Source organism: Motilimonas sp. E26, assembly GCF_021278025.1.
In the GTDB taxonomy this organism is placed as follows: Bacteria; Pseudomonadota; Gammaproteobacteria; order Enterobacterales; family CBDFNC01; genus Motilimonas.
On sequence record NZ_JAIBHJ010000008.1, the window covers coordinates 57672 to 114497 of the forward strand.

The window sequence follows — 56826 nt, forward strand, 5'->3', positions numbered from 1 at the left end:
ATTGTTACATCACCATATTTACAGAAATAGAGAACACGTTCTTGTCATAACCGATATTAGCTGCGGTTGAATCTTTCTGGGTAACTCGATAGCCTAAGCCGATCTGTAGCCAACGGCGAAGGTCGTAGTTAAGCGAAATTTGATATTCATCAGTATCATCTTTGCGAGCTGAACCACTATAATCATCCTGAATGTATGACCAGCTCACGTTACTCGATAGACGCTCTAACCAGTAATGTTGCCAAGCGGCTAGATAATATAGCTCTTCAATGTAATCACCAAATTGATCGGGATCTTTCGCTTTATAACGTGTAGCAAAATCAAACTTAGAATATTCTTTGGCTTGCCAAGTTAGGCCAACATCCCAACTAAAACCATCAAAAGACTCACGGTTCGACGTTTTAAAATCTTTGTTTTGGTAACCAACTTTAGCTACACCCGTTATCGTTGCTGTCGTATCCCAAGTCGTTCCAATATACGCGAAATGGTCGTCAGAGTCCCGAGAGATGCCTGTAGTATCAACAGCATCATAACGTTTATCATTTTTCAACAACTCAAATATCAAACTAGTTTTAGGGGCTACGCGGTAATAAAAAGCACCGCCATAGCGCATCTCATCAAAATCACGGAACTGTGTGATACCGCGGAAGTTGCTGTAGCTTTTGTCAAAATAGCCTAAGTTAAACTGCAAACGCCCGGTCGCATCCATGCCGCCAAAACCATAATGGGCATTGGCATAATTAGTCTTGTAACGAATAACCTCATCAAGTGCGTTACCAGCACCATCTGAGATACCCGTACCACGCTCTTCATGCGTAGCGTTAAAGTTGTAAAGCAAGCCAGCACGGTTTCGCTCGTTAAACTCCCAATTACCACTTAAACGTAATAAGTGGTCGGTGTAATCATCATTATGCGAACTGAAATAGTTACCTTGGCTTAAGCGATAAAGCAAAATATATTCATTATTGCCAGGGTTCATTTTAACCATTACACCAGGATCAATCACGTTAGCCCAGGAGCTTTTTTCATTACGCCCCACATTAGCTACGTTATCATCATGCTTTAACTCAACATTAACAAAAGGCAACACCTCAATCCCGCTTTCCGTTACATAAGGATTTGGAGTTACCTCTGCCATGACAGATGCTGAAGTCAAGGCTGCTAAGCTAAAGCAAACCGATGACATTTTTACTATCGGATGTAATTTCATCTATATTTTTAGTAAGCTGTTTTGCTTACAAATCCTTTAAAAATAGTTAAAAACACAATTTTAATATCCAACCACAGTGACCAACGATGGATATAGTCAAGGTCAAATTGAACTCGTTTCTCCATTTTATCTAACGTATCCGTCTCACCACGCCAACCATTAATTTGCGCCCAACCAGTGATACCCGGCTTCACCTTATGACGCAGCATATAGCGCTCAACCAAAACACGATATTCTTCATTATGGGCAACGGCATGCGGCCTTGGCCCAACAATTGACATAGAGCCCTGTAATACATTAATAAACTGTGGCAGTTCGTCCAAAGAAGTACGGCGAAGAAAGCTTCCCAGAGGTGTTACGCGAGGGTCATTTTTAGTTGCTTGTACAACTTTTTCGCCATTGTCCATAGTTGACATAGAACGAAACTTCCAAACTTTAATTTTCCGGCCATCTAAACCATAGCGATATTGCTTGAAGATGATTGGGCCGGGTGACGTTATCTTTACTGCAGCAGCAATAGCAACCAATAAAGGTGAAATTAAGGCTAAAATCATACTTGAGAGAACAATGTCTTCAAGACGTTTTATCCAACTAGTTAAACCGTTAAACGGAGTATCAAATACACTGAGAGTGTGAATATCACCAACAGAATCCCAACGCGAGTGCAACAGGTTATAGGTAAAGAAGTCAGGCACTAAATATGTACAAGCAGTGGTATCGGCAAATTCTGATAAGAGATGCGCAATTCGGTCTTTAGCGTGCATAGGTAATGCAATATACACTCGCTCAATGGTACCTTTTTTCGCCAGCTTTAAAGCTCTTTCGGCATTGCCGCGTAGACGAGCAGGTAGCTCTTTATCTAACCTACTGGTATCCCTATCGTCATAGAAGCCCAACACTTTAACGCCTATTTCAGGATGGCGTTGCAGATTATGAACCAAAGAAATAGCTTGAGGGGTAACGCCTATCACCACAGCATTACGAACGTTTAAACCTTTACGGCGAATTTGCGCGCGATAGAAACGCAACACCACTCGCCATGTAAGCAAACCACTCCACGTAATTAAAAACCACCAGCCAATAACTAAGCGTGAGTAGTCGATGCCTAACTTAGAGAAGTAAGCCAGCAACATAAGTAAGGAGCAAACAATCGCCCAACTGAGTGTAGTGAGCATCGCTAGGTAGCTAAAGTTACTGCCTCGCCATGAACGATATAAATCAACGCTTTCAGACGTGATTGTAAATCCAACTGTTGCTAAAAGCGCCACCGCAACATAATGAACATTAAACCCCTGTTCATGTAGAGATAAAGAAATAATCAAGGCGAGGGAAATCACCACGATATCAACCAGACGATAAAAAAAACTAGATGATTTACCAAGTGTTCGTATATGGCCTTGTGCGCCCATTTTTATAATCCTTTATAACAAGATACCTTCACAACACGTGAAAAAAATTCATATTCTTGAGAGAGCGTACAGCAATAAGTTGTCTTTTTTGTTGCAGTGCTTTGTGAGGTGCATTTATTTTTCGTTCTAACTTTCCAATCAAAATATGGTTTTGTTAGCATTTTTTGAAACCGCTATACTAATCAACTTGACAGCATTGCTCAAGGCGTTTTTGTTATAAATTCACAAATTTTATACTTATGCATGACACACTTTAAACCTCTAGTAACACAATCAGTCAATTATGATAAATTCGCTTGCCAATTAGATGTTATTAACGTTAATCGATTCATGCTATCCCACACATTTTGCCAATGCTGAGCATCACCATATTTACTGAAGTGGCATGACCTGCCATAGATATCAACCAGCTTATTTACACCGATTCTGCTTCAAGAAATTAATAGCCATCATGATAACGAAGCTGAACTATGTGTCAAAAATCGAAAAAAAGACCAAATAAAGTCAAAAATAACAATAAGATAAGATAGGGCAAGCCAGATTGTTACATATTTTTTACAAGCATATAAAACTTGCTGACGATATTAAGCATTAGAAAAAGATGGCAATTAGCCACGTATCCCTAGAGTGTGTTGATGGTGAGAATGTCTCTATTGCGAAATATCCCCCGCTCAACAGGCTGAGCATCACTCAAAATAACAGACCTATGATGTACGCCAAAGCTCTCGAATATAATCAAGCTAATATGGTGGTCACTTACATTCCAAGCCTAGGTACCCCCCCTTTGATGCTAGATAATATAAATCGTGATATCGTAGGTGCAAAGCAACGTCTGCACCTAAAACCAATCCCTAACTTTTAATGGCCAAGGTTGATGAATGACAAAGCACAAGGTTTCGGGAACTAGGTCAAAAAAAGTAGAGGATTAGCCCCTTGGGTGAAACTTATTAAACGGATTGAACAAGGTCAATAGAGAATAAATATGAGCTTATTTGCCCGCCTTAACGGCATGCTATTTGGTGTTATATTAATGTGCTTTTTGAGCAATTTAATTACTAACATTCAAGAAAGCCAAAATTACCTTGAAGAGCAATTAGACTCACACAGCCAAGATGCAGCAACGTCACTGGGGCTGTCTTTAAGCAATATCATTGGGCTTGAAGATATTGCCATGCTAGAGACCACTGTTAATAGTATCTTTGATTCTGGTTACTATCATTCCATTAAGCTGTACAAAATTGATGGCACACCACTGGTGATCAGAGAGTATCCGACTCAAGTGGAAGGCATCCCAAACTGGTTTATTTCACTCTTTCCATTAAACCCACCAACCAATCAAACTGAAATCAATGATGGTTGGCGTATTGTCGCCACCATGAAAATTCAAAGTAACCCAGGTTTGGCTTACTATCAGTTATGGCAAATGGCCAGTAATACTTTTATTTCATCCGGTATCATCTTTGTTTTGGCGCTCATTACGGGCTGGTTTTTACTGCGTATCATTTTACGTCCTTTAAACGCCATGGAAGCAAAAGCCAATGCAATTGCCGACAAAGACTTTAGCCCTATCTCGATGCTACCCAAAGCGCGAGAATTGCGCGTAGTGGTAGATGCATTTAATCGCATGGCTGCAGCATTGAAACGTAACTTTGATGAAGTTTCGACCTACGCAGAAAAAATGCGCCAACAAGCATTTATGGACATTTTGACTGGATTTGGTAACAAACGTAGCTTTATGTCAAAGCTGGCACTGGAGTTAGAATCAAAAAAGAGCGGCAACAGCGGCCTAGTAGGACTCTTTCAGCTACAGGGTTTGCAAGCACTAAATGAACAACACGGTTACCAAGAAGCCGATCGCCACCTAAAAGCCCTATCAATGAAATTAAAGCAGAGCTTCAGTGAGTATCCACACTCATCTTTTTTCCGTTTGCAAGGGGCGGAATTTGCAGTGATTATGCCCAACACTGATATTGGCATTTTGGAGCAAATTCAACCGCTACTCAACCAGGCTTTAAAACAAGCCAATACCAAAGTGGCAGGCGCTTTTGTGCGCTATCAAGAAGGTCAACAATGCGGTGAAGTATTGGCTCAGCTAGACAATCAAATCAGTCACTCACTACAAAATGGCTGCCAGATCAGCGTAGCCAGTGACGAACGTCAAGCAACCCAACGAACAGATTGGCGAGGTGTTATTGAAAACATCTTAGCTCATCAACGTATTCATCTCGTTTTCCAGCCCATTATTGATAAAAACAAACAAGTACTTTATTACGAAACTTTGACGCGTTTTGTTGATGAGCAAGGCAAACCACTCAATACCGGTGATGTTTTCTCAGCGGCTAATCGCATTAATAAAACCATGGCGCTAGATAAAGCCATTTTTCTTCAAGTACTAAACACATTAAAGCAATCTAGCCAAGTCAGTCTTTCTATTAATCTAGCTGGTAGTTCACTAGCCGATGAAGGCTTTCAAGAGTTTATTTTTAATGAACTAAAACAAGAAGCTAAGTTGGCAAGCAGGCTAATAATGGAAGTCAGCGAAACCAGTGCCAATCACTTTCTTGTTGCCCTAAAAGCATTAGTTGTCGGCCTGAAGCAGTCAGGAGCGGCGCTCTCAATTGATCGGTTTGGTACTAGCTTCACCTCGTTTAGTTATATTCAGTCCCTCAAGCCTGACTATCTCAAAATTGACGGCAGCTATATTCGCCAATTAGAGCAACATAAAGATAATCAGTTCTTTTTGAAAACCTTAGTTCAAATAGCCCACGGTATTGACACTAAGGTAGTTGCGGAACACATTGAAACTCAAGCAGAATTGGATACAGCGCAAGAGCTGTTAGTTGATGGCTTCCAGGGCTACCTAGTAGCTAAACCGGGAGCATTGACGAATTAATGATAGCTAAAAGCCTTGGGCTCCTATTGGCCAGTCTCTAAAACCATATTGCTAAATTTGTTACTTAAGGACAGTTGCAACAAGGCTGTGCATTCTCTTGCCTCAGCAATACAAGTATCAGTTAAACCTTGGGCACGCACACGCAATATCTGGGCTTGGATGTTATGTGTCTGCCATAATATTTAGCTCGCGTATTATCGCAACAGCAGCACAGCGACAATTGCTCTTAAAGCTGGCAATAATAGTGATATTAGCTGGCCCCCTCTGCAAGCCCAACGACTACTTACGGCCCTCCCTTTACTTAACTATAGCAATATCGCAGCCTAGTTTGTCACAAATATAGAGCTGAAAAACATAAGAAAAGCACTATGAATTCATCAATTTAAACTAGTATAAACTGAAGGATTTACTAGAATATGATGACAACCTTGGCGAATAGCAGGCTGTTTCACAACTTTAAGCTAAGCTGTACCCATAAGCAGTGAGTGAAATGTGGGCTTAAAGGGCAACGAAATGGACAAGAATAAGCACTAATCGATGTTACTCGGTTAACGTCTACACAAGCGGGAGCTTCATAAGGAATAAAATAATGTTAGTATCTCAATCTAGCTACTCAACTTAATAAGCATATGCATAATAACCCCATAGATTTACTAAAGCGCGCTGAGCTTATCTGCCAAAAACGCAGTGTAAGGTTTACTCCGATCCGTCAGAAAGTGTTTAGCATTATGGCCGAGCAGCCCGGCTCAATTAGTGCCTATGATTTATTAGACAAATTACGCGAGACAGAGAAAAGTGCCAAGCCACCGACTATCTATCGTGCGCTAGACTTTCTGCTTGAGCATGGTTTTATTCATAAAATTGAATCTATTAATGCTTATATTTTATGTCCACACTTTGGCACTCATCATCCGATGCAGCTATTAATCTGCGATCAATGTGGTGTGGTCATCGAATTACATGACGAGAAGATTGATGATGCTTTCTCTGAGCAAGCGACGTCTCACGGGTTTAGTATTACTAATACAACTTTAGAAGCGCATGGCAACTGCAGTGACTGCCAAAGTAACGAGATAGCTTAACGATTAACACCAATTAATAAGAACGCAATTATGAATGTAGATTTTGTAAACCCTTTTCTTAGCTCTTTGATGAACGTATTACAAACGATGGCTCAGCTTGAGTTAAAGCCAGGTAAGCCAAAACTAAAGCAAGACAATATCGCTCGCGGTGATGTGTCTGGACTAATTGGTATGGTCAGTCCCGAAACTACGGGTTCATTTTCGATTAGCTTTGATGAGCCTTTAGCTCTTGAAATAATGAAGCGTATGCTCGGCGAAGCGCCTGCTGCAATCGACAGTGAAGTTTCGGACATGGTTGGCGAAATAACCAATATGGTAACTGGAGGGGCAAAACGCTTACTCGCGGAAAAAGGCTATGATTTCAACATGGCAACACCAATCGTTGTATCTGGTAAAGCTCATACTATTTCTCACAAAACCGATGGTAAAAAAGTACTGATGCCGTTTACTACCGAATACGGTAACGCCACCTTAGAAATTTGTTTTGATAAATAACGGCTCCATTGATTAGCCTTAAACAAAAATGTAAGCAATAAAAAAGCCGCTAAAAAATAGCGGCTTTTTTGTTAACTAACAGCCAATAAACTTGGCCCGTTTAGCTTATAGATCGTCAGAGTGTGCAGATAGGTACTTAGCTACGCCTTCTGGAGACGCCTGCATACCTTCTTTGCCTTCTTCCCACTGTGCAGGACAAACTTCACCGTGTTTTTCGTGGAAGTTTAGTGCATCAACCATACGTAGCATTTCGTCAATGTTACGACCTAGTGGAAGGTCGTTCACTACTTGGTGACGAACAACACCGTTAGTATCGATTAAGAAAGAACCACGGAATGCAACACCAGCTTCAGGATGCTCAACATCGTACGCCTTACAGATTTCGTGTTTAACGTCAGCTACTAGTGGATATTTAACTGCACCGATGCCGCCATCTGCAATAGCAGTATTACGCCATGCGTTGTGAGAGAACTGTGAGTCAATTGAAACACCAATTACTTCTACGCCTTTGTCTTGGAAATCTTGGAAACGTTTGTCGAAAGCGATTAGCTCAGAAGGACAAACAAACGTGAAATCCAATGGGTAAAAGAAGATAACGGCAGCTTTGCCTTTAGTGAATTCTTTTAGGTTAAAGCTATCTACGATTTCGCCATTACCTAGTACTGCTGCAGCTGTAAAATCAGGTGCTTCTCTTCCTACTAATACCATTTTTATTTCCTCTTTTAAAAGTTTGGATTATCAATGAAATACACCGCAAATGATGACTCACACCGCGGGATTTTGCGAATCGTTTAAAGCAATTAGATTAATAGCTAAAAACTATCAAAAACCACTTTAAACTGTCATCAACACTATTGATAATCAATAAATTTGACCGAGCTGTCAATAGTCTCATCAAATTTAGACCAGCTTTACAGTTTGTGCTGAAATTATCCTTTAAAGCTGAGTGATACACGCGGAGTAAGCTTAGTGACCAACTCATAAGCAATAGTGCCTATCGCACGAGCGACTCTTTCAACAGGGAGCTCATCTCCCCATAGGATCACTTCATCACCCATCTTGTCTGTTGCGTCTGGCCCTAAGTCTACAGTCAGCATATCCATTGAAACCCGTCCAACCACCGGTGCGATGCGACCATTAACCCAAACTGGCGTGCCTGCGGGGGCATTTCTTGGGTAACCATCACCATAACCAATTGCCACAACGCCAAGTTTAGTATCTTGCTTAGCTCGCCATATTCCACCGTAGCCAACGGGCTCGCCGGCTTGATGGTTACGCACAGCAATCAAGCTAGACGTTAATGTCATCACTGGACGTAAGCCATAGGCACTAGCATCGCCTTGATCAAATGGTGATACGCCATACAAAGCAATGCCGGGTCGGATCAAATCACTATGGGCTTTTGGCCAAGCCATCACCCCGGCAGAATTTGCCATCGATTTGTAACCAACAACGTCTTTAGTTAATTCATTAAACAGAGCGATTTGTTGTTTGGTTTCAGGTCTTTCAAGCTCATCAGCACAGCTAAAATGTGTCATCACATTGACCGGTTGTGATACTTGCTCACAGTGACTTAAACGTAATAAGCTGGCTTCGAACTCTTCCGGATGTACGCCCAGACGGTGCATCCCAGTATCAATTTTCAACCAAACCTTCACTGGTGATTCTAATTCAGCTTGCTCCAACGCAGCTAACTGCTCGTCATTATGCACCGCGGTTTGAATATTATTCGCCACCAACACAGGTAAGTCACTGGCATTGAAAAAGCCTTCTAACAATACAATAGGCTTAACAATCCCGCCCGAGCGCAGCGCTAACGCTTCTTCAATACGCGCCACACCAAATGCATCCGCATTAGCAACGGCATGGGCAATTTGCACTAAGCCATGGCCATATGCATTTGCCTTAACCACCGCCAACACCTTAGCATGGGGAGCCATTTTCTTTAGCTGTACCAAATTGTTACGTAAGGCACAAAGATCAATTACTGCTGTCGCCGCTTTCATTCTTTAATATCCTGTTACCATTACCAGCCATTTCATCGAGAGGGGTAACCTGTTTCGCTTAATAGTCATCATCAAAGGCTGGTCCAGCATAATTATCAAAACGAGAAAATTGCCCCTGGAACGTTAATCGTACTTTACCAATGGGGCCATTACGCTGCTTACCAATAATTATTTCCGCCACCCCTTTTTCGGAGCTGTCTTCGTTATAAACCTCATCACGATAGATGAACATAATTAAGTCGGCATCCTGCTCGATAGAGCCTGATTCACGTAAATCTGAGTTGATTGGGCGTTTATCCGCACGTTGTTCCAAACTACGGTTGAGCTGAGAAAGAGCAATAACGGGACATTTTAATTCTTTCGCTAAGGCTTTTAACGATTTTGATATTTCAGCAATTTCCAAAGTACGGTTATCGCTTAATGAAGGTACCCGCATTAATTGCAAGTAATCCACCATGATCATTGAAACGCCGCCATGATCTTTAGCAATTCGCCGCGCCCGTGAGCGTAATTCTGTCGGCGTCAATCCTGAGCTATCATCAACAAACATATTACATTTTTCGAGTAATAAGCCCATGGTGCCAGATAAGCGCGCCCAATCATCATCATTAAGCTGACCAGTACGTATGCTACCTTGATTAATACGCCCTAGAGAGGCCAACATACGCATCATAATTTGTTCTGAAGGCATCTCTAACGAAAAAATTATTGCTGGTTTGTCTTGCGTCATCGCAGCATGCTCTGCCAAGTTCATGGCAAAGGTAGTTTTACCCATCGACGGACGCGCCGCGACAATAATCAAATCAGAGGATTGAAAACCAGCGGTCATTTTATCTAAATCAGCATAACCGCTTGAAACCCCTGTCACCCCATCTTGCGGGTTTTTAAATAACTCTTCTATTTTATCGACCGTTTTTTCTAGAATACTGTTTATGCCTTGCGGACCCTCACTTTCGTTGGCCCTTGATTCGGCAATTTTAAATACCTTACTTTCGGCAAAATCGAGTAACTCATCACTACCACGGCCTTCAGGATCGTAACCCGCTTCCGCAATTTCATTGGCCACACCAATTAATTCACGAACCACCGCACGCTCGCGCACAATGTGAGCGTAAGCGGAAATATTCGCAGCGCTAGGCGTGTTCTTTGCAATCTCAGCTAAATAAGCAAATCCACCCACGTTGTCTAGCTGTTGATCACGCTCCAATAACTCAGAAACCGTGATCAAATCAATCGGCATACTGGCATTAGTTAACTTTTCCATTGCTTGAAAAATAAGTCGATGGGGCCTCGAATAGAAGTCTTTGTCCACCACCGCCTCGGCCACTCGGTCCCAAGCTTGGTTATCGAGCATAACGCCACCAAGTACTGACTGCTCAGCCTCAAATGAATGGGGCGGTACCTTTAGAGAGTCAACCTGAGCTTGGCCACTGGATTTTCTGTCAAATTTATTTTTTTCAAAAGGAGTGCGTGATTTTGTCATAAGTCGATCAAGGCCATTATTGAGGAACTGCATTATCTAAAAAAAGCATTAAGGATGAAAGCATAGCTGCCATCTTCTTCATATTTATCCACCATGCAGTAACGAGAAAAAGTAAATCGTACTAATTATCTTACTGTTGTTAATTTATTTGCAGTATAGCTATTCAGCTTAGGTTCAGCTGTGCAAGGTTAGGCTAACAGCATAACGACAAGGAATGCCCGCTATCTTTCGTGTAAAGGAATATTCAAACTCTCACTTATTGTGATAAGGCTTAACTATGCAGCTACAACTTCGTAATTTAGATTTGAACTTATTAACGTTATTTGTCACGGTGATGGAGCAGCAAAACGTTTCAAAAGCAGCCAAAAAATTGAATATGTCACAGCCAGCCATGAGCCTAGGCTTAAACCGCCTGCGCAAAAAATTTAACGACGACTTATTCTATCGTAGCGGAGGTGTGATGCAGCCAACTACATTGGCAAAAAGCTTGTACCAACCGATTAATGACGCATTAAAAACCATCGGCCATGCTCTACCGCAAGATAATCTCAGCGATAACCAAGCCGCACTTGAGTTCAACTTAGCCATGCAACCCGCTTTGGAGTCGTTACTGTTGACCAAAGTATTGGTACAGCTGCAGCATGAATCCCCCAATGTTCGACTTAAAAATCAATATAACATTGACTTAGAAGCCCTTAAATATAACCGCTTAGACTTCATCGTTGCGACTCAGCAATACCAAGGCGATGACCTGTACAGCGAACTGTTAGCCACTGAGCCTCTCGTATTAGCTCACAGCAACGCTCACCCGAGAATGCAAAAAGGGATGAGCTTAGCGGCCATATTAGAGGAAGACTTTGCCATCGTCGATCCTGAACTAGGGCTGAGTAATAACGATCAGATGAAAGTCAAATATCAAATAAACTCATATCAAGCGGCGCTATCTTTGGTTGCGCAAACTAATCTACTTACTTTAGTGCCTAAATCTTGTCTCGACAACAGCGAAACCAAGCGTTTAATTAACTGGCAATATACCCCTTTTAGTAAGAAAAATATTGATATTTATCTCACTTGGCTAGCCTTACGTAAACACGACAACAGCCATCAATGGTTACGAGAAGTACTAGTAAATTACTCGAGATCAAATAAGCTAAGTGCCGTTTCAGCATAACAGGCAGGAACTGCGTTACCTGAAATAAACTGGTAATATAGCCGCGGTTACCGTTACTAAAGTTAATTTTCATGGACAACAACCGAGTTATTTTAAGCGCGGCTAATTGCTTAATCACCCCTTTAACGTGTGAAGATGCACACTTAATTCACGCCTATCAGGTGCGAAATCGACGCCACCTTGCCCCTTGGGATCCGAGCCGTAGTCAAAGCTTTTTTGAACTAGCAACATGGCAGAAAGTACTAACAGCTAATCAAGAAAATTGGCAACGGGGAAGCGCTTTTCATTTTGCTGCAATAGATGAAAAAAGTGGTGAAATGATAGCAAGTATTAACTTTTCTGCCGTCATGCGTGGTGTATTTCAAGCTTGTTACTTAGGCTATTCCATCGATCAAGCCCATCAAGGGCAAGGAAAAATGCAAGCTATTTGCCAAGTTTGTATTAACTACATGTTCGACCAACAAAACCTACACCGAATCATGGCAGCACATATACTAGACAACCATCGAAGTGAACGCTTACTGCTAAAATTAGGCTTCGAGTATGAAGGGTTAGCAAAAAAATACTTAAAAATTGCTGGGCAATGGCAAGATCATAAATTGTATGCCTTGATCAACCCACAGCATCACTGAGTATTGCGACCCTAACCCCGCAATATTGTACCTATGGCACAGAAGTGCTAACTTGCCGTAAAATTTGACCGCGAGAAATACACTCCATGACTAAAAACAAAAAACTCCCAACACCATTGATTGTCATCGCTTTGGTCATTTTAAGCTTATTACTCTGCGCCAGCATCATGGGCGAAAACGCCCGTTCAGAGCAGGTAACCAAAGATTATTTTAATGCAATTGCCAGCATGAAATACAACCAAGTTGAGCATTACCTAAGTGCAAACGTGCAAGACCAAGAGCAGGAATTCGAACACCTTTTTGCCTTAGAAACCGCACTGCAAAAACATTTTAACTTAGCAATGAACCAAGCCTACCTAATTGAAGCGAAACAAGAAACTTACTGGCTACCTTATTTCACAACAAACGAAGTTAGCGTAGCAGTTAAGTTTTCTTCTATAGATCAAAATAATGAGCCAGCCAATACGCACTACCTATCCGCACTGGTTAAGCTAGTAAGAGAGTCTGGTCGCTGGCGAATTAAGCAACTGAACCTCCCTGCACTAATAGAAGCGGATTACTTACAAGCACGTGACATGCTGGCCAAGCAACAGATCGTTGAAATAAAGCCTAACCAGTTGCGACTCAACCAAGCAGAGCTAACACTGGATACCCTTGATGCCATTGAACAGAAACTATGGCTGTTTCAACTTAATAGTGCCTTAGAAACCGTGGCCAAGGTAAGACCTGAATAAATCGCTTCGATCACAGTTTTTTATGCCATGATAAAAAAGAACAGATCAACTGCTTTTATTGTAATGAACTTATCTAGCCACTATTTAAAAAGAAAAAAGCAGTTCAATAAACTACAGTTACTGATTTAGCAGCAAAAAAAACTAGACAAAAGGCAGTATTAACCTAATTCTTCTTGCTATGCATTTGCGCCAACCTTGTTCCTTTGTTAACTTTAGCTGCATATTCGTAAGGAAAAATCAATGAAACTGGCTACTACAGCAAACCTAATCAACACTCTACAACACGTCGTTAGCGTCGTGGTTGTCGTCGTGGTTAGCATTTTGCCGTAGCGGGTTTTAACAATTTAAACCCCCTTCGGCGCAGGCCCAAGGGGGTTTTTTTATGCCATAAAGAATTGATAGCAAGAGAGGCAACAGATGAAGATCAGCGGCGCACAGCTCGTAATAAAACTATTAGAACGTCAAGGCATTACGCAAATTGCCGGACTTCCCGGCGGTGCAGCTCTGCCACTCTATGATGCACTACCCGGGAGTAACATTAAGCACGTGTTAACCCGCCATGAACAAGGTGCAGGCTTTATTGCCGAAGGCATGGCACGCGTATCAGGCAAAGCGGCTGTTTGTTTTGCTAGCTCAGGTCCTGGTGCCACTAACTTAGTCACCGCCATCGCTGATGCTCACTTAGATTCTATTCCGGTTATTGCAATTACCGGTCAAGTGCCAAGTAGCATGTTAGGCACCGATGCCTTTCAAGAGATTGACACCTTTGGCTTAATGGCGCCTATTACCAAACATAACTGGCTAGTGCGCTCTGCTGAAGAATTGTTAGAAGTGATCCCAGCAGCCTTTCGCATTGCCACTTCAGGCCGCCCTGGGCCAGTTGCTATCGACATCCCTAAAGACGTGCAAAACCAAATTATCGAAATAGATGAGTTTCCAGCACCAGGTGAGGCAATGCCCTTACCACAGCCGACCTTAGCGCAGCTAAAAGAAATGGAAGCCATGATCGCAAAAGCAGAGCGACCAATGCTGATGGTGGGTGCTGGCGTGATCCAATCAAACAGCAGCGAAGCCGTAGTAGCGCTAGCTGAAAAGCTCAACATCCCTGCCGTATCCACATTTTTAGGTTTGAGTGTATTCCCCCACGGTCATGAATTACACCTTGGCATGCTGGGTATGCACGGTTCAAAAGGCAACAACATCGCCCTTGAAGAATGTGATTTACTAATTGGTGCTGGCGTTCGTTTTGACGATCGCGCCACCGGAAAAATCAGTGAGTTCTGTCCACAAGCCGCCGTGTTACACATTGAAATTGACCGCAGTGAAATCGGTAAACTAAAAACCCCCACTCTTGCCGTTCATGCTGACGTTGGCGCTTGCATTAAAGCACTACTTGCTAACTGCGAGCCGCAACAGCGTGTAGAATGGGTTAGCCGGATCAAGTGGTTAAATGAAAACCATGGTATTCCACTGCCAACTAAACAAGACTTATCTAACCCTTACAGCCTGATCAAAACAGTGGCAGAAATTGTCGGTGACAACACCAACGTCCATACGGATGTGGGCCAACATCAAATGTGGACCGCACAAGTGTATCCGTTTGTACGCGATCGCCAGTGGAGCAGCTCTGGTGGCCTAGGCACGATGGGATATGGCCTACCAGCCGCGATTGGCGCTGCCCTAGCGGATCCTGATCGCATGGCACTATGTATCAGTGGCGATGGCAGCATCATGATGAACATTCAAGAAATTGACACGGCAGTAGAGCACAACTTGAACGTAAAGGTAGTGGTAATTAACAACTCACGCCTTGGCCTAGTTCGCCAGCAACAAGCATTGTTCTATCAGGAAAACTTTGCCGCAGTGAATAACAAACGTACCGCTGATTTTGCCTTAATGGCGCAAGCCATGGGCGCAAATGGTTTTGATTTAGGCAAAGCGACCGATCCGTTAGCCATGTTAACCGAAGCATTAAACACCCCTGGGCCCGTACTGATTAACGTGCCAATCTCAGAAGATGAAATGGTATTTCCCATGGTACCACCAGGCGCAGCCAACAAAGATTTAATTGAGGAGCGTAAAGCATGAGTGATTTTAGCCAATGTGCCATTCTAGAGCTTAAAGTAAACAACCACCCTGGTGTAATGTCTCATGTCTGCGGCTTATTTGCCCGCCGCGCATTTAACGTAGAAGGCATTTTATGTATGCCGATGCAGGACAAAAAGCACAGTAAAATTTGGTTATTAGTGGGAGAAGATCAACGCCTTGATCAGCTCACTCAACAAACCCTAAAGCTTGAAGACGTACTGGAAATTAGCCAGCACTCATCAAGCCATCCAGTGTTTGCGCAAATGATGGAATTTGTCGAATAACGATTCAGACTCCAGTACAGCACGGGGTGTCCGTGCTGTATTTATTTACTTTTTACTCAAACAAAAAGATGTAAACCCAAGCCCCAAATCAGTGCTCCTAGCACCAGCCACATCACTTTTAACTTCAGCACACGCAATGCAAACAAACCGATGATCACCACAACCATATCAAGTGGCATCACCACAGCACTAGTAAATACAGGCTGATACAAGGCCGCCAATAACAACCCGACAACGGAAGCATTGATCCCCGCACTAGCAGCGGCGAACCAAGCTTGTTGCGATAGCTGCTGCCAGCTTTGCATAAATGCCAGTACCAATAAAAAGCCAGGAAGAAAAATAGCTAAAGTAGCCAGTACCGCGCCCAACAAAGGCGAAGCATTTAAATAAGCACCAAGAAAAGCCGCCAAGCTAAACATCGGTCCCGGCACCGCTTGCGCCGCGGCATAGCCAAATAGAAAAGTGTCTTGGCTGATTTGGCCTTGCAAGCCTTGCTCAAGTAGCGGTAACACCACATGGCCGCCACCAAATACTAAGCTGCCCGCTTGATAAAAATCATTCAGCAGTGACAGAACCGAGCCATAACCACTGAGCCATGGCAACACCGAAAACAGCACAGCGAATAACCCCAATGGCAGCCACTTCACAGCCACCCGCTGACTCGTCACTTTATTATCCCCCCTACCTTCTAGCTTATGCCATTTAAAACAGATTAACGCAGCGGCAATAAACACCACAAATTGCGTTACTACGCTGGGAAATAACAATAATGCAGCAGCGCTCAATGCCGCCATTGCAGTTAATAAACGCGTTGCACAAAAGCTGCGATACATATTCAGCACGGCGTCAACCACCACCACCACCGCTAGCAGTTTTAATGCGTGTATCAAAGCATTTAGCCAATCAGGTTGCTGGCCTTGACTAAACAATGCCAAGCCAAATAACAAGCAAAATGAAGGTAAGGTAAAGCCGACAAACGCTGCAATGCCGCCCAGTAAACCCGCTCGTTTTAAACCAAGGGCAAAGCCCACTTGGCTCGACCCCGGTCCCGGCAATATCTGACTGAGCGCCACCAACCCTTGATAATCTTGCTCGCTGAGCCATTTCTTTTCATCGACAAAGGCTTTTTTAAAATAGCCAATATGCGCCGCAGGGCCACCAAAAGAGTGAAGACCGAGCAGGAAAAATGAGGTGAAAATGTCAAAGATGGATTTCATAATAACGACTGCCTATAAAGTTAACAGCCGCATAATAAGACAGTTTTATGACAAATCAATAACAAGCCAAGTAGGAGCAGAGCTTGCTCTGCGAATATCACAAATTCCCTGAGCAAGCTCATGTCCTACAAAAACACCAATCAACTAGCTCAACATACAAGGAGCGGTATTTATACCGCGAAAAAAGAAGACGTGGATTCGAAATTTGTCTCTTTCAAAATCCACCTATTTCTCTGTAAAATCGCTGCAAGTACATCTCTGTAAGCTCAATTTTTTCATCCCTGAAAAAGATGTTTTACTGCGAAACAGGTGGATTATTCATTTAGCACCCATATCGAATTCGAACTATTGTAAAGCTACTCCCCCGCTAACGCCTTCTCAATCAAAGGCACTAACGGCGTAGGCAAAGTGATCTTACCCGCCAACACAAAGGCATGTGCTTCTGGCGACATTTTTTTCCACGTGCGTTGCAAAATACCAATCCATTTTTGCTCATCATAATCTGGCTTAGTCGCAGCAAACGCGAGCATGTAATGCTCAATAAATACCAAGCTAGCAACATCTTCCACCAGCTGGCTATCGGGATTTTTCTTGATTTGTTTCTTCGCCACGGCAGCATAAACGCGCTCACGTGCCGCGTCATCATAGCCCACTTGCTGCATCAGCTGCGTCACCGAGTCGGCGTGAAACAGATACAAGGCACTGCGCCATTGATGATACCCTTGCTTATTCATCGGAAAATCACTGCGCGGTGAGCACCAGCGTTTAATGTGCTGCGCCCGTACCGCAATTTGCATTAACTCATCGGTGTCAGGGGCAAAGCGCGCCAGCATCTCGGTCATACGCTGCGAATACAGCAGCTCTTTCGGCCAACTTTTTCCAGCTGATTCTTCTTGATTAGGATCTTGGCTATTGGCTTGATCAATTAACTCAATCACTTGGCTAAACATAGGGCATCTCATTTATCTACAATTCTAGGTATTTTATGCAGCTAGCCAAAATTAAGCTAGTTTGCTAGATATATTTAAGAGGCAGAATTTACACCCAATACAAAGGAGAGTTAAAGTTAGCAGCGGCCATCACTTTTTATCATACTGGGCTGAACCAGGCTAATGTTTGAACTTATACAGTTCCTCACACTATTTGTGTATAACTACAACAACTATCTCTGCTTTCTTCAGTAACACGAAAAATAGTTTAATAACGACTTCCAAATCCTAACTACGGGTAGCTATCAAGTTTTTAAATGAACTAAATTCAACTTAAAATTGAATTTATATCACTTTTGTTCATTAAGCTGCTCCCATTAAACTTCTGTGCACTGTTATCGCTAAATAAAAAGAGAAGTAGTTAATGTATCTTATTGAATTTGTGTCAAATCATCTTTACACCTTCGTTGCGCTGGTGGCCACAGGCATTTTTGCGGGCGTGCTAGCAGGTTTACTCGGGGTTGGCGGCGGTATCGTTATTGTGCCTGTGCTTTTTTTCTTGTTCCAAGGTTTTGGTGTATCGCCCGAATCAGCAATGCTTATCGCAACCGCTACGTCCTTGGCTACCATAGTCCCCACTTCGATTAGCTCGATACGCTCACATCTAAACAAAGGTAATGTCGATATTGAGCTGCTCAAGCGTTGGTCGGCGTTTATTTTGCTTGGCGTGTTAGCGGGCAGCTGGCTAGTTACCCGAGTGAATGGCGAACTACTGGCGCTATTATTTGGTGTGATTGCGATCTTAGCTGCCCTGAATATGTTATTTCGCACTGGTAAATCGGCTTTGTTTACCCAGTTGCCGAGTAAAGCGGGGCAAACCGTGATGGGCGCAGCTATCGGCTTTTTTAGCGCTATGGTCGGCATCGGCGGCGGAACTATCTCGGTGCCACTACTCACCTTATATAACTACCCGGCTCATAAAGCTGTTGGCACAGCCGCAGCAATAGGTTTGATTATCTCTTTGCCCGGCGCGATGACCTTGTTAACCTTGGGCACAGCGCCAACTGATGCGCCAGTGGGAACTTTTGGCTTGGTTAATCTGATTGGCTTTATTTGCATCGTGCCTCTCACCGTGTTGTTTGCGCCGCTAGGGGCGTCGTTGGCGGCTAATTTAGATGGGGCTAAATTGAAAAAAATCTTTGCTTTGGTGCTGCTGGTAACTGGGGGCAGAATGATGGCGCAGTTAATGCTCTAACTAAAATCCGCACTTACTAAAAAAGATCCAATCCCTTAAAGCATGGGTGACGGTTAAAGGGATTGGATGGATTACCAGCTGGGACAAATAGTAACCCTTAATTTTGCTTTACTTATTAATAAGCTCATTGCGCACAATCGCGGCGCCAGCACTTAACGCCTTGAGTTTAGCTGAGGCCACTTGGCGCGATAACGGTGCCATGCCGCAGTTGGTACAAGGATAGAGCTTGTCGGCATCAACAAACTGCAATGCTTTTCTTAAGGTTGCGGCCACCTCTTCTGGGGTTTCTATCTCATTGCGAGCCACATCAATAGCCCCCACCATGACTTTTTTACCGCGGATCAACTCAAGTAACTCCATCGGTACATGGGAGTTGTGACACTCAAGGGAGATAATGTCGATATTAGATTGCTGCAATTTCGGAAACACGGCTTCGTATTGACGCCATTCGGTGCCCAAGGTTTTCTTCCAATCCGTGTTTGCCTTAATGCCATAGCCGTAGCAAATATGCACAGCGGTTTCACATTTTAAGCCTTCAATGGCACGCTCTAGGCAGGCAATACCCCAATCGTTAACATCATCAAAAAACACGTTAAATGCGGGCTCATCAAATTGGATAATATCCACGCCGGCGGCTTCGAGCTCTTTGGCTTCTTGGTTAAGAATTTTAGCAAATTCCCACGCTAGCTTTTCGCGGCTTTGATAATGGGCATCATACAAGGTATCGATCATGGTCATCGGCCCAGGCAGTGCCCACTTGATCGGCTGATTGGTTTGCTGGCGTAAAAATTTGGCGTCTTCCACAAACACAGATTTGGGCCGAGACACAGGGCCTACTACCGTTGGCACACTGGCTTCATAGCGATTGCGAATGGTGACAGTGTGGCGATTTTCAAAATCCACCCCATCGAGGTGCTCAATAAAGGTGGTGACAAAATGTTGGCGCGTTTGCTCGCCATCGCTAACAATATCAACGCCAGCGTGTTGTTGCTCTTGCAATGATAAACGCAGCGCATCTTGCTTGCCGCTAATTAATTCATCACCTTGCAATTTCCAAGGTGACCATAGCGTTTCAGGCTGTGCTAACCAAGTGGGTTTTGGCAAACTGCCGGCGGTAGAGGTAGGTAATAATGTTTTCATAATTTTTGCTGCCTGATTAAGTGAGAAGTTAGGCGTAATTGGCCGACCATTGCTCAAGAATGTTTTGATACGGTTTAATAAAGTACTGCTCAGCAAATTTACCCTGCTGCTTTGCCAACTGGCTGCGTTCAACGCGGTCATAAACAATTTGCGTCAATGAATGATCTGGATTGTTTAAGTTAGGCTGATAACACTTACCCGCAACGGCATTGGCATTGTAAATTTCAGGGCGATAAATTCTTTGAAACGTCGCCATGGTGCTAATGGTGCTAATGAGCTCTAAGTTGGTGTAATCGTTTAGTAGATCGCCGACAAAATAAAACGCAAACGGGGCGACACTGTTGGGTGGCATAAAATAGCGCACCTGCAAGCCCATCTTTTTAAAATATTGCTCGGTTAATGACGATTCATTGGCGACATATTCAAAGCCTAAAACCGGATGCTGGTTTTCGCTTCTGCGGTAGATTTTTGTATCCGACACACTCAGGCAGATCACCGGCGGCTTGTTAAAGTGTTGCTGATAGGTGTTAGAGCGAACAAAGTGCTGAAACAACTTACCATGCAGCTCACCAAAATCATCCGGCACGCTAAAGCCATTGCGCTCTTTATTATGTTCAAGCAAGCGCACACTAAAGTCATAATCACGCACATAAGATGAAAAATTGTTGCCCACGATGCCTTCAATACGGGTATCGGTTTGATGATCCACTATGCTGGTTTTGAGCACTTCAATAGACGGAAAGTGTTCACCGCTACCTGCCACATCAATATCAACAGAAATAATGTCCAACTCAACGCTATAGCGTTCACCCTTGGGGTTATCCCAATGGGCCAAGGCATTAAAGGTGTTATTGATCATCGCCAAGGCACTGCGTAAATTTTGTTGGCGGTGCTCACCGCGCGCTAAATTGGCAAAGTTGGTGGTGATGCGCGTATTGTTAGATGGGCAATAATGCTCATCAAGGCGAATGCTTTTAATGGTAAAAGTGAAGTCTTTGTTCATCGTTTTTCGTGTCCCGTTTGCGCCCTTTGCACGGGCAATCCGTGTTTAGTTCGTTTGGCCTCACTTGCGAGTCAGCCCAAAATTGACTTACATCAATATTTGATAAGTGATTTATACGTGTAAACATGCATGAATAAAAACGATTTAATTTCAGAATTAAAGTGAGATAAATTCATGATAAAGGCGGTGCGCTTGAATGTGCTGCAGTTGTCTGCCTTTAGCTTGGCATTTTAATTGTGGCTGCTAATGCTGGTTATTTATAAAGTTGTAATGAAATTTATTCGCTCTGCCTGTTGTTGGCGCGGTAAATAAAATGCAAAAGCCTCGCTTTGTTCACATCAGATTGTTATTTCATTGAGATATTACGGGGACAAATTGGGTCTCGGTAAATACAGGTTCGCGTTGTTTTCCTGTAAGTGACGAGTTAGCTTAAAGAGGTGACATGCGGGACCTATACGGAAAACCGTGTAAAACACTGTTAAGCTACTAGTAGTAGAAAGGAATTGGAGTAAGAAATGGAAAAGTCGAAATAAAGTCCTTTGTTCCTGCAAAGGACTTTGAATGCTCAAAGTTGGTCCGAGCACATACAAAAACTGAATCTTACAGAAGAGTTTGGCTCCAAGGTTACTGAATTGGTTGAGCAGCCATGGGGAATGCTAGGGTTTTGCGTGATTGACCCTAGTGGTGTGTTGTGGCGTATAGCCCAGAACAAATAGCTTAAAAAGGCATTTAACGAGACTACAACAGTGGGTTATGATCTGCTTCGCTATACGGTATAACCCACTTAAATTATGGGCCCCCGTTGTAATATTCAACCACACTCACAAGGAGTGCAATATGAAAAAACTAGGATTACTTACACTGGGTGCTTTATTTAGCTTTTCGGCTTTTTCCGCTGAACTTTCTGAGTCGGCTTTGCAAGGTGACTGGCTGGTTAGCCATTTTCAAAATGAGTCCGATAACGATAATACGTTATGGCAATTTCAGGGCAATCAATTTATTCAAAATTTGGACGGTATGAAAGTTGCCCCAGATTCATACAAGGTATCGCCAGGTGTGATCGATCTTGGCTACGCAAAAATTACTGTGACTGAATTTGATGGTGAAAACATGGAGGCGGTGATGGCTGGTTTCAAATATAAGTTGATAAAGCAGTAATACAATAGGCAAGAACCGATGTCACGAGAGTGAGAGGATGTCATCATTTTTTCGCTAACCCACATTCTCCAGTTTCTAAACGAAGTATTTAGGTGAATGTCCAAGCTTTTTCTGCGCGATAAGTCGCGATTTCTGATACGAATATCTGCCGCGGGAAAGCGGCAGTTAAGCCATCAACAGCCTTTGAGGAAGGCTTCACGGCGTTTCGTATCAGAAAATGCAACTTATCTATAAGTACGGCATCAATGCGCTTTCCGCCATTACTTGCCCCAAAACCACCAGACAATCAAAATAATCAGCGCAAATCCTATCAAATTAACCCACATATTAGCGCTCCTCTTGTTGTACGAGTTGTTTTGCTTTAGGTGAAAACCAGCGTAGTCGGTTGGCATTACTCACTACCGTCACCGACGATAAGGACATGGCCGCTCCTGCAATGATCGGGCTAAGTAACCAGCCGGTAAATGGAAACAGCAAGCCTGCCGCAATAGGTATGCCGAGAGAGTTATAAATAAAGGCACCCCAAAGATTTTGCTTAATATTGGTCATGGTGGCACTGCTGATAGCAATCACATTGGAAATGCCATGCAACGAGCTGCGCATTAAGGTGATATCGGCGCTTTCAATGGCCACATCAGTACCAGCGCCAATGGCAAAACCGACATCGGCCTGCGCCAGTGCGGGCGCATCATTAATACCATCGCCCACCATGCCAACCACCTTGCCTTGGGCTTGCAAGCGCTTGATCCATTCAAGCTTATCCTCGGGTAGCTGATTAGCATGAAAGGCATCAATCCCCGTTTGCTGGGCAACTTGCTCGGCCGTGGCCGCGTTATCACCGGTTAACATCACCACTTCAATGCCTTGCTGATGAAAACGCACGATTGCCGACTTCGCATCCTCACGAATAGGATCATTAATAGCAAAAATAGCTTCTACTTGATCGCCTAAGGCTAAAAAGACCAAGGTGCTGGCCTGTTGCTCCTCAAGCTGCGCCAAGGCTTCACGGCAATCAATATCAAATTGCGCCATCAGTTGCTCATTGCCCAATAACACCCGCTGGCCTTGAAAGCTCGCTTGCACGCCAAGGCCCGTTAATGAGGTAAAGTCGGTGACGGTAACCGCGTCAGCCTTGATTTTTGCTTTATCCGCATACTCCAACAAGGCCTGCGCCAAGGGATGATTCGCCCCTTGCTCCACAGCGGTAACAATTTCTAATAGCGGCTTATCTTGAGAAAACGTGTGGTACGCCATGACCTTAGGCTTTCCTTGGGTAATGGTGCCGGTCTTATCCAACACCATCACATTGATTTCGCTAGCACGCTGCAAGGCATCACCATGGCGAATTAAGCCGCCAAATTCCGCCGCTTTGCCCACGCCTATCATGGTCGAGATGGGGGTCGCTAACCCCAGCGCACAAGGGCAAGCGATGATCAGCACCGCCGTTGCAGTCACTAGCATATAGACCAAACTGGGTGCAGGGCCAAAATTGTACCAAGCCAATGCAGTAATGATGGCAATAATCATCACGCTGGGCACAAAGATAGCCGACACGCGATCAGCCAAATGACTAATGGGCGGCTTAGAATTTTGCGCTCGGCTCACCATATTGATGATTTGTGCCAGCACGGTTTCACTGCCCACTTGCTTGGCTTCAAGCACAATACTGCCCGATCCATTCACCGTACCAGCAGAAACATTATCCCCTACTTGTTTCACAACGGGGATCGGCTCTCCCGTCAACATGGCCTCATCTATACTAGTTTCACCCTCAATCACAACGCCATCTACGGGCAGCTTTTCGCCAGAGCGCACTCGCACGAGATCACCAATAACAACGTGCTCTACCGGGAGTGAAACTTCTTCACCATTGCGGATCACCCGAGCGGTTTTTACCCGTAAATCCAATAAGCGTTTAATCGCCTGTGAGGTGCGCCCCCTCGCCTTGAGCTCTAAGGCTTGCCCTAGATTAATCAAACCTAAGATCATCGCCGTCGCTTCAAAGTACAAATGACGTCCACTGCTTGGCAACCACTCGGGCGCTAACACCACCAGCATCGAATACAACCACGCCGTACCGGTGCCCAGCGCAATTAAGGTATCCATGGTGGCATTACGCGCAGTAAACGCACGCCAAGCGCCGGTAAAAAAATGCTTGCCGCTGTGCCATAAGATCAAGCCAGTTACCACGCCTACCACCAGCCAGCTAAGCTGCTCGCTGGTAGTGTTTACCTGCATTGAGCCACCCAGTAAACCATACAGCATCAGCGGGATACCTAGCCCTAGCCCTATCCAGCTTTGCTTGATTTTACTGCGATATTCTTTTGCCTCACGGGCCTCTTTTTCTTGTTCGGCCACTTCACTATCAAAGATTTCTTTACCGTCATAGCCTGCGCCTTGGATGGCTTTGATCAAGGTGTTGGCATCATAAAGGGAGCTAATACTGGCGGTGCGGTTGGCAAAGTTAATGCTAACGGAGTCCGACTCTACCTCAGGTAAGGCATGCAGGGCTTTTTCTATGGTATTGACGCAGCTGGCACAGGTTACGCCGATTAATGACAAATTAACGGTTTGGGTATAACCCGCTAGAGTATTAGCCACTTTTTCCTCAACCGAAGGTTCAGGTGTTACTTTTTCGGATTCTTCTTCCTTGATTGCTGGCTTGGCGCTGCAAACCGCTTTAGTGGCTTCACCTTGCGGAGCTTGATTTTGCTGCTGATAACCCAGCTCGACTAGGATCTGCTCTATATAACTTTCACTTAAGCGGCTCTCAAGGGTTAAATGCTGCGCCGCAATATCTAACTTAACCTGAGCCAATGGATCGTCTTGTAAGATCCGCTTGGTAATTTTATTGACACAAGACTGGCACGACACCTTAGCCGTGTTGGTTTCATAATGCTGCGGCGTAGCTAGCTGAGCTTGATAGCCCACACCGTTAATGATTTGGATCACATCGGCTGGGCTTAATACCGAGCCCACCACGGCAAAGGTCTTAGTCTCATCAACCGTGAACTCTACATTCGCGTCACGCTCAGTGAGGGCGCTGCGAATTTTATTCAAGCATTTCATGCGATTAACGCCCGCCAGCGTAATGGCTATGGGATTATTTGTCATGATCTTGCTCCTTTACATCTAGTGCTACGCCCTGCTGCGACCAATTGGCAATTAAGCAACAAATCGCTTGGCCGTTAGGCGCCATATCAGGCTTAGTGGCCCAATCGGCGAACGTGGTTTCCATTAACTCAAGATGGCGCTGCAACTGCGCTATTTTGTCTTTAGTGTCAGCAATTTTATCACTGAGCATTTGCCTGACTTTAGGACAAGGCGAATCCTCACGTTGCGAGTGTTCAATAATGTCTGCAATCTCCTGCAGACTAAAACCTATGTTGCGCGCATGGTTGATAAAAATAAGCCGCTCTAACGCCGCCTGATCGTAACGCTTATAACCATTGCTCGGATCTTTAGTGGCACTGAGTAATCCCTTACGGGTATAGAAGCGCACGGTTTCTGCCGTGACTCCGGCCGCTCGGGCAATTTCATTGGTAAGCATGATGTATCTCCACCTAGCTAATACAAGATGATATAAGCATACAACCTAGGTGTAACACATAGGTCAAGGAGATATTTTATATGGAGATATGATATCTGGTTTTTCAGAAAAGAGTGGCTTTGAATTCAAGCGAAAAGCGCTTAAACAAAGTAACCTGATAGGTAACATCTTCTGCTACAAAACGCCGTGAAATCTTTCTTATGATAACTTTACTTGTTCATCGGGAAATCACTGTGCGGTGAGCACCAGCGTTTAATATGCTGCGCCCGTACTGCAATTTGCATTAACTCGTTAGCGTCAGGGGCAAAGCGCGCCAGCATGTCGGTCATACGCTGAGAATACAGCAGCTCTTTCGGCCAACTTTTCCGGTGAACTCTTCTTGGTTAGGATCTTGGCTATTAGCTTGATCAATTAACTCAATCACTTGGCTAAACATAAGGTATTCCATTTATCTAATATTCTCGGTATTTTATGCAGCTAGCCAAGATTAAACTAGTTTGCTGTAATGCCTAGGGGGAAACTTGACCGCCATTTCAAAAGAAAATGCCGAGCATTATAACTGGGGTGAAGAATGTGATGGCTGGCATCTTGTTAAATCCCAAGCTTTAAGCGTTATCCAAGAGCGCGTGCCGCCCGGCGGCCGTGAAATACGCCATCTACATCAACATGCCGAGCAATTTTTCTACGTGCTGTCGGGTTGTGCAACGTTAGAAGTTAACGGTGAAACGCATCAACTAACCGCCCAGCAAGGGCTTCATGTTCCCAGCAATACGCCCCATCAGTTAAGCAACCTAGGTGAAGTCGATTTACATTTTATCGTTACTTCTACTCCGCCCAGTCATGGTGATAGGATAAATCTGGGGACCTCCACCACTTTGACCGCTGCGGACAAACCATGTGAGTAAATAATGAAAAATCACCTTAAAATCACAGCCGATCTCGAAGATGATGGCACGGTGGGATTAACCGCAACCGTTTCATTTGAGGAATTTTCTGGCTCTGGCGAAGCTTGGTTTAATATCACTGAGGTGAAACAGTTTATTTCTGAATTAGAGCACTTCGCTCAGACCTCTGAAGCTCATCCAGAGCTCACTGGCGGTATTTGGGATGGCGAAGGTAATTTACTGCATAAGCTACTTTCACTGCACTTTTACACCTTTTCTCGTTTCCGTGCAGGTGTTTTGGTGACGTTAGCCAGTCATCCATATACAGGCTGCCGCCCAGAAGAAGTGGCCAGTGTGCAACTTGAGCTAAAACCGGAAACTCAGGCCATTATGCATTTTTGTGAGCAGCTAAATTCGCTTTTATCAAACAAGACCAGTGAGGCTAGGCTTATCTGTTAGTTGTCACGAAAAGCATGTGCTACAACTGTAAGCATTAGATCCCCAATCACCAGACATGTAGTCGAAAAGACTGGCTCCCATAATCCAAGTAATGGGCCGTCAGGTTTATCGCAGCATGACTGCAGCTCCTACGCGTCGATTAATTAGGTGAGTAGAAAAGTGCAAAATCACCACATATTGCAGATGAGTTAGCCATGCGGCTTTCCTACCTCTGGCACAAAATAGCTTAAGAAGCGTTACTGTAAAAAAGTTACTGTAATTTTATTTACAGTAACTCAGCCTACTCACTCAAAGTATGAATGATCTGATTACTGCTGCCGCGCCATTTTAAGCTCGGATCGGCGAGATCTTGCTCGAATGGGCCATCGATCAGCACGTCCACCAGCTCCACCACTTTTTGCTGCGCTGGGCTTAAGTTGCTTAAGGTATAGCCCGTCCAGCACCAGATATCTTTGCCTTGGGTACGCGCTTTTACTTGCTGCACCAGATCTAAAATCGCATCAAGGTTATTCGGGTGCAACGGGTCGCCGCCGGAAAGGGACAAGCCACGGCGTTTGATCCTAGGATCGTTAAGATCATTAATGATCGTTTCCACCATGGCTTGCTCAAAAGGCTGCCCAGCATCACAGCGCCAAGTCGCTTGGTTGTAGCAGCCCTTGCAGGCATGCTCGCAACCCGACACAAACAAGGTACAACGGGTACCAGGCCCATTCACAACATCCACGCTGTAATACTTTTGATAATGCATCAGCTTAGCTTAAAGGTGCTTAACGCGACGTTGCACTTCTTCTTGCTTGCCGTCGTTAAATGGCCTTGCGTCAGGGCTACCTAAGTAACCACAAACACGGCGCGTCACAGATACCGTTGCGGGGTTATGATTACCGCAAGACGGACAAGTAAAACCTTTACTGGTACAGTCAAATTCGCCATTGAAGCCGCACTCGTAACATTCATCTATCGGTGTATTGGTACCGTAATAAGGCACGCGTTCAAAGGCATAATCCCATACGTCTTCTAACGCTTCTAAATTATGCTGCATGTTCGGGTATTCGCCGTAACAGATAAAACCACCATTGGCGATATCGGGGTAAGCCAACTCAAAATCGAGCTTATCAAATGGGTTAACCTTTTTTTCCACGTCTAAGTGGAAGCTATTGGTGTAATAGCCTTTATCGGTCACACCTTCAATCACGCCAAAGGTTTTGGTGTCTAACTTACAAAAGCGACTGCATAGGTTTTCACTTGGTGTGCTATATAAGCTAAAACCATAGCCTGATTCATTTTTCCATTGATCCGTTGCAGCGCGCAGGGTTCTCACTATATTTAGGGCTTTTTCCCGCAGTACTTCATCGTCGTAGACATGAGTGTCGCTGCCGTATAACCCTTGCACTGTCTCATGTAAGCCAATGTAGCCTAATGAAATAGAAGCGCGGCCATGTTTAAAAATCTCACTAATATCATCATCAGGCTTTAACCTCACACCACAAGCTCCTTCCATATAAAGGATCGGTGCCACGCGGGCTTTTACCCCTTCTAAGCGGCTAATGCGCGAGTCTAATGCCGCTTTGGCAATGGCTAGACGCTGGTCTAGAATCTTATAAAAACGACGCTCGCTGCCTTTCGCTTCAATAGCAATGCGTGGCAGGTTTAAGCTAACCACACCTAAGTTATTGCGCCCATCATGGATCATTTCACCATCTTCTTCATAAACACCTAGAAAACTACGGCAACCCATTGGTGTTTTGAACGACCCGGTTACACGCACTATTTGCTCGTAATTTAAGATATCGGGATACATGCGTTTTGAGGCAGACTCTAATGCCAGTTGCTTAATATCGTAATTAGGATCCCCCGCTTGATGGTTCAAGCCGCCTTTAATGGCGAACACTAACTTTGGAAAAATAGCCGTCTTTTTGTTTTTACCTAAGCCAGCAATGCGATTTTTTAAGATAGAAATTTGAATTAAGCGCGCTGCCCAGCTAGTGCCCAAACCAAAACCGAAGGTGACAAACGGCGTTTGGCCATTAGCGGTATGTAAGGTGTTCACTTCATATTCCAATGACTGGAACGCATCGTAACATTCTTTTTCGGTGCGACTACGAGCAAAGCCTTCAGCATCAGATATTTGCCATTGCTGCGCTAACGCGACGTTTTTCTCATAGCTGGCCTCAACATACGGCGCTAAGACTTCATCAATGCGATTGATAGTAGTGCCACCATAAATATGGCTGGCTACTTGCGCAATAATTTGCGCAGTGACTGCAGTTGCGGTCGCAATAGACTTAGGTGTTTCAATTTCTGCATTACCCATTTTAAAGCCGTGAGTCAGCATGCCTTTTAAGTCGATTAGCATGCAGTTAAACATCGGGAAAAATGGCGCGTAGTCTAAATCGTGATAATGAATTTCACCACTTTGATGCGCTTTGACGATTTCTTTGGGCAACATATGCTGCGTGGCGTAGTGCTTTGCCACAATACCAGCCAATAAATCACGTTGGGTTGGGATTACCTTGCTGTCTTTATTGGCATTTTCATTGAGGATCGATGCATCACTTTGCTCAATCAAGCCGCGGATTTCTGTTGCTAGGCGACCTTTTTTCTCACGTACTGAATCACGATCGTGGCGGTATTCAATGTAATGGCGCGCCACTTCTTTATAGTCACTGGCCATTAACTGGTTTTCAACCGTGTCTTGCAGTTCATGAATGTCCACTTCATAGCGCTGTGCCAATTCTTGCTCGACATTTTCTGCGATGGTTTGAGCATAATGTTCATCGGGCTCTAACACGTTTTCCATGGCGCACAGCACCGCAGCTTTAATACGATTTAGATCAAATGGCACGCGCGCGCCATCGCGCTTTATGACGACAGGTTTCAAGGCGGAAACTCCTAACAAGAGAAGGCCTCACACTAAATGTGGGCAAGATGTATTTAAGAAACACTAGATATTGTGTATTAGGCGTAAAATTGCTGTTTAGCGTGTTGATCTAGATCAACTGAAAAAGAGGATATTTCTGGCTTTTTACTATTTGAGATTAACGTCAAGTTTGACAATTGTTTTTGTTTTTTGTCTTGCATTGATGCCAAGGCTTTTCGCTCTTGGCTTCGCAAAATATCAAGCAAAATTATGCTGATTTAGCGTATTCTTTTTACGCTATAATTTTACCTATTCCTGTTCAGTTTGTTTCCATAAGATATGACAGAACTTTTCATCTTGGTCTTTACTAATAAGCAAACGTGCATAAATATCGGTTAGGGCATCGTCTTCATCCACCAATCCAACAACTACTTCTGCATAATTATCTTCGTCTACTTCAAAACCAACATGCTCATCCCAGTCAAAGCCAACGGCTACTAAATCGGCTGCACCTTGCTCTTCAAATTGTGCCGCCAGTAAGATCATGTCTGCAGGGTCTAAATTGTCACAGGCTAAATCTAAGAAAATTTCGTAGGCGGCATCAATCAGCTCATCTGGCGTTAGTTGGTTTTTGTCTGTCATATTAATCCCCTTCAATAAAGGCGCATTAGACCATGACAAGGATTGCAAAGAAACAAAAATACCACGTCGAAATGGTGGCGAAAAAATTTTTAAAAATAATTTTTTTTACTTGAATTTCTGTCAGACCAGAGCCCACAAGCTTGTCGCGAGAGGGGCAAAAACACTTAGCGTCAGTTTGGCATTTATGGTCAATTTGTTGTCTATTTTATTTGGCTTTCTCGCCTATACTATTCTTAGTTCGTCACACAGGAGGTTATTATGATAGGTAAAATAGCAGCTTATTCACTGGTGGGTCAATCTATACAACATGCTGGAATTATTACGTTTTTCAACCAGAAAACCGATGAAGTGACGATCCGAGATTTTGATGGCAACATCTGGAATGGCTGGGGTTTTCAAATAAAACTCATTCAACCAGAAGAGACCGAAACTGAGCCATCTATAGCAAGCTGAACTGACGGTGGAGACTCAATGCAGGCAGTGTTATGCTGCGCTATCTGTGTCCATTAATACTGACAAACCATGAACAAAATTATTTATATTGCCGACCCTATGTGCAGCTGGTGCTTTGGTTTTAGCACTCAGCTGCAGCAGTTAAAACAACAGCTACCTCACTATCCATTTGAACTTGTCATGGGCGGTTTGCGCACAGGTGAAGACGCGCAACCACTAGACGCCTCCCTCGCCGAAATGCTTTCTCATCACTGGCAAAAAGTTGAGCAGTTAACAGGACAAAAAATTAACCCTGAAATACTTAATCGGGTTGATCAATTTGTTTACGATACCGAGCCTGCTTGCCGCGCGGTCACTTTATTAGGTGAAGCCAGCCCAGCCCACCAATTTGACTATCTACTTGCGGTACAAACAGCTTTCTATCAAGATAATAAGGACATTACCCAAGCCGAGGTACTGGCAGAGTTAGCTAGCCCTTGGTTAGAGCAAGACTTCTTTTTAGAGTTATTCAATAGCCCCGCCATGATTGAAGCAACACAACAGGACTTTGAACTGTCTCGCCAATGGCAAGTGTTTAGCTACCCGACCTTAGTGTACTCAACTGAGGATAGAATGATTTTACTGGCACAAGGTTATGCCACTGCCGATGCCATTCGCGAAGGTATTGAAAATATTGAGCAAGGCTTAAAGAACGAAAAAGCGGATGACAAAACAGAATAAAATCTGCAAAACAACAAAGGGGCTAACTGCCCCTTTGGTCTTATCACAATAAACGCTATCAGTCTTATTTTGCCTTAAACTGATTACTTAAAAAATCATACTGATAGCCAATTGATGAGAGTTTCTGCTCTAAGCCATCACGAGGAATATCAAACAACCCGACCAAATCTTCTAAATCTTCACATTCGATGCGTAGCTGTTCATTTACAATGCTAAGTAGAATGTGACTATCCATATTATGAAATCGACTTAAATCCATCACTTTACCTCCTCTTTCTATAGCGCTACTTTGAGTTTAGCTTAAATTAGAAAAAGCGATAAAATAGCCATTGCCTAATCAGTGCCACGTTTTAACATCGCAATCGCAATACCGCCAATCACCAACAAGCTAGAGATGGTCAAGGGTAATGTCCATGATTCATCCAATAACACGATACCAAGTATTGCAGTAATAATGGGCACACTAAGCTGATACAAGCCCGCTTGCGCTGCTGGAATACTCGGTAACAACAGATACCATAATGTATATCCTAACCCTGAAGCCAACCCGCCAGATAAACAGGCCAACACCATGCCGTTAATCGATAACATTTCGGTCCAATTAAACCAAGGTAGCAAACTTAAACTCAGAAGCGCTGCCCGACTGAAATTTTGCCTTGTCATTACTACCGGGTGTTTTACGCCTTTGCCTAGCCAGGTGTAAACACCCCAAGCAATACCAGCCAAAGCCATCAGTAAGGCAGCGGAAAGACTTGGCGCTGATGAACTGGGCAGTAACAAATAAGCGAGCCCCACCATAGCTAATAACATCCCAGCCAGTTCAAAGAGATTGGCAATATAACCTTGGCGAAAATTAATTAAGAATAGCGTCAGCTGAACCAGGGCAAATAAAATTAGCGCACCGACACCGGCATCTAGCTGAACATAGGCAAATGAAAAGCCAGCCGCATAAAATAATAATGCCACCGCTCCTCCCCAGCTTCCTGAGGCTTGTTCCTTGCCTAATGAAGCAAATAAGAAACTTAACCCCCATAAAGTGAAAGCCCCTGAAATAAGGCGTAACACAGTAAATTCAGCGGCAGCAATTTCACCACTAGCAAGGGCAAAACGACAAAAAATGGAGTTAGCAGCAAACAAGGTTAAAGTTAGTAGTAGCTGAAGTAAGAATTTTATTTGAATCGAGGAAGGCATAAAAAAGGGCTATGAACTTAAGCAAAAAAGCCATCATAGCCCGTTAACAAAGAGATAAACAGTAAAGGAGCTTACTGATACATATCCTGTTACTTTAAAGAAGAATAGTATGCCGCTAAATCAGCAATATCTTCATCGGATAACGCTGCCGCATTAGCTTGCATCACCGCAGCCATGCCGCCATTGCGCTCTTTAGACTTATAAGCTTTCAGAGACGAAACAAGATAAGCCTCATTTTGCCCCGCTAAATTTGGGTACACAGGTACGGCAGCAATCCCCTCTGCACCATGGCAAGCAACACACGTTGCTGATTTGGCTTTACCGGCTTCGGCATCTCCTGCTGTCGCAAGCGTTGGCACACACGCCAATAAAGAAAGCCCGATTAGTAGTTTTTTCATTTTATTTTCCTTCACATTGCTCTGGTATTTACGGCCAAATATTTAATCATATTAGCAGTTTATATATAAGCGATACGGACTAAGATCAAATAAACTTAGACTACGCTCATCCAGTCTAGTCAGTACGTTGCTAAGGTGATGTTTGACCAAGCTGACTCACTTAGCCAAGCTTAGCCGCAACTTGTGCTAGTCGATAGCATCAAAACGAGTAAATTCAGCAGCAAATTAAAGCGAAGGAAGAAGTTAAACCTCCTCAATACGATAGATTTTCTCTAGTTGTTTTTTGTTCGATACGGCGACATCTAAATCTCTCAGTAAGCCATCTTTAATGGAATAAACCCAGCCATGCACGGTTAACTCTTGCTCTCTTTGCCATGCTTGCTGCACGATACTGGTGTGGCAGATATTTTCTACTTGCTCAATCACATTCAGTTCGCATAAATAGTCTACGCGTTGTTCTTGAGTCATCTGAGAATTGAATTTACGACGATGCTTTTGATAAGTATCTTTAATATTACGCAGCCAATAATCAATCAAACCGTGAGAAGTATTTTCCAGTGCCGTTTTAATGCCTCCGCAGCCATAATGGCCTGTGACAATAATGTGTTTAACTTTAAGTACATCCACTGCATATTGGATCACAGACATACAATTTAAGTCCGTATGTACCACTAGATTAGCAATGTTACGATGAACGAAAATGTCGCCAGGAAGCAACCCCAATAATTGATTAGCCGGAACACGACTATCAGAGCAGCCAATCCATAAGTACTCTGGCGCTTGTTGCGCAGCTAACGTTTCAAAAAAAGCAGGATCTTCAGCCTTAATTCTCTCAGCCCAATCTTCATTATTTTCAAGCAGATGCCCTAATAAATCCACATTTCGTTCCTCATCTCTACTTTCTTCGGCCAATTTAGCGCACCTAGAGTAACCAAACACTGATACAAAGCAAATAATAAATCACAGCTTAAGACTACTCGTTTTAATGGAATGATTTTTAAACCATGTTTGCCATTCTGGCAACCAAAGCCACAGCAGTACCGCGGCCATTGTCATGGCATCAGCAAACCATCCATCCAATAAAATGCTAATCAGAGTTAAACCGGCAATAAGGGTTCGATTAAAGTGTTCGTTTAAGCGCTGACAGTTTAGATGAGACATATTATCCTCCGCAGCCATCACCAGCTTTTTGTAAATACTACAATTTAAAAAGCATGAACTATTCCAAGTTGCTTATTCCATCGCAATTAAATATTAAAAACCCTACTTGAGGCAGTGTTATACTTGATAGAAGAACAAATAAGACCAAGGAAGTCCTTTGTGTAATTTAACCCGCATGCTCAGCATCATACTATTAGCCCCTGTCAGTTACTTGACGTTAGCTGACGACCTCAGTGTAGAAGAAAAAAGCCCTTGTCTGTATGAAAGCCAAGAAAGCACCATGCTGGACAAAACCTATGACTACCTAAATTCAAAGCTTTGTGAACCAGCTCTTTGGTTCGATGATTTCTTTGTTGATGAGCGCGTAACACAAGACTCTAGAGCGGGCACTATGGTGCGCTGGTATAATGACTTTAAGCAAACCGAAGGCGAAGGCTTTACATATAAGACACGACTCTCTGCTCGAGTACACATTCCCAAAGCCACTAAACGATTAAAGTTAGTATTTGAAAGCGATGCTGACGATAAAGTTGCCGATCTCTTTCCTAATAGCAGTGACGACACAAAAAATACGTTCGGTTTACGCTATGACTGGTTTGTTAAAGAACGCTCCAGTTTGAATTTTAAAGTCAGCTTACACCCAGGTATTGAAGCACGTTATCGCTACACTTACCCATTCACCGCTGATACTTATGGCCGTATTACACAAAAAATTTACCAGAAAAAAAGCGATACAGGCAGCAAGACTGACCTCGATTTAGATCACAAAATCAATGACACTTTTTTACTGCGCTGGACTAATTTCGCCAAGGTAGAAACCAGCTTTAATGGCGCAGAATTAGGCTCAGGCTTAACTCTCTATCAATTTATCTCTGACACTCAAGCTCTCAGCTATGAGGCAAGTGTTCAAGGTAAAACGAAACCTTATCACTACCTTTCTAACCAACGACTGGCGGTTAGGTATCGACAAAGTATTTTCCGAAAGTGGTTTTTTTATGAGCTCACCCCTGCCGTTGAGTGGCCCAAAGAAGAAGAACTAGAACGACACGATGAAGTTTCTATCACCCTAAGGTTAGAGGTGCTGTTTAACAACATCTAGGTCTGCACAGCAGTTAGTTCAATAGTTAATACCTATTGAACTAACTGAAATAAACCAATGTAAGCCTATCCCATTTTCCTCTATGCTATAGCTAAGTTAATAAACATTGAGAGGAAATTTTATGTTAGCTGTTATTTTTGGTCGCCCAGGTTGCCCTTATTGCGTACGTGCAAAAGAGATTGCTGAAACACTCACCGAATCACGAGATGATTTTAAATTCCGTTATGTTGATATTCATGCTGAAGGCATCAGTAAAGCGGACTTGGAAAAAACCGTAGGTAAACCAGTAGAAACCGTACCACAGATATTTTTAGATCAAAGGCATATCGGCGGTTGCACCGAATTTGAAGCCTACGCAAAAGAAAACCTAGGCCTTTATCAAGAAGACTAATCGAGTGGTTGATACCTTCCAAGCGCCACTTTGGTGTGCTAATGCACACTTACAAACGTTATTGCCGACGTTTCTCAATCGGCAGTTTCGTTTGCCTTTGCAACATCAAACCTTAACCACGCCCGATCATGATTTTTTAGACCTGATCTGGACCGAGCGTCCTCAGGCTGACTTTAATAAGCCGATTGTGATTATTTTTCATGGTTTAGAGGGGTCAATCAATTCACCTTATGCGCAAGGGATGATGAGTGCACTCAAGAAAGCAGGTTGGATAGGCTTGCTGATGCACTTCCGAGGCTGCAGTGGTCGGCCAAATTTACGCGCCCGCAGTTATCACAGCGGAGAAACCGCAGACGCTCGTTTTTTAATCAATTGGCTGCAGCAACAATATCCAGCCCATCCTTTAATGGCGATAGGTTATTCCCTTGGCGGCAACATGCTGCTAAACCTACTGGCAGAGCCCCAAGCATCTGGCCTGATAGCGGCAGTATCCGTTTCGGCGCCATTGCGGCTTGATTTATGCTCAGCGAGACTGCAACAAGGGTTCTCGCGTGTTTACCAGCATCATTTATTAAGTCGCATGAAGAAAAATTTAAATAATAAAGTTAGTACAGGCGCCTTGGCCGAGTTTCCCGTCCCCAATACTGCTCAGCTGACAACGTTCCACGCTTTTGATGAAACCATTACGGCACCATTACACGGCTTTGCCAGCGCCGCAGAGTATTATCAAAAATGCAGTGCATTTGATAAGTTAACGGACATCAACACACCATGCTTACTTATCCATGCTAAAGATGACCCCTTCATGACGCCCGAAGTTATTCCACGGCCAGATCAAGTTTCTGCTTTAGTTGAACTGGCGATCAGTAAAAAAGGTGGTCATGTTGGCTTTGTTCAAGGTAACATCCAACGCCCCACATTCTGGCTAGAACAAACCATTCCGACATGGTTAAGCCAATTCAGCAAGAGCACAATATGATCATTCCCTACCAAGATATCAGCGCCGAAACATTAGAGCAATTGATTGAACATTTTGTCCTACAAGAGGGCACGGAGTACGGTGAACAAGATATTAGTTTGGCCGAGAAAGTTCTGCAAGTGAGAGCACAGCTTGAATCAGGCCGAGTCGTCATCGTTTATTCCGAATTACACGAGTCCGTAAATATCGTACCAAAAGACCAAGTTAGTGAAGAAAATTCAGCAATGTTAAGTTAACCATTTCCTGACACGTTTTTTTTACATACACTGCTTATCTATTTGTTATCTCATTATTGGATAAGGTTCTCCCATGTCAGCCACGCATCCCATTATTGCCATTACCGGTTCATCAGGCGCAGGCACTTCCACCACAACCTTAGCCTTCGCCCAAATTTTTCGTCAGCTTGGCATCAAGGCCGCTTTTGTGGAAGGGGATAGCTTCCACCGCTATACCCGCCCTGAAATGGATGTTGCAATCCGTAAAGCCCGTGAACAAGGTAAGCATATAAGTTATTTTGGCCCACAAGCGAATGACTTTGAACAACTAGAACATTTCATGAAGGAATACGGCGAAACGGGCACAGGTCGATTCCGTCGCTATCTACACACATTTGATGAAGCTGTGCCTTACAATCAAATGCCAGGCACCTTTACCCCATGGCAAGAACTCGAAGACAACACTGACTTATTATTCTACGAGGGCTTACACGGCGCAGTCTGCGATGGTAATACAGATGTCGCTCAGCATGTGGACTTTCTGATAGGGATGGTGCCAATTGTAAATTTGGAGTGGATCCAAAAATTAGTGCGCGATACATCTGAGCGCGGCCATTCTAGAGAAGCCGTAACAGACTCAATTGTTCGTTCAATGGATGACTACATTAATTTTATTACACCGCAGTTTTCACGCACACACATTAACTTTCAGCGCGTGCCCTTGGTGGACACCTCTAACCCCTTTAGTGCTAAGAACATCCCATCACTGGATGAAAGTTTGCTGGTGATCCGCTTTCGCGGTATTAAGAACATGGACTTTCCTTACCTGCTCTCGATGATTGATGATGCGTATATGTCACGTATGAATACCATCGTCGTACCAGGCGGGAAAATGGGCTTTGCCATGGAGCTAATACTAACGCCGTTAATCCGTCAACTAATGGCAACGGGTAAAATCGCCTAAATTAACGGGCTCATCTTAGACGAGCCCACTACCTATTTACGCGGTTTTAACTTCAAAGCGAGCATTGATCTCTACTGTTGGTTCAAGCATTTTAGCAACCGAGCAATACTTTTCCATTGAGGCGTTAATCGCTTTGTCGACTAAACTCGCGTCAACGTCAGTACCCGTTACCGTGTATAACAAATCAATTTTAGTGAAAACCCTCGGTGCCGATTCAGCTCGCTCGGCTGTCACACCAACTTCGCAACCTTGGATTTTCTGCTTCGCGTCCTTTAAATCTGAAACGATATCTACAGAGCTACAGCCAGCAATCGCCATTAGTACTAACTCCATTGGGCTGGCTCCGTCGGTGCCGCTGTTGCCATCCATTAAAACTTGATGCCCCTTCGACGATTGACCAACAAATTTTAAGGCCTGCGACCACTCCACTTTAATTTGCATATATTTCTCATTTACTTATTGTGACAATAGGATGATTAAGCTTGGTTTTTTTCTTAAACATTGAGCTAGTTCAAATCGACAATTAGATCAAAATCAATCTAAAAAGCTGATCCAGCGCTAATTTTATAACTTTATCAATCAAGACTTGCAGCATGATTACAAGGCTTTTATGCTATCATGCGTTAACTAAAATAGCTCACTGCTAATGATGTCTTGCTGCAGGTGCAACCAGATTGAAGCGGTAAATATAAGAATAGAGGAACACATATGGTACTTGGTAAACCTCAAGCAGATCCGACATTAGAATGGTTTTTGTCGCACTGCCATATCCACAAGTATCCTTCTAAAAGCACATTGATCCATGCTGGCGAAAAAGCTGAAACTCTTTACTATATCGTAAAAGGCTCGGTTGCTGTGTTAATCAAGGATGAAGAAGGCAAAGAAATGATCCTGTCTTACCTTAACCAGGGAGACTTTATGGGTGAGTTAGGTTTGTTTGATGAATCAGAAAACCCAATTCGTACCGCTTGGATCCGCGCAAAATCTCCATGTGAAGTGGCTGAAATTTCTTACAAGAAATTCCGTCAGTTGATTCAGGTAAACCCTGAAATTCTAATGCGCCTTTCTAGCCAAATGGGCTCTCGCCTACAGGAAACCAGTCAAAAAGTAGGCGACTTGGCTTTCCTAGATGTAACTGGTCGTATTGCACAAACTCTGTTAAGCCTAGCTAAACAGCCTGATGCAATGACCCACCCAGATGGCATGCAAATTAAAATTACCCGTCAAGAAATCGGCCAAATCGTGGGCTGTTCTCGTGAAACTGTCGGTCGCATTCTGAAAATGCTGGAAGAGCAGAACCTCATTTCAGCTCACGGTAAAACCATTGTGGTATTCGGTACCCGTTAATTCGGCACCCATTAACTTGGGTTAGCCAATACTAGCAAGGTGGTATAAAACGAGGCTTAAGCCTCGTTTTTTTATGTCTGGCATTCACGTTGTTCGCTTTTTGGCAAATTTCATGCATAAAAAAACCGGCCTAAGCCGGTTTTTAAGAAGTAAGTGTAAAACTTACTCTGCAGCTACTACTGAAACTTTAACAGTTGCAGTTACGTCGCTGTGTACTTGGATTGCGATGTCGTATTCGCCAGTGTTACGTAGAACACCTTCTGGTAGACGAACTTCGCTCTTCACTACTTGTACGCCAGCTGCAGTAATTGCATCAGCGATATCACGAGTACCGATAGAACCAAATAATTTGCCTTCTTCACCCGCTTTAGAAGCGATAACAACCGCTTCTAGTGCGTTTAGCTTCTCGCCACGTTGCTCAGCAGCTGATAGGTCTGCAGCAATTTTAGCTTCTAGCTCAGCACGGCGTGCTTCGAATTTCTCTGTGTTTGCTTTGTTTGCAGGAACCGCTTTACCCTGTGGGAAAAGGAAGTTACGAGCATAACCAGCTTTAACAGAAACTTGATCACCTAGCGTACCTAGGTTAGCAACTTTGTCTAATAAAATAATTTCCATGTCACTTCCCCTCTTACTGATGTAAGTCAGTGTATGGTAAAAGAGACAGGTAGCGTGCGCGCTTGATTGCACGAGCTAGCTGGCGTTGGTATTTTGCACGTGTGCCAGTAATACGGCTAGGTACAATTTTACCACTTTCAGTAACGTAGTTTTTTAAAGTCACTACATCTTTGTAATCGATTTCGCTTACGCCTTCAGCAGTAAAGCGACAGAACTTACGACGACGGAAATAACGTGCCATTTGCCTGATCCTTAAATAATTTTCTCAATGTACTGAGCATGTAAAACCAATTCACCATTACCACTTTGGTTTTTATGGCTAGCGAGAAATCCACTCACCTTAATTTTACTGCCCTTCTCTATTTGATTTGAAACCTGTGTTGCCATCTCGCCCGCCACTACTATGGGCATAATGCAAAAGCATTGGCGAATTAAGTTGGCTTCTGTCTGCCGCGATTCATGTTTCATTTTAAACTTACAATGAACAATGCCTGCCGGACTTTTAGTCAACTTAGGAGAGCTAATTAACTCACCGCTTAGTTGCAAACAGTTTTCTGACACAAATTACTCTTCGCTGGCAGCCTCTTGAGGAGCTTCTTCCGCTTGCGCTTGTGGAGCAGCAGAATCAAAAGCTGGACGAGAATCGCGTGATTGACGCTCTTCTTTAGCTTTAGCCATTGGAGAAACTTCAGTGATAGCAGCTTTAGTACGCATGATCATGTTACGGATCACAGCATCGTTGAAACGGAAAGCAGTTTCCAGTTCGTCGATTACAGCTTGCTCAGCTTCTACGTTTAATAGAACGTAGTGTGCTTTGTGTAGCTTGTTGATTGGGTAAGCCAATTGACGACGGCCCCAATCTTCTAGACGGTGAATAGTACCGCCATTGTCGGTGATCATCGCACTGTAGCGCTCGATCATGCCGTTAACTTGTTCACTCTGATCAGGGTGAACCATAAATACGATTTCGTAATGACGCATTTACTTGATCCTTACGGGTTTAATCAGCCTCTGTGTGCGGCTCAGTCTGGTACCGTCAGAAGCAAGGAACAAAAGGGTGATGACTGATTTAAGGTCGCAAATTATACAGAGCAACAGGCAGATACACAAGGGAAATAAACACCTTGTATAAAAGCTTTTTTTTGCAGATAAAGCCTTCTAAAATAGGTAAAACTTTCGATTTCATGGTAATCAATGCGCGCGCTTTTCGTTTTATTTTTTTGCAGTTTCTCTTCGCTTGCGATTGTTCCTCCCGAATATGATGATCCCATCGAGCCTTGGCAATCATCTATTGAATTTGGCTGGATGTATGACAAAGGCAACAAAACCACTCACGCATTAAACAGCGTGCTCATCATAGATTACGATGCCGATAGCGATTTAACCGGACATATTGAATACAACTTTGACTACGCAAGTGATGACGGCGTGCCTTACACCAAAAGAGGTCGAATACAACTACAAGGTGATTACGCCCTCTCTGATGAAGATTATATATTTTTACGCGTTGATCTTAAAAAGCATAAATTTGCCAGCTTCGCCAAAGAACAAACTTACTCCAGTGGATACGGTAAAACTTTCCTTGACGAAAATGAGCACAAACTTAGCCTAGAAATTGGTCCTGGTTATCGATACTCAGAGCCACAAAAAACACTACAAGACCAAACTAAAAAGAAAGAAGGGATTGTTCGCAGCGTTATAAAGTACCAACGCTCTTTCACTGAGAGCATCAAGTTTTATCTTGATACATCACTCGAAACCGGCAACAAAAATACCATCTCCAATATTGATGCAAAATTAGAGAATAAAATATTAAACGACCTATCCTTGGTATTTAGCTTCAGCAATACCTATACCAAAAACGTACCAGTTGGCGCAGTTAACAACGAATTCACCAACAAAATTAATGTTCGTTATCTATTTTGATGTCAATTCACTGTCTCAACAAATAAAGCCAATCGATCTAGCAAGCATTATACCTATATGAGGAATACCACCTCAAAGCAAAGCTCTCCCACCACAGTAAAACCATGCTCTTGAGCAGAGCAATACAAAAAGCTAGTGCATTGATGTACACAGGCGGCTAAGGCCAATATAACGTGCAGTGAACCACAAGCTACCTTGCGCAAAGTAAGGATTAGGCTGGCTAACTTATATTTTGACACTTCTCAACTATCCCCCGCTAAAGAACAAAAAGTTTTTATTCGAAACAATTTGACAAAAAACTTTAGCCACCTATAGTAATAAATGTTTCGAAACGAAACAAAATTACAAATAACTTAAATGAGGACAGACCATGACCAAACCTATTTTTTACCATGCTGGTTGTACGATTTGTGTTGAAGCTGAACAACAAGTAGCCAAAGCATTGAATGCTGAAATTGTTCACTTAGGCGAACAGCCTGAGCGTTTATCTGATGCGGAAGCAGCAGGTATTAAATCTGTACCAGCAGTGCTGCTTAATGGTGGTGTCTTCCACATTAACTTCGGTGCTTCACTGGCAGATCTCAAAGCTTAATGGGCCATTGGGCAGCAGTTTGCTGCCCTTTTTTATTAAAAGAGGGAAAGCGACAATGAAAAAATACCTAGTGACAGCCATGGGATTGGTATTAAGCGCAGCGGTCTTTGCTGACGGTGATCATCAAGGTCATATTATGAGCAAATCCGATGCTAAAATAGCGAGTGAATTTGACCTGACACACTCAAAAATCATTAAAAACGCGGCCTCATTAACTTTCCAAGCGGAAGTAACAGATAAACTGGGCCAAACCAAACCGAAAGCAATCGGTAAATTGGGTGGCTCAGAAGTTTACAGCTATGTATGGCCAACCAATCTGGATTCAGAAGCGGTAGGCTTTGAGAAAGGTCAAGGGATCTTAGCGTTAGCAGTAACCGCGCACCCAGACTTTGATGATACACCAAAGTTTGATGAAAACTTAGATGGCGATAAAGCCAATGATGGCAACGAATGGCATTCACACTGGGTAGTTTTAACCAAAGATGAGTCTTGTGGCGGCGGCCTGAAAGTGAAAGATATTCCTGAAGGTCAAACACCTGCGTTGCCTGCGACTTGGCCAGGTTTGCCGATTTACATTGATAGCCCTGGTTACACACCTGAGTTTGTCAAAAATGAAGTATCGGTAGAAGTACCAACGAAAGATCTTTCTTTCCAAGAAGACTTCCAGTTTGATGCGGTAACAGCGGTATTGCAAGTGAACGATAGTGTACATAACCCGCTATTGTGTGTCACAGCGGTGAACGACGTAGCCTCGGGTGATTTATCATTACCGGGCAAAGTGGTTACTAAAAAGTAAGGAATAACTAATGTCCGTTCACGTATTTGATACTTATGCTTATACCGCCGCAGGCAAGCGTTTGCATTTTGATGTGCTGCTGCCTACACGAGATGCGGAATTAGCATTAACTATCGCACAAAAATGGTTGTCTGAAATAGGTGAAGAAGGCGCTGAAATTCGCAGTGGTGGTTGCTCGTTTTGCCATAGCGCTGCTTCACTACCTGAATACGATGACACCATTAAAAAACAAGGTTACGCCATCTATAAACTAGAAGGTTGTCCAGCTTAACAGGTGTGACGCTTTATAATAATAAAGCGAGTAAAGTGACAATGGGGGTTAAGCCCCATTGTCACTAACAACTTTTAACTGGTGCTCGCGACAAATTAATTCACCAAATTTACGCGGTAATTCTTTTTGGGTCAGCTGACACAGAAAAAGGGTTTGGTTTTTAGGGGCATGGTGAATACACGTTTTACACAGCCCAAAGCTAACATTTCTTGTTTCGTTTTGAATATCTATCAACAAGGCTTCTAATTGTTGCTCTAACGTACTACTTTGATCATTTGAGCAACGTTCAAGAGCGTGTCGTAAACTCGGAGGAGGCATAGTTTGGTCAGCAATGTCCTTACCGGCATCGGTCAAGCTTAAGTGATAAACCCGTTTATCTTGTGCGTCTTTCGTCTTAGTTAAATAACCTTTATTTTCGAGTAATGTAATCGATTGTGATGTGGTTCCTTTGGTGGTACCCAAGAAATCTTTGACCGCAGCTGGTGTATCACTAAATAAGTTACAACGACTCAAGTAGTAAAGCACTTCCAAGTGCACAGGATGTAAGCCATGACTTAATCCAGCCTGCCTAACTTCATTGCGAAATAAAGTACTTAACCGCTCTAATAAATCACAAGTTTTAATCGTATTTGCCATGGATACCTGTTTTAAGTTTTTAATCGAAACAATACTCCGTTAGTATAGCACCATGATGGTTATTGACACCAATTTGCATCTGAACTAAGCCCGTCAATGAGAGGAATGTCGTCATGTTATTGATTCTTTTCCTTGTAACTATTCAGGTAAAGGTCTGATTTTTGGAACCCCACATAAATGCTAACAACTAACGTAACTGTGCTGTCTGGCACTATCCAGCCATTAACAACAAGCTTAACCAGTGCGATCAAGAAAGCACCAATTATAGAGCCAACTTGGTTGTCTGAATTGGGACTCGCCAACGATCAGCAAGCAGACACTAAGCATCACGGCGGTGTTGATAGAGCGTTACACCTCTACCCTGTAGAGCATTACTTGTCATGGCAGCGCAGCTATCCAGAACGAAATTGCTTTAAAGCTGGAGCGTTCGGTGAAAATTTATCGGCGCAAGGGCTGACTGAAACAGAGGTCTGCATCGGCGACGTGTTTCAATTAGGCGACGCAGTGATAGAGGTCAGCCAACCGCGCTCGCCTTGTTTTAAGTTGAATCACCGCTTTGCCATTCCTAATATGGCTTTATTACTTCAAGTAAATGGCTTAGCGGGTTATTTACTGCGCGTTTTACAGCCTGGGAATATTACGCCAAATACACAACTGAGCTTAATTTCGAGAGCCTTTCCCAAGTTGACCGTGAAAGAAGTCGCGTGGCGGTTCTTTAATGACCCATTGAATGAGGCTTTTCTACAGCAACTAGTAGCGTGCAGTGCGCTTTCAGAAAGCTGGAAGGTTAAAGCACAGCAGCGCTTAGAAACAAGTAAAGTGGAAGACTGGAACAGCCGCTTGTTCGGCTTCAACTTAGGTTAACCAGCAGGCTTCATTAAGCTATGTTGCCGATGCGTTTTTTGGCTAATCAAGCATCATACCGATGTGAGGGATGCCGTCTTCTAGATAAGGCTCACCGACTATCTGAAAACCGTGCTGCAGGTAAAAACCTTGTAAGTGGGTCTGTGCGCTAAGATAAAAAGGCAGATTAAAGTGAGCCTTTGCAGCCGTCACGCCTCGCGCCATCAATTGATGACCTAAGCCGATACTTCTCGCAGGCATCGCCACAATCACTCTACCAATAGAGGCTTGCAGATAGGCAGTATGGGGCGGCAAAATACGTAAATACCCGACCACCTCATCACCTTGCCACGCGGATAAATGCAACGTATCTGGATGACAATCTAGCCCATCTAAGTCTTGATAAGGGCAATCTTGCTCAACCACGAATATCGCCATCCGCAGTGCTGCAACTTGATACCACTGGGAGGCAGTAAATTGTGAAAAGTGGCTAAGCTGCCACTTTATTTGGTGTGATAAGCCCTTATTCATAAGACCGGTTTACTTAGCTTGATAACCCGCGCGCTGGCGCACCACTTCAAACAAACAAATACCGGTCGCCACCGACACGTTTAAGCTTGATACCGAGCCCGCCATTGGCAAGCTAATTAGCTCATCACAATGTTCACGTGTTAGTCGGCGTAAACCCGCACCTTCGGCGCCCATTACTAGGCCAACAGGGCCAGTAAGTTTGGTTTCGTATAAAGTTTGTGTTGCTTCACCCGCCGCGCCATATAACCATACACCGGCTTCTTTTAACTCACGCAACGTTCGCGCGAGATTGGTAACCTGAATAAGTGGAATACTTTCCGCTGCACCACATGCTACTTTGCGCACCGTGGGTGTTAAGCTTGCTGATTTATCCTTTGGTACGACGACGGCATGCACGCCCGCAGCATCCGCACTACGCAAACAAGCGCCTAGATTATGAGGGTCGGTAACCCCATCTAAAATCAATAAAAAGGCAGAGCCATCGTTAGCTTTCAGGATGTCATCTAAATCACCTTCGTTGAGCACCGGCGCTGCTTTCACGCGTGCAATAATGCCCTGATGCTGACCACCATCGGTTTTATCATCCAATGCTTTACGCTGCATGAATTGCACCGACACACCCAAGCGTTGTAAACCTTGAATAATCGGTAACATACGTTCGTCTTGGCGGCCTTTTAGAGCGTACACTTCAATGATACGCTCAGGGTTATTTTCTAGTGTCGCCTCTACGGCATGAATACCGTAGATTAATTCAGATTTGCTCATTTCGTTTTCTTCGCTTTATTTTTGTTTTTAGCCACACGCTTAGACTTTTTAACTGTCTTTTTCTTTTTCGGCTTACCGGATGCTAGCTCAATGCTATGACCCTTGCCTTTACCTTTGCGCCTGATAGGTTTATCGGTTGTCTTTTCAGTCGTAGCTTGCTCGCTGGCAGGCCTATCTTGCCCTGCACTGTTTTGCTGTCTATCGCCCCCGCGCTTACTGCCGCCACGAGGTTTTCTACCGCTCGGCTTGGCTGTATTGTCGTCGCCTTTAGTGGCATTGGGTTTACGGCCAGAGCGACGACGTCCGCCTTCTTCACCTGCTAATTCAAAATCAATTTTCTTATCGTCTAAATTGACTGACAGCACCTTAACCGACAAGGTATCACCGATACGGAACACGCGACCGGTGCGCTCACCCTGCATCACTTGTCGACCGGCATCATACTGATAATAATCTCCCGGTAAAGAAGTAACGTGAACAAGGCCGTCGATGTGCAAGTCATTTAAACGAACAAAGAAGCCAAAGTTAGTCACCGCCGCGATGGTGCCTTGCATTTCATCGCCAACGTGATCTTGCATGTACTCACATTTCAAGAAGTCCGCTACATCGCGGGTAGCATCGTCAGCACGGCGCTCGGTCATTGAACATTGCTCACCCAAGATTGGCATATCTTCTTCAAGGTAATGGTAACCGCCAGTATCGGTCCAACGATGGCCAGGGTTTTTCACCTCTTTCGCCAATTGGAACTTAATGGCGCGATGTAAGATCAAGTCAGGGTAGCGACGAATAGGCGAGGTAAAGTGCGCGTATTCTTTAAGTGCCAAGCCAAAGTGGCCGACGTTTTCATCTTGATACACGGCTTGCTTCATTGAGCGTAGCAGCATGGTTTGGATCAGCTCAGCATCAGGGCGCTCTTTTATTTTATCTGCCAAATCAGCATAGTCGCGCGGCTGCGGCTCTAGGCCACCACGTAGCTCTAAACCTAACTCACTTAAAAAGCTTCTAAAGCCGGTCAGCTTTTCTTCACCCGGCGTTTCATGTACCCGAAATAACGCGTGAGCTTCCATTTTTTCAATGTAACGCGCCGCCGATACGTTGGCTTGGATCATACATTCTTCGATGATCTTATGGGCATCATTGCGGTGCAAAGGCACTATCTGTTCAATTTTGCGTTGCGAGTTAAAAATGAAACGGGTTTCTTGGGTTTCAAACTCCATGCCACCACGAATATGACGCGCACTTTTCAGTGCTTGATACATCGCGTGTAGCTCGTGCAAGTGTTTTACATGGCTTGAATACTGCTCACGTAAGGCTTCATCGCCGTCTAAAATATTTGCCACTTTGGTGTAAGTAAAACGCGCATGGGAGTTCATCACCGCTTCGTAAAACTTGTAACCCGACAAACGACCTGCCGCAGAAATGGTCATTTCACATACCATACACAAACGATCAACTTGAGGGTTAAGTGAACATAAACCGTTGGAGAGCTTTTCCGGCAACATAGGAATAACCTGGTCAGGGAAATAAACCGAGTTACCGCGATTTAACGCTTCTTTATCTAAAATACTGCCATGGCGCACATAATAGCTAACATCAGCAATGGCGACCCATAAACGCCAACCGCCCGATGGTTTTTTCTCACAATAAACCGCATCGTCAAAGTCACGGGCATCTTCACCGTCTATGGTGACTAGCGGTAAATCACGCAGATCGACGCGACCAACTTTGGCATGCTCAGGCACAGCATCACCAAATACGTTTAGCTCTTTATCAATACCATCTGGCCAGCTGTGCGGAATATCATGAGTGCGCAAAGCAATTTCTACTTCCATCCCTGGCGCCATATTTTGGCCAAGAATTTCAATTACCTTACCAATAGCATTAACACGAGGACGTGGGCGAGTGGTGATTTCAGTCACTACCACTTGGCCGTGACGAGCGCCATTTCGCACCTCGGTAGGGACAATAATATCTTGCGCAATACGGCTGTCGTCAGGTACCACAAAGCCGACACCATCTTCCAAGAAGAAGCGCCCTACTACTTGTATCGGAGTGTCATCCAACACACGAATTAAACGCGCTTCGGTGCGACCGCGAGCGTCGACTTTTACTGGTTGAACCAGCACGTAATCGCCATGAAATAGCGACATCATTTGTTTTGGCGGTAAGAATAAATCAACCCCGCCTTCTTCTGGTTTAACAAAACCAAAGCCATCTTTGTGGCCAATTACTTTACCCTTTACCAGTTCTAATTTGTCCGGTAAGGCATAACTCGCATTGCGACAATAGACCAATTGACCATCGCGCTCCATCGCCTTTAAACGGCGGCGCAATGCAATGTAATCATCATCGGTGCTTAATTCTAATGTTTTAAATAACTCATCTCGAGTGGCCGGTTTGCCAAGCTTTTCAAGCAGGTTCAAAATAAATTCACGGCTAGGAATGGGTTTATCGTATTTCTGCGCTTCGCGCGCTTCAAATGGGTCTTGTGACATGTGCTCTTCTCCTCGAAGGAATACCTGCCAGTATATCCGAATCCCTTGTTTTTTGAATGAAAAATACGCGAAAACAGAAATGAATAAAAGGCAAGAAAATATAGTAAGTTTATTTCAGGATAAAACCTTTACCAACAGCTAATCTTAATAGGGTAAAGCATTATATTCCTTATTGAGGGAGCAGGACGCTCCCTATTTTTTTGTTCTTTATTTAAGTAACCTGAAGCAAATTACGGTGCTATTCGTTTCGCTCTTGCTACTATGTTAGCGGGCATTTTCTGACTCAACTGCTTGAGAATTTTAGCTGCCTGCTGGTAGGTTTTCTTATCACCAATAATTGCATGATGTAGTAAACGATAAGCCTCTTCATAATCTTTCGGGCTACCATTACCTTTTACTAATAAATCAGCCCATTGCAGCTGCGCCGGCAAAAAACCTAAACCAGCAGACTCTCGTAACAATGGCATCGCCTTAGCAATATCGCGCTGCACTAATGTGCCTTTGACATAATATCGACCAAGCTGCTCTAGTGCCGCAGGTAAACCTTGATTGGCCGCTTGCCACATAAAATAAACGCCAAGCTCTGGATCTTTGTCGACACACACGCCCCACGCCAGCATATCGCCCCAAAGAAATTGATAACTAGGCTCTTGCACCTTAGTCGCATGAGCTTCAATATCTTGCACCAATTGGCACTCATCTTTCTTTACCCGAGCTAAATGCTGATTTTTATTAATCAACACTACCAACTCATCTTGGGTGTACAATTGCACTACTTCATAATCTTGCGCGGCTTGCAGGGTAAAAATACTACAGCAAAACAACCCTAATAAATACTTATACATAAATTAATCCTTACGTCCTCAGTCAAGTATATCGGCACCGCCTTGGTAATCTTAACCTTAAAACGGCAATAGCATGCGTTCAGTAGAGCTGACTGCAAACACATCACAAGTAACTAATGCAAGTAACTAATGCAAGTAATAAGCCAACAAAAACTTATTGATAATAGATATCATTTGCATTATTGTTACAATATAACATCACAACACAAGTAAGAGACGATGCAAGCAAATATCCACCCCGACTACGACTATGTTATCTTTCACGATACTTCCGCAAATCACTCATTTTTGATCCGCTCAACTTACAAAAGCGATCAAACCATGCAGTGGCACGATGGCAAGCACTATCCAGTTTGTTACCTAGATACTTCCAGTGAATCTCATCCTTTCTACACAGGCAAGCAAAGCTTAGTTAAGTCTGAAGGGCGTATTGCCAAATTCAACCATCGTTTTGGTTTTACAAAATCAACAGGTAAGGAAAAATAATGCAGGTACTTAGCTCATTAAAATCAGCCAAACAACGCCACCGAGACTGTCAGATAGTCAAACGACGCGGACGTTTGTATGTCATTTGTAAGAGTAACCCAAGATTTAAAGCAGTGCAGGGCGGCACCAAAAAACGTAAAGGTTAATATAATCAATAGGTTTACCGCATCACGAAGCGGTAAACCAAGCGTTAACTGAAGAAATCAAGCGCGGCTGCTGAACTTACGCTCTTCAACGTTAATCTTAATTTTGTCGCCTTGCGCAATGTGTTCAGGCACTTGCACCACTAAGCCAGTTGTTAACGTGGCAGGCTTAGTACGAGCGGTTGCAGAGCCACCTTTTAATGAAGGCTCTGTTTCAGCAATCACTAACTCAACGCTACTTGGCAAATCAATCGCAACTGGCGCGTCGTTCACTATGATGGCTTGCAACCCTTTCGTTTCTTCATCAATGAACAACAGTTCATCTTCAATGTTTTCTTTATTGAAGCTGTAAGATGAGTAATCTTCGTTATCCATAAATACATACTCGTTACCATCAGCATAAGAAAACATCACCGGACGGCGTGTTAAATCGGCTAACGTCAACATTTCTGAATCTTTAAACGACTGATCAAGCTTATGGTTAGTCCCCACGCTGTACATACGCATACGATAAATACTACCGCCGGCGCGCCCTTGAGGCACAGAGCGCTCGATATCACGCACAATATAAGCATCGCCATTAAACTCAATGGCCATATTTTTTTTGATTTCACTCGCTTTAGGCATTTTACCCAACTCCTAGGATTGTAATTTGGCGGATATATTAATCAGGATTTTGCTTTGTGGGTATAAATTTGTGCAAGCTTTATGGTGATTTTTCATCGTTAGATGACAAAACACATCATTTACTCGCGCTAAAACTCTATTAGCCGGTGTGACGGTAGAAATAGTCAACCGCCTACTAACAGCATTCGACACTGAATATTCCGCGCTGTAAGCAGTTTAGCGCTGACGCTGTGAAGTACTCGACTAATCAACACAGTACAAGGGATCGTCAGAAAAATAACCTTAGTCGATATAAGCCAACTCGACATCATTATTGGTCAAGCTCTCAATTCTTATGCTCTAGCTATCTTAACTAACCCATAAAAGTCACTTTAATGTATTCTTAGCCACTCATTATTGGCAATGAGAGAAAGCAATGGATCCTCAAACACTGGATAGCTTAGCTGCAGCTTATACTGCAGCCCCCTCTTCTGAATTAGCTAACATTTTAGTTAAAAGCTACATCGAAAGCGCTCAGCTAGAGCAAGCAAAACTCTACCTTGGAGATATTGATACAAATTTAGCTGAAACAACGTTAATTTCACTGTGCACAGCATTCGCGCAAGATAAAGATATTGAGCACCTTAGCAAGGTAGCGGCCAAGCTCGACAATCATCGCTTTCAAGTTTATTTAGATACCCTTGAGCAATCCGAACACGGTTATTTAGCAAAAAACATCTACCAATCTCTGCGATTATCACACCCTGAGTTGAAAACAGCAGCGCGTGATCAGCATTTCCAATTGGTCGATGAAAAAATTAAACTCAGAGTGATCGATACACCCAATACGGCCGAGGTGCTATCGCTAACACACCATCGTCAACCAACAACCAATTTTAGTGATGTTGTTGGCCTTGAAGCGATTAAAAAACAAATTAACAAGAGAATCATTTTACCTTTTCAAAAGCCCTCCATCTTCCAGCGTTTTAAGAAAAAAGTAGGTGGCGGTGTATTATTGTACGGACCTCCTGGCTGCGGTAAAACATTACTCGCTAGAGCAACAGCCGGTGAATGTAATGCCTCATTTTTTAATGTTGAAGTAGCAGACATTCTAGATATGTATATTGGCGAGTCAGAGCAAAAGCTTAAAGCGACTTTTGATAAAGCCCGCCAAGAAAAGCCCGCCGTCATCTTTTTTGACGAACTAGAAGCACTGGCCGGAAAGCGAGAGCATGCACGTAACAACGCCACCAGCAACACCATCAGCCAATTTCTAACCGAACTCGACGGCTTTTCACAACAAAATGACGGCATACTGGTGTTGGCGTCAACGAATGTTCCTTGGGCGATCGATTCGGCTTTTCTCAGACCGGGACGCTTTGATCGGATGTTTTTCATTCCTCCTCCTGACGCTGTCGCCCGAGAAGCCATTCTCAAACATCATATGACAGATCGTCCTATGACAGCGGATATTGCGTTTAATGCAATCGCGCAGAAAACATCGGGCTACTCGGGGGCTGATCTCGCCAATTTGATTGAGATGGCTGCAGACGAAGCGATTGACGAAACCATCGAGACTGGCGAAGAAACTGAAATAACAATGAAACATTTTACTCAATCACTCGGACAAAGCCGTGCGACGACCACTGAATGGCTAACCACAGCAAGAAACTATGCTCGCTATGCCAATGATGGAGGCCGCTATAATGATGTCCTAGATTTTATTAAAAAGCATGGAAAATAGAACAGATTATGGAAAGCTATAACATTGTTGATGAACCTAAACCTAGTTGGGGTTCAACCTTTGTACTTGACCCCATCGCAATCCTTTTCCTATGCATTTTTATTCCCGTACTTTGGTCACCACCTTTAGCTGCAACGTATTGGTTCCCCTTGGTTTGGATGGTTGCAAATGGAATTTTCATGGGCAGCCCAACCATTAAAAAGGAGCTGCTGATCGCCGTACTAGGAGGGTTAACCCTATTAGGGCTACTCATTGGTTTTGGAGCCATCGCGAAACAAGATGGAATGGGCGTAATGGTATTTCCATATTTTAGGATCTTGCTCAAAGCGGCATTATTTTTATGCTTATATTACATCGCATTCATCCAATCTGGTCCTTACGCTCTCCATCAATACATCTACACACAGGGGCAGTCAAATGAATGATTACTACTTTGACACCGCGCTTCAAAGCTACAACCAAGGGAGACACGCCCACTCGGTAACGCTTTTAAAACAACTTCTTGGCGAGTCACCTGAGAAAGCTGTTTACCATGGATTATTGGCGGCTAACTTGTTAGCGATGGGCCGTATTCATGCTGCTGACTATGAGTTAAAACTCGCTCTCAACCTTGATCCTACTAATGCATTTTTCCACCTAGTCGCCGCGCGGGTATTCCTGTTTAAAGGGAAAATAACCGCCGCCCTTGAAAGTTGCGATCACTCATTGCAACTTGAACCCAATGACCATAATGCCTTACTGCTTAAAGGGGAGCTTTATGGTCGACTAGAAAAGCGCCGCTTGCAATTATCGGCACTGCAAGCTGCTGCTAACATAGCGCCTGATTCAATCAGCATCATGATTGCTTTTGGGGAATATTTTCTAGACACAGGTGATTATAGATCGGCCAAGGAATACGCAGAAGAAGCCCTTAACAGAGATGCTCAAGACCAAGATGCTAACCTACTAATGGGTGAAATAGCACTCGCATCAGATAATATTGAAGATGCTGACTATCATGCTAAATTTGCCATTATGCAAAACCCAGAAAACCGCCAAGCACTTAATTTGTTTGCGCAAATTAAAATGCGAAAAAGTGCTGTTTTTGGCTTATGGTGGAAACTAAATAATTACTTGAGCAATATGTCTAACCTGTCCTCCGGGCTAATATTGATAATTGGTTTTTTAAGCTTTAATTTACTCTCACAGATCGCGCTAGATTTAGGCTATTCGACCGTCAGTTTTTTACTTTCCTTAACGTGGCTTGGGCTGGTGGTTTATTCATGGGTGGCGATCCCCTACTACCATAAGATGCTGAGAAGAGAACTTGAAAAGTTTCAGTTCAATCCTGATTACTAAACCAGGATAAGCCCAAGGGAGTAGAGAGGATATCCTCTCTACTCCCTTGGGCGCTAACTGCTGTTTAACCAGAAACTAGAGCACGGTTGTCTAAAAATTACTTACTTCCAATGGTCCAGTAGTCGTAATAAAGCTCGTTTTCATCAGCGATTTGCTTAAATGAGTGGCTTAACTCAAATAAAGACTGCAATGCTGTAATATCTATCTGTTTCGACAGGCTTGTCATAAAATAAGTACTGCCATTTTCACTTTTTTCTTGGCTAATTGCTGTCACCAACATGCCTTGCGCCTTGGCTTGTGCCACAACAGCAACCAAAGAGTCTTTATTACGCGCATAAAAATAAGAACGCACTTGCTGCTTACCCTCAAGCTTCAGCCCTTGCGAACGCAGATTGGCAAGAATACGCAGATCGGTAGTTTGCTGAACTTGTTGGGCAAAAGACAGATAAGCGGGCTCAAGCTCATTTTTCTCATCAATCGACAACACGTTTAGCTCTCCCCCGGCAATCGCTTGGGCAAAAATACTATTCACCGGATGGATCACCGAGAAATGATTGGCGCCCTTCACTAAAGCGGTTTTAACTTTATTGTTCGGCTTCCCTTGTAGTCGCTGTTGAAAGTCCTCAATGCTTCCAGCATTACCGAATTCACCTTCAATGATATAAGTAGGTTTAGTGATATAAGACAGGAAGTTATTTGGGCTTCTTAAGTAAATTTCTTTATCGTTCCAAACAAAATTGGCACGCTTTTTACCATAATGATTAGCCGTTGGCCCAAGTGAAATAACGCCAGCGAATATATCCGTCGCTTCAGCCACCAACAATGCCAATGTCCCGCCGGTACTGTGCCCACCAAGGTAAACCCGCTCAGGATCAATATAATCTAAACTTCTAAGATACTTACCTGCACTAATTACATCGTTGACTTCACCATAAAACTGCTCGACCACACCAGGATTTCCTTTAACACCACCTCGCAGTGTTGGAAACATCATGACAATGCCATAATCTCGATAAACTCTGGCAGACTGTTCATTGTCCACATCGATCTCGGTCCACAGATAATCACCCGGCGAACTGGTCGGGAAACCGCCTGTTAGCCATATAATCGCCGGCCGCTTTTCATTTGTGGCCAATTTCGGTTGGCTCAAATAAGCAGACATCTCGCCCAGCTCGGTTGGATACTTAATGATGTTAAAAATATCAGCAGGTGGCTGAGTCATTTCCTCTGTGATCTTTTCTTGCTTGTTCAACACAGTGACATGTCCAGCGCGCGCTGAAAGCAAGTTTTCAGCCCAAGCTGAGTAGGTAAAAAACACCAACGCCATGGCTATAAATGAGTATCGTATTTTACTCTGCATTTTCTAATTCCTTTGCCTTAATAGACTGGCTAACTCAATCTTTATTGGGATATATTAATCAAATAATTGAGAAGCAATAGTAAAATTAAGGTATAAGAACACACTAAGCGCGAACTAGCCATATACCACTATTAAACTAACTTGGGTGAAATAAATTAGAACTAAGGGACGTAAGCCTTGCTCAAAATATTGATAGCTCTGTTTTGTTTACCAGAGCATTCTTCAGCATAAATATATAAAGCGAATCTATAACAAAGCATTTTTGCAAGGAATTCAGTTTGAGAAAACACGTTTTAAACCTGCTATGCTGTTTTCTTGGATTAGCGATCCAAGCAACAGCAACAGCAAATAACAATTCATTTATCGAGGCAATCACCCTCGATAAGCGAAAAGAGATCAAGATCGAAACGCACGGGGAAGTTATCACCTACGATACAGCTTTTGATGTGCCAGTGACGCTTGATGCAGTTGATAGCTATGCACAAAAACACCAACTAAGCATTTCGCTAAAAACATACAAAAGGCAAGGTGGCGGCTCCGGCTGCGGTCACTCTCCCGCCTGTGTCATTCTTTTACCTTTCGCAATAGTAGATTTATATTCAAGTGAAACTGTCAGTGTAGTCACCTTCTCGGATAAACAAAGCCAACTTTTCCATGCTAAATATGAACCTCCTCTGAATCTATTAAGCAAACTTGAAACAGAGCCTGTATTCACCCCTGACTTCACAATAGAGACAAGTAAGGCTTTAAATCGCATATATATCAGTCATTTTGATGAAACTGAACGGACACGAGTTATTAATCAGCTTTACCAAGCGCTACCCAAATTTAACGACATGAATCGCCTATCAGCCTTTAAATCGGACGTACTTAACATCGCTTGGCATGATAATAATAACTGGGGTACCAGTGCCTTCCTAGGGGCTAAGCGTGAACTTGAAAAAACGACGATTTACAACGCCAAACAAAAAACCGCAATCGCGACTCTAGCTTGTGACATTGCGAAAAAATATGAACTATACGAGAGTCAGCCATCCGCTAACTGGTTGAGTACAGGTGGGAAAAAATCGCTTTTATCAAGTAGTACAGACATAAAATCATTAAGCGCAAGTCAGGCAATTTTAGAATGCATTGCAAACGAAAAAAATTTTTCAGCCGCACAGTTAAAGCAAATAGAAAACTTACTTAAAGTGCAAATTCAGAGCTTTTGTGATGATTCTGCTATATCTGACTATGGTTGGCATCGTCACATAGATGATTTTTACTCGGAATATTTACCATTAGCGCCGCTGTCTTCATTTGAGTGTGACTCTCGATTATTTCAGGTATACCAGC

62 protein-coding genes and 1 pseudogene (1 of these 63 cut by a window edge) are annotated in these 56826 nt (G+C 43.6%); 31 read left to right on the plus strand and 32 right to left on the minus strand.

All coding sequences use genetic code 11. From position 1 onward, the window contains the following. Positions 1 to 4: 4 nt before the first annotated feature. The gene (locus K1M91_RS09030) at positions 5 to 1138 is read right to left on the minus strand and encodes an outer membrane beta-barrel protein (RefSeq protein ID WP_232801423.1); all 1134 of its coding nucleotides are present in this window, start codon (positions 1136 to 1138) and stop codon (positions 5 to 7) included. A gap of 80 nt (positions 1139 to 1218) precedes the next feature. Next, on the minus strand, positions 1219 to 2619 hold the full coding sequence (locus K1M91_RS09035) for an undecaprenyl-phosphate glucose phosphotransferase (protein ID WP_232801424.1): 1401 nt from the start codon (positions 2617 to 2619) through the stop codon (positions 1219 to 1221). 982 nt (positions 2620 to 3601) lie between these two features. On the opposite strand from K1M91_RS09035, the gene K1M91_RS09040 reads away from it, so the two are divergent. From K1M91_RS09040 to K1M91_RS09050, 3 genes are all read left to right on the plus strand, one after another. After that, the gene (locus K1M91_RS09040) at positions 3602 to 5512 is read left to right on the plus strand and encodes an EAL domain-containing protein (RefSeq protein WP_232801425.1); all 1911 of its coding nucleotides are present in this window, start codon (positions 3602 to 3604) and stop codon (positions 5510 to 5512) included. Positions 5513 to 6141: 629 nt separating this feature from the next. Beyond that, positions 6142 to 6594 carry a zinc uptake transcriptional repressor Zur gene (gene zur / locus K1M91_RS09045; protein WP_232801426.1) on the plus strand — a complete coding sequence of 151 codons (453 nt, stop codon included), beginning with the start codon at positions 6142 to 6144 and terminating at the stop codon, positions 6592 to 6594. 30 nt (positions 6595 to 6624) lie between these two features. Then, positions 6625 to 7089 carry a chemotaxis protein CheX gene (locus K1M91_RS09050; protein ID WP_232801427.1) on the plus strand — a complete coding sequence of 155 codons (465 nt, stop codon included), beginning with the start codon at positions 6625 to 6627 and terminating at the stop codon, positions 7087 to 7089. Between the two features lie 105 nt (positions 7090 to 7194). Here the strand turns inward: K1M91_RS09050 and K1M91_RS09055 are convergent, their stop codons facing one another. The 3 genes from K1M91_RS09055 to dnaB all read right to left on the minus strand — a co-directional run bounded on the left by K1M91_RS09055 (position 7195) and on the right by dnaB (position 10578). Further along, complete coding sequence (locus K1M91_RS09055; protein WP_232801428.1) at positions 7195 to 7797, minus strand: peroxiredoxin C; 603 nt, start codon at positions 7795 to 7797, stop codon at positions 7195 to 7197. Positions 7798 to 8018: 221 nt separating this feature from the next. Then, entirely contained in the window at positions 8019 to 9095 is a 1077-nt protein-coding gene (alr, locus tag K1M91_RS09060; protein WP_232801429.1) for an alanine racemase, read from the minus strand. A gap of 58 nt (positions 9096 to 9153) precedes the next feature. Further along, a complete protein-coding gene (dnaB, locus tag K1M91_RS09065) occupies positions 9154 to 10578 on the minus strand; it encodes a replicative DNA helicase (RefSeq protein ID WP_232801430.1) in 1425 nt (474 codons plus the stop codon). Positions 10579 to 10855: 277 nt separating this feature from the next. Here dnaB and K1M91_RS09070 point away from each other — a divergent pair, with 277 nt between their 5' ends. The 5 genes from K1M91_RS09070 (at position 10856) to ilvN (ending at position 15487) form a co-directional block, all read left to right on the plus strand. Continuing rightward, complete coding sequence (locus tag K1M91_RS09070; protein ID WP_232801431.1) at positions 10856 to 11749, plus strand: LysR substrate-binding domain-containing protein; 894 nt, start codon at positions 10856 to 10858, stop codon at positions 11747 to 11749. A 71-nt stretch (positions 11750 to 11820) separates the two neighbouring features. After that, on the plus strand, positions 11821 to 12381 hold the full coding sequence (locus K1M91_RS09075) for a GNAT family N-acetyltransferase (protein WP_232801432.1): 561 nt from the start codon (positions 11821 to 11823) through the stop codon (positions 12379 to 12381). Between the two features lie 86 nt (positions 12382 to 12467). Then, the gene (locus K1M91_RS09080) at positions 12468 to 13115 is read left to right on the plus strand and encodes a hypothetical protein (protein ID WP_232801433.1); all 648 of its coding nucleotides are present in this window, start codon (positions 12468 to 12470) and stop codon (positions 13113 to 13115) included. Between the two features lie 417 nt (positions 13116 to 13532). Further along, positions 13533 to 15203 carry a biosynthetic-type acetolactate synthase large subunit gene (gene ilvB / locus K1M91_RS09085; protein WP_232801434.1) on the plus strand — a complete coding sequence of 557 codons (1671 nt, stop codon included), beginning with the start codon at positions 13533 to 13535 and terminating at the stop codon, positions 15201 to 15203. Continuing rightward, positions 15200 to 15487 (plus strand): acetolactate synthase small subunit, encoded by a 288-nt coding sequence (gene ilvN, locus K1M91_RS09090; RefSeq protein ID WP_232801435.1) that lies wholly within the window; start codon positions 15200 to 15202, stop codon positions 15485 to 15487. The genes ilvB and ilvN overlap by 4 nt, the downstream gene beginning before the upstream one ends. 56 nt (positions 15488 to 15543) lie before the next feature. Here the strand turns inward: ilvN and chrA are convergent, their stop codons facing one another. Both chrA and K1M91_RS09100 read right to left on the minus strand, forming a co-directional pair. Then, a complete protein-coding gene (gene chrA, locus K1M91_RS09095; RefSeq protein ID WP_232801541.1) occupies positions 15544 to 16695 on the minus strand; it encodes a chromate efflux transporter in 1152 nt (383 codons plus the stop codon). Positions 16696 to 17060: 365 nt separating this feature from the next. Beyond that, positions 17061 to 17654 (minus strand): DUF4202 domain-containing protein, encoded by a 594-nt coding sequence (locus K1M91_RS09100; RefSeq protein WP_232801436.1) that lies wholly within the window; start codon positions 17652 to 17654, stop codon positions 17061 to 17063. A gap of 403 nt (positions 17655 to 18057) precedes the next feature. Here K1M91_RS09100 and K1M91_RS09105 point away from each other — a divergent pair, with 403 nt between their 5' ends. Further along, positions 18058 to 18888 (plus strand): sulfite exporter TauE/SafE family protein, encoded by an 831-nt coding sequence (locus tag K1M91_RS09105; RefSeq protein ID WP_232801437.1) that lies wholly within the window; start codon positions 18058 to 18060, stop codon positions 18886 to 18888. A gap of 108 nt (positions 18889 to 18996) precedes the next feature. On the opposite strand, the gene K1M91_RS09110 is transcribed toward K1M91_RS09105, so the two are convergent. Both K1M91_RS09110 and K1M91_RS09115 read right to left on the minus strand, forming a co-directional pair. After that, positions 18997 to 20028: a methionine synthase gene (locus K1M91_RS09110; RefSeq protein WP_232801438.1), complete on the minus strand. Its 1032-nt coding sequence runs from the start codon at positions 20026 to 20028 to the stop codon at positions 18997 to 18999. Between the two features lie 28 nt (positions 20029 to 20056). Beyond that, positions 20057 to 21031: a DUF1852 domain-containing protein gene (locus tag K1M91_RS09115; RefSeq protein WP_232801439.1), complete on the minus strand. Its 975-nt coding sequence runs from the start codon at positions 21029 to 21031 to the stop codon at positions 20057 to 20059. Positions 21032 to 21868: 837 nt separating this feature from the next. Here K1M91_RS09115 and K1M91_RS09120 point away from each other — a divergent pair. Beyond that, positions 21869 to 22189 (plus strand): hypothetical protein, encoded by a 321-nt coding sequence (locus tag K1M91_RS09120; RefSeq protein WP_232801440.1) that lies wholly within the window; start codon positions 21869 to 21871, stop codon positions 22187 to 22189. 327 nt (positions 22190 to 22516) lie between these two features. On the opposite strand, the gene K1M91_RS09125 is transcribed toward K1M91_RS09120, so the two are convergent. The 3 genes and pseudogenes from K1M91_RS09125 to K1M91_RS21525 all read right to left on the minus strand — a co-directional run. Beyond that, positions 22517 to 25303, minus strand: coding sequence for a heavy metal translocating P-type ATPase (locus K1M91_RS09125; RefSeq protein WP_232801441.1), 2787 nt, complete (start codon positions 25301 to 25303; stop codon positions 22517 to 22519). Beyond that, positions 25293 to 25739 (minus strand): MerR family transcriptional regulator, encoded by a 447-nt coding sequence (locus tag K1M91_RS09130; protein WP_232801442.1) that lies wholly within the window; start codon positions 25737 to 25739, stop codon positions 25293 to 25295. The genes K1M91_RS09125 and K1M91_RS09130 overlap by 11 nt, the downstream gene beginning before the upstream one ends. A gap of 212 nt (positions 25740 to 25951) precedes the next feature. Further along, positions 25952 to 26175: pseudogene (locus K1M91_RS21525) on the minus strand (DUF4202 family protein); the annotation flags it as partial. Between the two features lie 85 nt (positions 26176 to 26260). Between K1M91_RS21525 and K1M91_RS09145 the strand changes: the two are divergent. Continuing rightward, the gene (locus tag K1M91_RS09145; protein ID WP_232801444.1) at positions 26261 to 26644 is read left to right on the plus strand and encodes a cupin domain-containing protein; all 384 of its coding nucleotides are present in this window, start codon (positions 26261 to 26263) and stop codon (positions 26642 to 26644) included. Positions 26645 to 26647: 3 nt separating this feature from the next. Then, positions 26648 to 27082 carry a hypothetical protein gene (locus tag K1M91_RS09150; RefSeq protein ID WP_232801445.1) on the plus strand — a complete coding sequence of 145 codons (435 nt, stop codon included), beginning with the start codon at positions 26648 to 26650 and terminating at the stop codon, positions 27080 to 27082. A gap of 280 nt (positions 27083 to 27362) precedes the next feature. On the opposite strand, the gene nrdG is transcribed toward K1M91_RS09150, so the two are convergent. The 3 genes from nrdG to K1M91_RS09165 form a co-directional block, all read right to left on the minus strand. Beyond that, positions 27363 to 27830 carry an anaerobic ribonucleoside-triphosphate reductase-activating protein gene (gene nrdG, locus K1M91_RS09155; RefSeq protein ID WP_232801446.1) on the minus strand — a complete coding sequence of 156 codons (468 nt, stop codon included), beginning with the start codon at positions 27828 to 27830 and terminating at the stop codon, positions 27363 to 27365. 9 nt (positions 27831 to 27839) lie between these two features. Further along, positions 27840 to 29960, minus strand: coding sequence for an anaerobic ribonucleoside-triphosphate reductase (gene nrdD, locus K1M91_RS09160; RefSeq protein WP_232801447.1), 2121 nt, complete (start codon positions 29958 to 29960; stop codon positions 27840 to 27842). A gap of 288 nt (positions 29961 to 30248) precedes the next feature. Then, positions 30249 to 30581 (minus strand): HI1450 family dsDNA-mimic protein, encoded by a 333-nt coding sequence (locus K1M91_RS09165; protein ID WP_232801448.1) that lies wholly within the window; start codon positions 30579 to 30581, stop codon positions 30249 to 30251. A 258-nt stretch (positions 30582 to 30839) separates the two neighbouring features. Here K1M91_RS09165 and K1M91_RS09170 point away from each other — a divergent pair, with 258 nt between their 5' ends. Together K1M91_RS09170 and K1M91_RS09175 are read left to right on the plus strand one after the other, a co-directional pair. Next, on the plus strand, positions 30840 to 31034 hold the full coding sequence (locus K1M91_RS09170; protein ID WP_232801449.1) for a hypothetical protein: 195 nt from the start codon (positions 30840 to 30842) through the stop codon (positions 31032 to 31034). A gap of 69 nt (positions 31035 to 31103) precedes the next feature. Continuing rightward, positions 31104 to 31754 carry a DsbA family protein gene (locus tag K1M91_RS09175; RefSeq protein WP_232801450.1) on the plus strand — a complete coding sequence of 217 codons (651 nt, stop codon included), beginning with the start codon at positions 31104 to 31106 and terminating at the stop codon, positions 31752 to 31754. Between the two features lie 64 nt (positions 31755 to 31818). Here K1M91_RS09175 and K1M91_RS09180 read toward each other — a convergent pair whose 3' ends face one another. The 5 genes from K1M91_RS09180 to K1M91_RS09200 form a co-directional block, all read right to left on the minus strand. Beyond that, positions 31819 to 32013 carry a DUF4250 domain-containing protein gene (locus tag K1M91_RS09180; protein ID WP_232801451.1) on the minus strand — a complete coding sequence of 65 codons (195 nt, stop codon included), beginning with the start codon at positions 32011 to 32013 and terminating at the stop codon, positions 31819 to 31821. A 74-nt stretch (positions 32014 to 32087) separates the two neighbouring features. Continuing rightward, entirely contained in the window at positions 32088 to 32945 is an 858-nt protein-coding gene (locus tag K1M91_RS09185) for a DMT family transporter (RefSeq protein ID WP_232801452.1), read from the minus strand. Positions 32946 to 33034: 89 nt separating this feature from the next. Next, positions 33035 to 33343, minus strand: coding sequence for a cytochrome c (locus K1M91_RS09190; RefSeq protein WP_232801453.1), 309 nt, complete (start codon positions 33341 to 33343; stop codon positions 33035 to 33037). Positions 33344 to 33586: 243 nt separating this feature from the next. Further along, positions 33587 to 34222: a carbonate dehydratase gene (gene can / locus K1M91_RS09195; protein ID WP_232801543.1), complete on the minus strand. Its 636-nt coding sequence runs from the start codon at positions 34220 to 34222 to the stop codon at positions 33587 to 33589. Between the two features lie 81 nt (positions 34223 to 34303). Then, positions 34304 to 34504, minus strand: a complete 201-nt coding sequence (locus tag K1M91_RS09200; RefSeq protein WP_232801454.1) for a hypothetical protein — start codon at positions 34502 to 34504, stop codon at positions 34304 to 34306. Between the two features lie 157 nt (positions 34505 to 34661). Here K1M91_RS09200 and K1M91_RS09205 point away from each other — a divergent pair, with 157 nt between their 5' ends. The 5 genes from K1M91_RS09205 (at position 34662) to K1M91_RS09225 (ending at position 38152) form a co-directional block, all read left to right on the plus strand. Further along, positions 34662 to 35603 carry a hypothetical protein gene (locus K1M91_RS09205; protein WP_232801455.1) on the plus strand — a complete coding sequence of 314 codons (942 nt, stop codon included), beginning with the start codon at positions 34662 to 34664 and terminating at the stop codon, positions 35601 to 35603. A 121-nt stretch (positions 35604 to 35724) separates the two neighbouring features. Next, complete coding sequence (locus tag K1M91_RS09210) at positions 35725 to 35994, plus strand: GrxA family glutaredoxin (RefSeq protein WP_232801456.1); 270 nt, start codon at positions 35725 to 35727, stop codon at positions 35992 to 35994. 4 nt (positions 35995 to 35998) lie between these two features. Then, complete coding sequence (locus tag K1M91_RS09215) at positions 35999 to 36973, plus strand: hydrolase (protein WP_232801457.1); 975 nt, start codon at positions 35999 to 36001, stop codon at positions 36971 to 36973. Beyond that, positions 36970 to 37209 (plus strand): YheU family protein, encoded by a 240-nt coding sequence (locus K1M91_RS09220; protein WP_232801458.1) that lies wholly within the window; start codon positions 36970 to 36972, stop codon positions 37207 to 37209. Before K1M91_RS09215 ends, K1M91_RS09220 begins: the two co-directional genes overlap by 4 nt. A gap of 73 nt (positions 37210 to 37282) precedes the next feature. Then, positions 37283 to 38152, plus strand: coding sequence for a phosphoribulokinase (locus K1M91_RS09225; RefSeq protein WP_232801459.1), 870 nt, complete (start codon positions 37283 to 37285; stop codon positions 38150 to 38152). Positions 38153 to 38188: 36 nt separating this feature from the next. Here K1M91_RS09225 and K1M91_RS09230 read toward each other — a convergent pair whose 3' ends face one another. Continuing rightward, on the minus strand, positions 38189 to 38593 hold the full coding sequence (locus K1M91_RS09230) for an OsmC family protein (RefSeq protein ID WP_232801460.1): 405 nt from the start codon (positions 38591 to 38593) through the stop codon (positions 38189 to 38191). Between the two features lie 267 nt (positions 38594 to 38860). Here K1M91_RS09230 and crp point away from each other — a divergent pair, with 267 nt between their 5' ends. After that, a complete protein-coding gene (gene crp, locus K1M91_RS09235; protein WP_232801461.1) occupies positions 38861 to 39499 on the plus strand; it encodes a cAMP-activated global transcriptional regulator CRP in 639 nt (212 codons plus the stop codon). Between the two features lie 162 nt (positions 39500 to 39661). Here crp and rplI read toward each other — a convergent pair whose 3' ends face one another. From rplI to rpsF, 4 genes are read right to left on the minus strand one after another with little or no spacing between them, the layout of a single operon-like run. Then, positions 39662 to 40114, minus strand: coding sequence for a 50S ribosomal protein L9 (rplI, locus tag K1M91_RS09240; protein WP_232801462.1), 453 nt, complete (start codon positions 40112 to 40114; stop codon positions 39662 to 39664). A gap of 13 nt (positions 40115 to 40127) precedes the next feature. Next, a complete protein-coding gene (rpsR, locus tag K1M91_RS09245; RefSeq protein WP_119910532.1) occupies positions 40128 to 40355 on the minus strand; it encodes a 30S ribosomal protein S18 in 228 nt (75 codons plus the stop codon). A gap of 11 nt (positions 40356 to 40366) precedes the next feature. Beyond that, on the minus strand, positions 40367 to 40675 hold the full coding sequence (priB, locus tag K1M91_RS09250) for a primosomal replication protein N (protein WP_232801463.1): 309 nt from the start codon (positions 40673 to 40675) through the stop codon (positions 40367 to 40369). A 3-nt stretch (positions 40676 to 40678) separates the two neighbouring features. After that, on the minus strand, positions 40679 to 41095 hold the full coding sequence (gene rpsF, locus K1M91_RS09255) for a 30S ribosomal protein S6 (RefSeq protein WP_232801464.1): 417 nt from the start codon (positions 41093 to 41095) through the stop codon (positions 40679 to 40681). Positions 41096 to 41308: 213 nt separating this feature from the next. On the opposite strand from rpsF, the gene K1M91_RS09260 reads away from it, so the two are divergent. From K1M91_RS09260 to K1M91_RS09275, 4 genes are all read left to right on the plus strand, one after another. Further along, on the plus strand, positions 41309 to 42040 hold the full coding sequence (locus tag K1M91_RS09260) for a DUF481 domain-containing protein (RefSeq protein ID WP_232801465.1): 732 nt from the start codon (positions 41309 to 41311) through the stop codon (positions 42038 to 42040). A 370-nt stretch (positions 42041 to 42410) separates the two neighbouring features. Beyond that, entirely contained in the window at positions 42411 to 42632 is a 222-nt protein-coding gene (locus K1M91_RS09265) for a hypothetical protein (RefSeq protein ID WP_232801466.1), read from the plus strand. A gap of 55 nt (positions 42633 to 42687) precedes the next feature. Next, on the plus strand, positions 42688 to 43428 hold the full coding sequence (locus tag K1M91_RS09270; RefSeq protein WP_232801467.1) for a hypothetical protein: 741 nt from the start codon (positions 42688 to 42690) through the stop codon (positions 43426 to 43428). Positions 43429 to 43438: 10 nt separating this feature from the next. After that, complete coding sequence (locus K1M91_RS09275; RefSeq protein WP_232801468.1) at positions 43439 to 43699, plus strand: DUF2024 family protein; 261 nt, start codon at positions 43439 to 43441, stop codon at positions 43697 to 43699. A gap of 48 nt (positions 43700 to 43747) precedes the next feature. Here the strand turns inward: K1M91_RS09275 and K1M91_RS09280 are convergent, their stop codons facing one another. Continuing rightward, positions 43748 to 44335, minus strand: a complete 588-nt coding sequence (locus tag K1M91_RS09280; protein ID WP_232801469.1) for a MarR family winged helix-turn-helix transcriptional regulator — start codon at positions 44333 to 44335, stop codon at positions 43748 to 43750. 177 nt (positions 44336 to 44512) lie between these two features. Here K1M91_RS09280 and K1M91_RS09285 point away from each other — a divergent pair, with 177 nt between their 5' ends. After that, positions 44513 to 45199, plus strand: coding sequence for an MOSC domain-containing protein (locus K1M91_RS09285; protein ID WP_232801470.1), 687 nt, complete (start codon positions 44513 to 44515; stop codon positions 45197 to 45199). A gap of 42 nt (positions 45200 to 45241) precedes the next feature. On the opposite strand, the gene K1M91_RS09290 is transcribed toward K1M91_RS09285, so the two are convergent. From K1M91_RS09290 to K1M91_RS09305, 4 genes are all read right to left on the minus strand, one after another. After that, positions 45242 to 45709: a GNAT family N-acetyltransferase gene (locus K1M91_RS09290; RefSeq protein WP_232801471.1), complete on the minus strand. Its 468-nt coding sequence runs from the start codon at positions 45707 to 45709 to the stop codon at positions 45242 to 45244. A gap of 9 nt (positions 45710 to 45718) precedes the next feature. Further along, positions 45719 to 46474 carry a 23S rRNA (guanosine(2251)-2'-O)-methyltransferase RlmB gene (rlmB, locus tag K1M91_RS09295; protein ID WP_232801472.1) on the minus strand — a complete coding sequence of 252 codons (756 nt, stop codon included), beginning with the start codon at positions 46472 to 46474 and terminating at the stop codon, positions 45719 to 45721. Then, complete coding sequence (gene rnr / locus K1M91_RS09300; protein ID WP_232801473.1) at positions 46471 to 48969, minus strand: ribonuclease R; 2499 nt, start codon at positions 48967 to 48969, stop codon at positions 46471 to 46473. The genes rlmB and rnr overlap by 4 nt, the downstream gene beginning before the upstream one ends. A gap of 230 nt (positions 48970 to 49199) precedes the next feature. After that, on the minus strand, positions 49200 to 49814 hold the full coding sequence (locus K1M91_RS09305) for a flagellar protein MotX (protein ID WP_232801474.1): 615 nt from the start codon (positions 49812 to 49814) through the stop codon (positions 49200 to 49202). Positions 49815 to 50033: 219 nt separating this feature from the next. On the opposite strand from K1M91_RS09305, the gene K1M91_RS09310 reads away from it, so the two are divergent. Beyond that, entirely contained in the window at positions 50034 to 50300 is a 267-nt protein-coding gene (locus tag K1M91_RS09310) for a type B 50S ribosomal protein L31 (RefSeq protein ID WP_232801475.1), read from the plus strand. Next, positions 50300 to 50446 (plus strand): type B 50S ribosomal protein L36, encoded by a 147-nt coding sequence (gene ykgO / locus K1M91_RS09315; RefSeq protein WP_232801476.1) that lies wholly within the window; start codon positions 50300 to 50302, stop codon positions 50444 to 50446. The genes K1M91_RS09310 and ykgO overlap by 1 nt, the downstream gene beginning before the upstream one ends. Before the next feature lie 57 nt (positions 50447 to 50503). Here ykgO and yeiP read toward each other — a convergent pair whose 3' ends face one another. Continuing rightward, positions 50504 to 51070: an elongation factor P-like protein YeiP gene (yeiP, locus tag K1M91_RS09320; RefSeq protein WP_232801477.1), complete on the minus strand. Its 567-nt coding sequence runs from the start codon at positions 51068 to 51070 to the stop codon at positions 50504 to 50506. 415 nt (positions 51071 to 51485) lie between these two features. On the opposite strand from yeiP, the gene K1M91_RS09325 reads away from it, so the two are divergent. Genes K1M91_RS09325 through K1M91_RS09335 form a run of 3 tightly spaced genes read left to right on the plus strand, consistent with a single transcriptional unit; the run spans position 51486 to position 54131 of the window. Then, positions 51486 to 52793, plus strand: a complete 1308-nt coding sequence (locus K1M91_RS09325) for an ATP-binding protein (protein ID WP_232801478.1) — start codon at positions 51486 to 51488, stop codon at positions 52791 to 52793. Positions 52794 to 52801: 8 nt separating this feature from the next. Then, the gene (locus K1M91_RS09330; protein ID WP_232801479.1) at positions 52802 to 53218 is read left to right on the plus strand and encodes a hypothetical protein; all 417 of its coding nucleotides are present in this window, start codon (positions 52802 to 52804) and stop codon (positions 53216 to 53218) included. After that, on the plus strand, positions 53211 to 54131 hold the full coding sequence (locus tag K1M91_RS09335) for a hypothetical protein (RefSeq protein ID WP_232801480.1): 921 nt from the start codon (positions 53211 to 53213) through the stop codon (positions 54129 to 54131). The genes K1M91_RS09330 and K1M91_RS09335 overlap by 8 nt, the downstream gene beginning before the upstream one ends. A 97-nt stretch (positions 54132 to 54228) precedes the next feature. Here K1M91_RS09335 and K1M91_RS09340 read toward each other — a convergent pair whose 3' ends face one another. Then, entirely contained in the window at positions 54229 to 55491 is a 1263-nt protein-coding gene (locus tag K1M91_RS09340; protein ID WP_232801481.1) for a prolyl oligopeptidase family serine peptidase, read from the minus strand. Between the two features lie 278 nt (positions 55492 to 55769). Here K1M91_RS09340 and K1M91_RS09345 point away from each other — a divergent pair, with 278 nt between their 5' ends. Beyond that, positions 55770 to 56826, plus strand: the 5' portion of a protein-coding gene (locus tag K1M91_RS09345) for a hypothetical protein (RefSeq protein WP_232801482.1). The gene runs 701 nt beyond the window's last position; only the first 1057 of its 1758 coding nucleotides appear in the window; it begins with the start codon at positions 55770 to 55772; its stop codon lies beyond the right edge, outside the window.

Bases quoted from the DNA above. Each gene is read 5' to 3' on its own strand.
- K1M91_RS09035 (WP_232801424.1), bottom strand. From the start codon at position 2,619: ATGGGCGCACAAGGCCATATACGAACACTTGGTAAATCATCTAGTTTT.
- rpsF (WP_232801464.1), bottom strand. From the start codon at position 41,095: ATGCGTCATTACGAAATCGTATTTATGGTTCACCCTGATCAGAGTGAA.
- K1M91_RS09285 (WP_232801470.1), top strand. From the start codon at position 44,513: ATGCTAACAACTAACGTAACTGTGCTGTCTGGCACTATCCAGCCATTA.
- rplI (WP_232801462.1), bottom strand. From the start codon at position 40,114: ATGGAAATTATTTTATTAGACAAAGTTGCTAACCTAGGTACGCTAGGT.
- K1M91_RS09190 (WP_232801453.1), bottom strand. From the start codon at position 33,343: ATGAAAAAACTACTAATCGGGCTTTCTTTATTGGCGTGTGTGCCAACG.
- K1M91_RS09170 (WP_232801449.1), top strand. From the start codon at position 30,840: ATGATAGGTAAAATAGCAGCTTATTCACTGGTGGGTCAATCTATACAA.
- K1M91_RS09290 (WP_232801471.1), bottom strand. From the start codon at position 45,709: ATGAATAAGGGCTTATCACACCAAATAAAGTGGCAGCTTAGCCACTTT.
- K1M91_RS09125 (WP_232801441.1), bottom strand. From the start codon at position 25,303: ATGACAAATAATCCCATAGCCATTACGCTGGCGGGCGTTAATCGCATG.
- K1M91_RS09280 (WP_232801469.1), bottom strand. From the start codon at position 44,335: ATGGCAAATACGATTAAAACTTGTGATTTATTAGAGCGGTTAAGTACT.
- ilvB (WP_232801434.1), top strand. From the start codon at position 13,533: ATGAAGATCAGCGGCGCACAGCTCGTAATAAAACTATTAGAACGTCAA.
- K1M91_RS09105 (WP_232801437.1), top strand. From the start codon at position 18,058: ATGTATCTTATTGAATTTGTGTCAAATCATCTTTACACCTTCGTTGCG.
- K1M91_RS09305 (WP_232801474.1), bottom strand. From the start codon at position 49,814: ATGTATAAGTATTTATTAGGGTTGTTTTGCTGTAGTATTTTTACCCTG.
- rnr (WP_232801473.1), bottom strand. From the start codon at position 48,969: ATGTCACAAGACCCATTTGAAGCGCGCGAAGCGCAGAAATACGATAAA.
- K1M91_RS09260 (WP_232801465.1), top strand. From the start codon at position 41,309: ATGCGCGCGCTTTTCGTTTTATTTTTTTGCAGTTTCTCTTCGCTTGCG.
- K1M91_RS09340 (WP_232801481.1), bottom strand. From the start codon at position 55,491: ATGCAGAGTAAAATACGATACTCATTTATAGCCATGGCGTTGGTGTTT.
- K1M91_RS09225 (WP_232801459.1), top strand. From the start codon at position 37,283: ATGTCAGCCACGCATCCCATTATTGCCATTACCGGTTCATCAGGCGCA.
- alr (WP_232801429.1), bottom strand. From the start codon at position 9,095: ATGAAAGCGGCGACAGCAGTAATTGATCTTTGTGCCTTACGTAACAAT.
- K1M91_RS09055 (WP_232801428.1), bottom strand. From the start codon at position 7,797: ATGGTATTAGTAGGAAGAGAAGCACCTGATTTTACAGCTGCAGCAGTA.
- K1M91_RS09100 (WP_232801436.1), bottom strand. From the start codon at position 17,654: ATGTTTAGCCAAGTGATTGAGTTAATTGATCAAGCCAATAGCCAAGAT.
- K1M91_RS09200 (WP_232801454.1), bottom strand. From the start codon at position 34,504: ATGTCTCATCTAAACTGTCAGCGCTTAAACGAACACTTTAATCGAACC.
- K1M91_RS09050 (WP_232801427.1), top strand. From the start codon at position 6,625: ATGAATGTAGATTTTGTAAACCCTTTTCTTAGCTCTTTGATGAACGTA.
- K1M91_RS09265 (WP_232801466.1), top strand. From the start codon at position 42,411: ATGACCAAACCTATTTTTTACCATGCTGGTTGTACGATTTGTGTTGAA.
- K1M91_RS09335 (WP_232801480.1), top strand. From the start codon at position 53,211: ATGAATGATTACTACTTTGACACCGCGCTTCAAAGCTACAACCAAGGG.
- rlmB (WP_232801472.1), bottom strand. From the start codon at position 46,474: ATGAGCAAATCTGAATTAATCTACGGTATTCATGCCGTAGAGGCGACA.
- K1M91_RS09210 (WP_232801456.1), top strand. From the start codon at position 35,725: ATGTTAGCTGTTATTTTTGGTCGCCCAGGTTGCCCTTATTGCGTACGT.
- K1M91_RS09230 (WP_232801460.1), bottom strand. From the start codon at position 38,593: ATGCAAATTAAAGTGGAGTGGTCGCAGGCCTTAAAATTTGTTGGTCAA.
- crp (WP_232801461.1), top strand. From the start codon at position 38,861: ATGGTACTTGGTAAACCTCAAGCAGATCCGACATTAGAATGGTTTTTG.
- K1M91_RS09070 (WP_232801431.1), top strand. From the start codon at position 10,856: ATGCAGCTACAACTTCGTAATTTAGATTTGAACTTATTAACGTTATTT.
- K1M91_RS09130 (WP_232801442.1), bottom strand. From the start codon at position 25,739: ATGCTTACCAATGAAATTGCCCGAGCGGCCGGAGTCACGGCAGAAACC.
- K1M91_RS09040 (WP_232801425.1), top strand. From the start codon at position 3,602: ATGAGCTTATTTGCCCGCCTTAACGGCATGCTATTTGGTGTTATATTA.
- zur (WP_232801426.1), top strand. From the start codon at position 6,142: ATGCATAATAACCCCATAGATTTACTAAAGCGCGCTGAGCTTATCTGC.
- K1M91_RS09115 (WP_232801439.1), bottom strand. From the start codon at position 21,031: ATGAACAAAGACTTCACTTTTACCATTAAAAGCATTCGCCTTGATGAG.
- K1M91_RS09080 (WP_232801433.1), top strand. From the start codon at position 12,468: ATGACTAAAAACAAAAAACTCCCAACACCATTGATTGTCATCGCTTTG.
- K1M91_RS09120 (WP_232801440.1), top strand. From the start codon at position 21,869: ATGAAAAAACTAGGATTACTTACACTGGGTGCTTTATTTAGCTTTTCG.
- K1M91_RS09325 (WP_232801478.1), top strand. From the start codon at position 51,486: ATGGATCCTCAAACACTGGATAGCTTAGCTGCAGCTTATACTGCAGCC.
- K1M91_RS09110 (WP_232801438.1), bottom strand. From the start codon at position 20,028: ATGAAAACATTATTACCTACCTCTACCGCCGGCAGTTTGCCAAAACCC.
- K1M91_RS09185 (WP_232801452.1), bottom strand. From the start codon at position 32,945: ATGCCTTCCTCGATTCAAATAAAATTCTTACTTCAGCTACTACTAACT.
- K1M91_RS09275 (WP_232801468.1), top strand. From the start codon at position 43,439: ATGTCCGTTCACGTATTTGATACTTATGCTTATACCGCCGCAGGCAAG.
- rpsR (WP_119910532.1), bottom strand. From the start codon at position 40,355: ATGGCACGTTATTTCCGTCGTCGTAAGTTCTGTCGCTTTACTGCTGAA.
- K1M91_RS09075 (WP_232801432.1), top strand. From the start codon at position 11,821: ATGGACAACAACCGAGTTATTTTAAGCGCGGCTAATTGCTTAATCACC.
- K1M91_RS09330 (WP_232801479.1), top strand. From the start codon at position 52,802: ATGGAAAGCTATAACATTGTTGATGAACCTAAACCTAGTTGGGGTTCA.
- K1M91_RS09030 (WP_232801423.1), bottom strand. From the start codon at position 1,138: ATGGCAGAGGTAACTCCAAATCCTTATGTAACGGAAAGCGGGATTGAG.
- K1M91_RS09220 (WP_232801458.1), top strand. From the start codon at position 36,970: ATGATCATTCCCTACCAAGATATCAGCGCCGAAACATTAGAGCAATTG.
- dnaB (WP_232801430.1), bottom strand. From the start codon at position 10,578: ATGACAAAATCACGCACTCCTTTTGAAAAAAATAAATTTGACAGAAAA.
- K1M91_RS09310 (WP_232801475.1), top strand. From the start codon at position 50,034: ATGCAAGCAAATATCCACCCCGACTACGACTATGTTATCTTTCACGAT.
- ykgO (WP_232801476.1), top strand. From the start codon at position 50,300: ATGCAGGTACTTAGCTCATTAAAATCAGCCAAACAACGCCACCGAGAC.
- nrdG (WP_232801446.1), bottom strand. From the start codon at position 27,830: ATGCATTATCAAAAGTATTACAGCGTGGATGTTGTGAATGGGCCTGGT.
- K1M91_RS09270 (WP_232801467.1), top strand. From the start codon at position 42,688: ATGAAAAAATACCTAGTGACAGCCATGGGATTGGTATTAAGCGCAGCG.
- yeiP (WP_232801477.1), bottom strand. From the start codon at position 51,070: ATGCCTAAAGCGAGTGAAATCAAAAAAAATATGGCCATTGAGTTTAAT.
- ilvN (WP_232801435.1), top strand. From the start codon at position 15,200: ATGAGTGATTTTAGCCAATGTGCCATTCTAGAGCTTAAAGTAAACAAC.
- K1M91_RS09180 (WP_232801451.1), bottom strand. From the start codon at position 32,013: ATGGATTTAAGTCGATTTCATAATATGGATAGTCACATTCTACTTAGC.
- K1M91_RS09150 (WP_232801445.1), top strand. From the start codon at position 26,648: ATGAAAAATCACCTTAAAATCACAGCCGATCTCGAAGATGATGGCACG.
- K1M91_RS09165 (WP_232801448.1), bottom strand. From the start codon at position 30,581: ATGACAGACAAAAACCAACTAACGCCAGATGAGCTGATTGATGCCGCC.
- K1M91_RS09175 (WP_232801450.1), top strand. From the start codon at position 31,104: ATGAACAAAATTATTTATATTGCCGACCCTATGTGCAGCTGGTGCTTT.